Source organism: Pelomonas caseinilytica (assembly GCF_021353235.1).
Classification (GTDB): Bacteria; Pseudomonadota; Gammaproteobacteria; order Burkholderiales; family Burkholderiaceae_C; genus Pelomonas; species Pelomonas caseinilytica.
The window spans coordinates 1-55391 of record NZ_JAJTWT010000004.1 but is presented as its reverse complement, the minus strand read 5'-3'; the positions used below and the strand labels follow the sequence as shown (position 1 = coordinate 55391).

Annotated in this window: 50 protein-coding genes and 1 pseudogene (1 of these 51 running past the window's edge); 26 read left to right on the top strand and 25 right to left on the bottom strand. The window is 72.1% G+C overall.

Translation table 11 applies throughout. From position 1 onward, the window contains the following. The 4 genes from LXT12_RS10865 to LXT12_RS10850 all read right to left on the bottom strand — a co-directional run. A protein-coding gene (locus LXT12_RS10865) for an ATP-binding response regulator (protein ID WP_233391911.1) crosses the window boundary here: on the bottom strand, positions 1–941 show its 5' portion. The gene continues 856 nt to the left of window position 1, outside the view; only the first 941 of its 1797 coding nucleotides appear in the window; its start codon is at positions 939–941; the stop codon falls past the left edge of the window. Beyond that, positions 938–1543 carry a response regulator transcription factor gene (locus LXT12_RS10860; protein ID WP_233391910.1) on the bottom strand — a complete coding sequence of 202 codons (606 nt, stop codon included), beginning with the start codon at positions 1541–1543 and terminating at the stop codon, positions 938–940. Before LXT12_RS10860 ends, LXT12_RS10865 begins: the two co-directional genes overlap by 4 nt. A 45-nt stretch (positions 1544–1588) precedes the next feature. Next, complete coding sequence (locus tag LXT12_RS10855) at positions 1589–1939, bottom strand: hypothetical protein (protein ID WP_233391907.1); 351 nt, start codon at positions 1937–1939, stop codon at positions 1589–1591. A gap of 185 nt (positions 1940–2124) precedes the next feature. After that, positions 2125–2709 carry a PEP-CTERM sorting domain-containing protein gene (locus LXT12_RS10850; protein WP_233391905.1) on the bottom strand — a complete coding sequence of 195 codons (585 nt, stop codon included), beginning with the start codon at positions 2707–2709 and terminating at the stop codon, positions 2125–2127. Between the two features lie 271 nt (positions 2710–2980). Here LXT12_RS10850 and argJ point away from each other — a divergent pair, with 271 nt between their 5' ends. Continuing rightward, on the top strand, positions 2981–4210 hold the full coding sequence (gene argJ, locus LXT12_RS10845) for a bifunctional glutamate N-acetyltransferase/amino-acid acetyltransferase ArgJ (protein WP_233391904.1): 1230 nt from the start codon (positions 2981–2983) through the stop codon (positions 4208–4210). A gap of 110 nt (positions 4211–4320) precedes the next feature. After that, positions 4321–6447: a prolyl oligopeptidase family serine peptidase gene (locus LXT12_RS10840; RefSeq protein WP_233391902.1), complete on the top strand. Its 2127-nt coding sequence runs from the start codon at positions 4321–4323 to the stop codon at positions 6445–6447. A gap of 118 nt (positions 6448–6565) precedes the next feature. On the opposite strand, the gene LXT12_RS10835 is transcribed toward LXT12_RS10840, so the two are convergent. Both LXT12_RS10835 and LXT12_RS10830 read right to left on the bottom strand, forming a co-directional pair. Further along, positions 6566–7873, bottom strand: coding sequence for a hypothetical protein (locus LXT12_RS10835; protein WP_233391900.1), 1308 nt, complete (start codon positions 7871–7873; stop codon positions 6566–6568). 58 nt (positions 7874–7931) lie between these two features. Beyond that, complete coding sequence (locus LXT12_RS10830; protein ID WP_233391898.1) at positions 7932–8591, bottom strand: alpha/beta hydrolase; 660 nt, start codon at positions 8589–8591, stop codon at positions 7932–7934. Between the two features lie 51 nt (positions 8592–8642). Here LXT12_RS10830 and LXT12_RS10825 point away from each other — a divergent pair, with 51 nt between their 5' ends. The 7 genes from LXT12_RS10825 to LXT12_RS10795 all read left to right on the top strand — a co-directional run bounded on the left by LXT12_RS10825 (position 8643) and on the right by LXT12_RS10795 (position 16349). Next, the gene (locus tag LXT12_RS10825) at positions 8643–9314 is read left to right on the top strand and encodes a histidine phosphatase family protein (RefSeq protein ID WP_233391897.1); all 672 of its coding nucleotides are present in this window, start codon (positions 8643–8645) and stop codon (positions 9312–9314) included. Positions 9315–9439: 125 nt separating this feature from the next. After that, positions 9440–9967 (top strand): PEP-CTERM sorting domain-containing protein, encoded by a 528-nt coding sequence (locus tag LXT12_RS10820; protein ID WP_233391894.1) that lies wholly within the window; start codon positions 9440–9442, stop codon positions 9965–9967. A 145-nt stretch (positions 9968–10112) separates the two neighbouring features. Beyond that, entirely contained in the window at positions 10113–11345 is a 1233-nt protein-coding gene (locus tag LXT12_RS10815) for a class I SAM-dependent methyltransferase (protein WP_233391892.1), read from the top strand. Between the two features lie 30 nt (positions 11346–11375). Continuing rightward, the gene (locus tag LXT12_RS10810; protein WP_233391890.1) at positions 11376–12023 is read left to right on the top strand and encodes a dihydrofolate reductase family protein; all 648 of its coding nucleotides are present in this window, start codon (positions 11376–11378) and stop codon (positions 12021–12023) included. 124 nt (positions 12024–12147) lie between these two features. Continuing rightward, the gene (locus LXT12_RS10805; protein WP_233391887.1) at positions 12148–12414 is read left to right on the top strand and encodes a hypothetical protein; all 267 of its coding nucleotides are present in this window, start codon (positions 12148–12150) and stop codon (positions 12412–12414) included. 90 nt (positions 12415–12504) lie between these two features. Continuing rightward, complete coding sequence (locus LXT12_RS10800) at positions 12505–13563, top strand: DUF5694 domain-containing protein (protein WP_233391885.1); 1059 nt, start codon at positions 12505–12507, stop codon at positions 13561–13563. A 155-nt stretch (positions 13564–13718) separates the two neighbouring features. Continuing rightward, on the top strand, positions 13719–16349 hold the full coding sequence (locus tag LXT12_RS10795; protein WP_233391884.1) for a winged helix-turn-helix domain-containing protein: 2631 nt from the start codon (positions 13719–13721) through the stop codon (positions 16347–16349). On the opposite strand, the gene LXT12_RS10790 is transcribed toward LXT12_RS10795, so the two are convergent. Further along, positions 16316–16996, bottom strand: coding sequence for a hemerythrin domain-containing protein (locus LXT12_RS10790; RefSeq protein WP_233391882.1), 681 nt, complete (start codon positions 16994–16996; stop codon positions 16316–16318). The genes LXT12_RS10795 and LXT12_RS10790 overlap by 34 nt on opposite strands. A 206-nt stretch (positions 16997–17202) precedes the next feature. Between LXT12_RS10790 and LXT12_RS10785 the strand changes: the two genes are divergently transcribed. Genes LXT12_RS10785 through LXT12_RS10775 form a run of 3 tightly spaced genes read left to right on the top strand, consistent with a single transcriptional unit; the run spans position 17203 to position 19055 of the window. Beyond that, the gene (locus tag LXT12_RS10785) at positions 17203–18063 is read left to right on the top strand and encodes an SRPBCC family protein (RefSeq protein WP_233391881.1); all 861 of its coding nucleotides are present in this window, start codon (positions 17203–17205) and stop codon (positions 18061–18063) included. Further along, positions 18060–18602: a c-type cytochrome gene (locus LXT12_RS10780; protein WP_233391879.1), complete on the top strand. Its 543-nt coding sequence runs from the start codon at positions 18060–18062 to the stop codon at positions 18600–18602. Before LXT12_RS10785 ends, LXT12_RS10780 begins: the two co-directional genes overlap by 4 nt. Before the next feature lie 21 nt (positions 18603–18623). Continuing rightward, positions 18624–19055 (top strand): hypothetical protein, encoded by a 432-nt coding sequence (locus LXT12_RS10775; RefSeq protein ID WP_233391877.1) that lies wholly within the window; start codon positions 18624–18626, stop codon positions 19053–19055. An 18-nt stretch (positions 19056–19073) separates the two neighbouring features. Here the strand turns inward: LXT12_RS10775 and LXT12_RS10770 are convergent, their stop codons facing one another. The 15 genes from LXT12_RS10770 to puuE form a co-directional block, all read right to left on the bottom strand. Further along, positions 19074–21545, bottom strand: coding sequence for a hypothetical protein (locus tag LXT12_RS10770; RefSeq protein WP_233391875.1), 2472 nt, complete (start codon positions 21543–21545; stop codon positions 19074–19076). Next, positions 21536–23761, bottom strand: a complete 2226-nt coding sequence (locus LXT12_RS10765; protein WP_233391874.1) for a TonB-dependent receptor — start codon at positions 23759–23761, stop codon at positions 21536–21538. The genes LXT12_RS10770 and LXT12_RS10765 overlap by 10 nt, the downstream gene beginning before the upstream one ends. A gap of 5 nt (positions 23762–23766) precedes the next feature. Next, a complete protein-coding gene (locus tag LXT12_RS10760) occupies positions 23767–24507 on the bottom strand; it encodes a PEP-CTERM sorting domain-containing protein (protein WP_233391872.1) in 741 nt (246 codons plus the stop codon). Positions 24508–24612: 105 nt separating this feature from the next. After that, the gene (locus LXT12_RS10755) at positions 24613–25002 is read right to left on the bottom strand and encodes a DUF2946 family protein (RefSeq protein WP_233391869.1); all 390 of its coding nucleotides are present in this window, start codon (positions 25000–25002) and stop codon (positions 24613–24615) included. A gap of 304 nt (positions 25003–25306) precedes the next feature. Continuing rightward, positions 25307–25756, bottom strand: coding sequence for a copper chaperone PCu(A)C (locus LXT12_RS10750; RefSeq protein WP_233391867.1), 450 nt, complete (start codon positions 25754–25756; stop codon positions 25307–25309). After that, complete coding sequence (locus LXT12_RS10745) at positions 25753–27267, bottom strand: PepSY domain-containing protein (RefSeq protein ID WP_233391865.1); 1515 nt, start codon at positions 27265–27267, stop codon at positions 25753–25755. Before LXT12_RS10745 ends, LXT12_RS10750 begins: the two co-directional genes overlap by 4 nt. Before the next feature lie 2 nt (positions 27268–27269). Next, positions 27270–29453 carry a TonB-dependent receptor gene (locus tag LXT12_RS10740; protein WP_233391863.1) on the bottom strand — a complete coding sequence of 728 codons (2184 nt, stop codon included), beginning with the start codon at positions 29451–29453 and terminating at the stop codon, positions 27270–27272. A gap of 1 nt (position 29454) precedes the next feature. Next, positions 29455–30003 carry a YcnI family copper-binding membrane protein gene (locus LXT12_RS10735; RefSeq protein WP_233391861.1) on the bottom strand — a complete coding sequence of 183 codons (549 nt, stop codon included), beginning with the start codon at positions 30001–30003 and terminating at the stop codon, positions 29455–29457. Between the two features lie 11 nt (positions 30004–30014). Continuing rightward, positions 30015–32378 (bottom strand): TonB-dependent receptor, encoded by a 2364-nt coding sequence (locus LXT12_RS10730; protein WP_233391859.1) that lies wholly within the window; start codon positions 32376–32378, stop codon positions 30015–30017. A gap of 86 nt (positions 32379–32464) precedes the next feature. After that, a complete protein-coding gene (locus tag LXT12_RS10725) occupies positions 32465–32851 on the bottom strand; it encodes a DUF2946 family protein (protein ID WP_233391858.1) in 387 nt (128 codons plus the stop codon). A gap of 30 nt (positions 32852–32881) precedes the next feature. Beyond that, entirely contained in the window at positions 32882–34105 is a 1224-nt protein-coding gene (locus LXT12_RS10720; RefSeq protein WP_233391855.1) for a M20/M25/M40 family metallo-hydrolase, read from the bottom strand. A gap of 52 nt (positions 34106–34157) precedes the next feature. Beyond that, a complete protein-coding gene (locus LXT12_RS10715) occupies positions 34158–34466 on the bottom strand; it encodes a HigA family addiction module antitoxin (RefSeq protein WP_233391853.1) in 309 nt (102 codons plus the stop codon). Positions 34467–34476: 10 nt separating this feature from the next. Beyond that, positions 34477–34755, bottom strand: a complete 279-nt coding sequence (locus LXT12_RS10710; RefSeq protein WP_233391851.1) for a type II toxin-antitoxin system RelE/ParE family toxin — start codon at positions 34753–34755, stop codon at positions 34477–34479. A gap of 12 nt (positions 34756–34767) precedes the next feature. Beyond that, positions 34768–36546 carry a 2-oxo-4-hydroxy-4-carboxy-5-ureidoimidazoline decarboxylase gene (uraD, locus tag LXT12_RS10705; RefSeq protein WP_233391849.1) on the bottom strand — a complete coding sequence of 593 codons (1779 nt, stop codon included), beginning with the start codon at positions 36544–36546 and terminating at the stop codon, positions 34768–34770. A 2-nt stretch (positions 36547–36548) separates the two neighbouring features. Then, positions 36549–37505, bottom strand: a complete 957-nt coding sequence (puuE, locus tag LXT12_RS10700; protein WP_233391847.1) for an allantoinase PuuE — start codon at positions 37503–37505, stop codon at positions 36549–36551. A gap of 32 nt (positions 37506–37537) precedes the next feature. Here puuE and uraH point away from each other — a divergent pair, with 32 nt between their 5' ends. The 9 genes from uraH (at position 37538) to LXT12_RS10655 (ending at position 48262) form a co-directional block, all read left to right on the top strand. After that, positions 37538–37891, top strand: a complete 354-nt coding sequence (gene uraH, locus LXT12_RS10695) for a hydroxyisourate hydrolase (RefSeq protein WP_233391845.1) — start codon at positions 37538–37540, stop codon at positions 37889–37891. 358 nt (positions 37892–38249) lie between these two features. After that, positions 38250–39017 carry a xanthine dehydrogenase accessory protein XdhC gene (xdhC, locus tag LXT12_RS10690; RefSeq protein WP_233391843.1) on the top strand — a complete coding sequence of 256 codons (768 nt, stop codon included), beginning with the start codon at positions 38250–38252 and terminating at the stop codon, positions 39015–39017. A gap of 109 nt (positions 39018–39126) precedes the next feature. After that, positions 39127–40314: a urate hydroxylase PuuD gene (locus LXT12_RS10685; protein WP_233391841.1), complete on the top strand. Its 1188-nt coding sequence runs from the start codon at positions 39127–39129 to the stop codon at positions 40312–40314. Then, positions 40311–41597 (top strand): glycerate kinase type-2 family protein, encoded by a 1287-nt coding sequence (locus LXT12_RS10680; protein ID WP_233391839.1) that lies wholly within the window; start codon positions 40311–40313, stop codon positions 41595–41597. The genes LXT12_RS10685 and LXT12_RS10680 overlap by 4 nt, the downstream gene beginning before the upstream one ends. Before the next feature lie 41 nt (positions 41598–41638). Continuing rightward, positions 41639–44536, top strand: coding sequence for a DUF3857 domain-containing protein (locus LXT12_RS10675; RefSeq protein ID WP_304622762.1), 2898 nt, complete (start codon positions 41639–41641; stop codon positions 44534–44536). A gap of 111 nt (positions 44537–44647) precedes the next feature. After that, complete coding sequence (locus LXT12_RS10670; protein ID WP_233391837.1) at positions 44648–45907, top strand: lipoprotein-releasing ABC transporter permease subunit; 1260 nt, start codon at positions 44648–44650, stop codon at positions 45905–45907. Then, positions 45900–46574, top strand: coding sequence for a lipoprotein-releasing ABC transporter ATP-binding protein LolD (gene lolD, locus LXT12_RS10665; RefSeq protein WP_233391836.1), 675 nt, complete (start codon positions 45900–45902; stop codon positions 46572–46574). The genes LXT12_RS10670 and lolD overlap by 8 nt, the downstream gene beginning before the upstream one ends. Positions 46575–46582: 8 nt before the next feature. After that, positions 46583–47437, top strand: a complete 855-nt coding sequence (purU, locus tag LXT12_RS10660; protein ID WP_233391834.1) for a formyltetrahydrofolate deformylase — start codon at positions 46583–46585, stop codon at positions 47435–47437. A 15-nt stretch (positions 47438–47452) separates the two neighbouring features. Further along, the gene (locus LXT12_RS10655) at positions 47453–48262 is read left to right on the top strand and encodes a TatD family hydrolase (RefSeq protein WP_233391832.1); all 810 of its coding nucleotides are present in this window, start codon (positions 47453–47455) and stop codon (positions 48260–48262) included. Here LXT12_RS10655 and LXT12_RS10650 read toward each other — a convergent pair whose 3' ends face one another. Next, positions 48263–49084, bottom strand: a complete 822-nt coding sequence (locus LXT12_RS10650) for an MOSC domain-containing protein (protein WP_233391830.1) — start codon at positions 49082–49084, stop codon at positions 48263–48265. 23 nt (positions 49085–49107) lie between these two features. Then, positions 49108–49326 (bottom strand): annotated as a pseudogene (locus LXT12_RS10645) (hypothetical protein); the annotation flags it as partial. Positions 49327–49415: 89 nt separating this feature from the next. Between LXT12_RS10645 and LXT12_RS10640 the strand changes: the two are divergent. From LXT12_RS10640 to LXT12_RS10620, 5 genes are all read left to right on the top strand, one after another. Beyond that, positions 49416–49967 (top strand): DNA-deoxyinosine glycosylase, encoded by a 552-nt coding sequence (locus LXT12_RS10640; RefSeq protein WP_233391829.1) that lies wholly within the window; start codon positions 49416–49418, stop codon positions 49965–49967. A 280-nt stretch (positions 49968–50247) separates the two neighbouring features. Next, positions 50248–51027 carry a spermine/spermidine synthase domain-containing protein gene (locus tag LXT12_RS10635; protein WP_233391827.1) on the top strand — a complete coding sequence of 260 codons (780 nt, stop codon included), beginning with the start codon at positions 50248–50250 and terminating at the stop codon, positions 51025–51027. 11 nt (positions 51028–51038) lie between these two features. Continuing rightward, a complete protein-coding gene (gene tfpB / locus LXT12_RS10630; RefSeq protein ID WP_233391825.1) occupies positions 51039–52823 on the top strand; it encodes a type IV pilus assembly ATPase TfpB in 1785 nt (594 codons plus the stop codon). 121 nt (positions 52824–52944) lie between these two features. Next, positions 52945–53409 carry a tripartite tricarboxylate transporter TctB family protein gene (locus LXT12_RS10625; RefSeq protein WP_233391823.1) on the top strand — a complete coding sequence of 155 codons (465 nt, stop codon included), beginning with the start codon at positions 52945–52947 and terminating at the stop codon, positions 53407–53409. A gap of 8 nt (positions 53410–53417) precedes the next feature. Further along, positions 53418–54929: a tripartite tricarboxylate transporter permease gene (locus tag LXT12_RS10620; RefSeq protein ID WP_233391821.1), complete on the top strand. Its 1512-nt coding sequence runs from the start codon at positions 53418–53420 to the stop codon at positions 54927–54929. Positions 54930–55036: 107 nt separating this feature from the next. Here LXT12_RS10620 and LXT12_RS10615 read toward each other — a convergent pair. Beyond that, positions 55037–55391, bottom strand: a 355-nt coding sequence (locus tag LXT12_RS10615; protein WP_233391819.1) for a hypothetical protein, incomplete at its 5' end; no start/stop codon positions are given.

Sequence of the window (55391 nt, the reverse complement as noted above, 5' to 3'; positions counted from 1 at the left end):
TCGATCAGCGGCCGAAGGGCAAGCGGTGCCAGACGGGGCGTCCTGGGCTCGGTGTTGTCCCGGGTGAGTTCGATGAGGTCGTCGACCACGTCGCCCATGCCCTCCGTGCAGCCCTCCAGGCGCTCGGCAAGCGACTGCATCTCCTCGGAGCCGGGCAGTGACCTCAGGGCCTGGATCAGCAGCCCCATCGCGTGCAAGGGCTGGCGCAGATCGTGGTTGGCTGCGGCGAAGATGCGGGTGCGTGCCCGTCCGACTTCTTCGAGCCGCGCACGTGCGATCTCCCCTCGCTGGAGTTCCTCCCTCAGCCGGGCCGCGAGGTCGGCATTGCGGGCGCGCTCAAGTTGCGCGTCACGCAGCGCCCGGGACAGCGACAGGCCGCTCACGCCTGCATACAGGCCGATGATGATCATGAGCAGCCCGAAGCCGGTCCCGATCCAGAAGTCGCGCAGCACCAGCGGGGCGAGCACCAGCGCCACGAAGGCGAACGTCACGCGATCGAAACCCGCCAGCCTTGTCGCCCCACCGATCGCCACGGCGGCCAGCGTGACGTGAAGGATGCCCTCGGACGACGGCGACACCGACTCGCCCAGCAGCAGGGGCAGGCTGCCCCAGCAGGCAGCGAAGGCGAGATTGGAGCCGAGGATGAAGACGGCCCAGGCCACGCTCAGAGTCATGTGGCCACCGCGCAGCAGCCACAGCGTCCACCCTGCCAACCTCACCAGCACGACCGCGCCGATCCAGCACAGCCACAACGCCGTCTCCGGAGCTTCGGGCCCACGGCCGTATTCCGCATACAGGATGGCGACCCCGAGCAGCCCCAGGCTCCAGCCCCAGGGTGTGGCCCTGAACATCGAGACGAGTTGCTCCCGTTCGACTTCTCCGCCAATCAGGGCTCGCGCCCAGGACGGGGCGCTGAATCGGTCGCTTTCGCCGATCTTCACAGCAGCCCGTGTTCGCGGGCCTTCACCAGCAGGTGCGTCCGGTTGCGGGCGTCAAAGGCCTGCAGCAGTGCGGTGATGTGCAGCTTCACGGTTCGTTCGGCGATGCCGAGTTGGTCGGCGATCTGCTTGTTCAGCCGCCCCTTGGCAATCAGGGCGAGCACCTCCATCTGCCGCGCCGTCGCGCTTGCGACCGGTGCGGCCGGTGCGCGCGCGCCGTCCGGCTCGTCGAAACATTCGCCGCCATCGAGCACCCGCTCCAGCGCGGCCAGGATGGCCTCGGCCGAGTGCTGCTTGCCCAGACAGCCCACTGCACCTGCCGCGCGCGCCTGGCACACGAGGTGTCGCACGTCCTCCCCCGTGATCAGCACGCGGGCGACCAGCGGGAACCGCCGGCCAAAGCTGGCCAGGGCGGCCAGGCCATTCTCGCCAGCCAGGCGGTAGTCGATCAGTGCGATATCGAGACGGTCGTCAGCCGCGGCCAGCTTCAACCCGGCATCCAGCGTCGGGGCGGTGCGCACGCGCACCGTGGGACGCACCACCTCCAGGGCATGGGCGAATCCGGCCCCGAAAAGGGGATGGTCATCGATGAGCAGGAGGTGCATGCCACCCAGTATGTCGCAGGCCTCGAGCCGTCGCCCCGCGTCGCATCAGCACTTGCCGGCAGCCTTGCTCAAGGCATCGCAGACCGGCTTGGCGGGCGCCGCACCTCCCTTCATGGCCGTGCAGATCGCGTCCGAGTGGGGTGTCTGGCCAAACGACATGGCACGCTGGAAGGCGGTGGCCGAATACATGTAGCAGCGGTAGGTTGCACCGGACTTTCCGTTCACGGTGAAATCGATGCGTCCCGCATCGCCCTCCACCCGATCAGCAACGGTGAAGGAGCCAAGCGGCAGGCCGGTTGCTTGAGAGGCCCGTTGCTCGATGCCGCCTGGGGTGATGACGGCGGCACAGCCGACGGAGATTGCAGCGAAGGCGAGACACGAGAGGGCAGTTTTCATGGAAGGTCGCGTCGGCATGGTGTGGAGAGGTTGAATTCGGCAGCCTGCTCGATCAGGCAGGTCGATCAGAAGATGTCGACGTTAGGAGGGCGCCCGGCCAGCTTCAATAGCACCAAAGGGCATGACGGCCGGGCGGTTCGGGCCGGCAGCGCCAAGGCGGCCCCTGCGACGAGGGCAAGGGAGGGTCAATCGCCGTCGCGCGCAGCCCCTTTCCCCTGCAGGCGCCGCAAGCCCAGCAGGCCCAGGCCGCCAACCATCAGCGTCCAGGTGGCCGGGTCGGGGACACTGCTGACGGGCATGCGCTCGTACGTCAAGTCGTCGATCGAGAAGCCTTCCAGCCCGCCGTGGATCTGGATGGCGTCCACCGGACCGTGATAGCTCGACGCCAGCCACGCCATTGCCAGCGGCGCATACGGGTCCGCGATGCTGGCCACGGGCGCGCCGTGGTACCAGAGATCAAGGGCCGGGGACGGCGGATCGTCCTGCGGGGCCGCGTAGGACTTGTAGTAGACGCCTTCGAAGCGCACCGGCCCGCCCAGGAAGGTCAACATGCCACCATGGCCATAGAAGGATTTCAGCCCGTTGCCACCCAGGTCGGCGTCAGAGATGCCAGGGCCACCGAGCGCTGACCATCCGGCCAGCTCCCCATAGCCGTCGGCCAGATCGTTGGGAGCGATGTCCTCGAACGTGACGACATGGCGCGTCTGTGCCGCGGCGGAAAGGCTCAGGCAGAACAGGGCACAGGCGGCCCAGCGCGAGCGGCGGGTCATGGTTGCTCCAATAGAGAGTTCAGCATGACCGGCAGGATGCCTAACGGCGCGGCGGTACGCATCTGCCCCTTCGGGCGAGCCCCCCTGTGTCAGTGGCCCCCCACACGGGCGTGGCCGGCCGCGGCTTGCAGCGATGCCCGCCGCGATTGCCGATGCGCTGCGCGACAGGGCGGGGCGCATGCCCGGCGAGACGTCCATGCGGAGCCTTCGGTGCGCTCGTCGGGGTGGTTCCTACAATCCGCGCGCAGTCCTTCCACCTCCTGAGCGCGCCATGCCCGTCAACCTCTCCGCCCCCGATCCCGCCAACCTGTTGCCCGTGCCGGGCGTGCGCCTCGGCGTGACCATGGCGGGGGTGCGCAAGGCCAACCGCCGCGACCTGACCGTCATCGCCCTGGACGAAGGTGCCGCCGTGGCCGGCGTGTTCACCAGCAACCGCTTCTGCGCCGCGCCGGTGCAGGTCTGCCGCGAGCACCTGGCCGCCGGCTCCGCCGTCCGCGCCCTCGTCGTCAACACCGGCAACGCCAATGCCGGCACCGGGGCGGACGGCCTGGCCCGCGCCCGCCAGACCTGCCAGGCCCTGGCCGGCCTCATCGGCTGCGCGCCCGAGCAGGTGCTGCCTTTCTCGACCGGCGTGATCATGGAGACCCTGCCCGTCGACCGCATCACCGCCGGCCTGCCCGCGGCGCTGGCCGCCCTGCGCGAAGACGGCTGGGCCGAGGCCGCCGCCGGCATCATGACGACGGACACCCTGCCCAAGGCCGCATCGCGACGCATCAGCCTGGGCGGCCTGCCCGTCACGCTCACCGGCATCTCCAAGGGCGCCGGCATGATCCGCCCCAACATGGCCACCATGCTCGGCTTCGTCGCGACCGACGCCAACATCGCCCCGGCCCTGCTGCAGCCCCTGGTCAAGGCCGCTGCTGACGCGTCGTTCAACCGCATCACCATCGACGGCGACACCTCCACCAACGACTGCTTCATGCTGGTCGCCAGCCGCAAGTCCCGGCATGCCGAGATCACCTCGCTCGACAGTGCCGACGCCCGCGCGCTGACCGACGCCCTGGTGTCCCTGGCCCAGGAGCTGGCCCAGGCCATCGTGCGCGACGGCGAAGGCGCCACCAAGTTCATCACCATCACCGTCGAGGGCGGGCGAGACGAAGCCGAGTGCAAGCTCGCGGCCTATGCCATCGCCCACTCGCCCCTGGTCAAGACCGCCTTCTTCGCCAGCGATCCCAACCTCGGCCGCATCCTCGCCGCCGTCGGCTACGCCGGCATCGCCGACCTCGACCAGGGCCTCATCGACCTGCACCTGGACGACGTCCACGTCGTCACCCGGGGGGGGCGTCGCCCCGAGTACCGCGAGGAGGACGGCCAGCGCGTCATGAAGCAGGCCGAGATCGGCATCCGGGTCGGCCTCAACCGGGGCGCCGCCAGCGCGACGGTGTGGACCTGCGACCTCAGCCACGACTACGTCAGCATCAACGCCGACTATCGCAGCTGATCCCGTCCAGGCTCCGGGTTATTGCTGTCAGGGCTTCATCGCATGACCATCGGTGGCCGCCGCGGGCGGCCCCGAGAATCGGCGCCTTGTCGAATCCAGGACTCCGCCTGATGAAGCTCACCCTGTCCGCCCTGACCCTTGCCGCCGTGTTCGCCACAAGCGCCCAGGCCCAAGGCCTCGCCTACCCCGCCACCCGCAAGGTCGACCAGACCGACACCTACCACGGCACCGCCGTCGCCGACCCCTACCGCTGGCTCGAAGACGACAACAGCGCCGAGACCAAGGCCTGGGTCGCCGCGCAGAACGAGGTCACCGACAAATACCTCGCCGCCATGCCGCAGCGGCTGCCGACCCGGCGCATCTACACCGAGCTCTACAACTTCGAGCGCTTCGGCATTCCCTTCTCCGAAGGTGGTCGCTACTTCTGGTCGCGCAACGACGGCCTGCAGCAGCAGAACGTCATCTACACCGCCAAGTCCCTGCAGGACAAGCCGGTCGTCGCCCTCGACCCCAACCTGCTGTCCAAGGACGGCACCGTCGCCCTCTCGGGCCTCGTGCCCTCGCGCGACGGCAAGCTGCTGGCCTACGGCACGGCCGGCGCCGGCTCCGACTGGCAGACCTGGAAGGTGCGCGACCTCGCCACCGGCCAGGACCTCGCCGACCGCCTCGAGTGGGTCAAGTTCAGCAACGCCGCCTGGACGGCCGACGGCAAGGGCTTTTTCTACGCCCGCTACGACGCTCCCAAGGAAGGCGAGAAGCTGACCGGCGCCAACTACTTCCAGAAGCTCTACTACCACCGCCTGGGCACAGCGCAGGCCGAGGACGTCCTGGTCGTGGAGAACCGCGACGACAAGGAGTGGGGCTTCGGCGCGGAGGTGTCCGACGACGGCCGGCTGCTGCTCATCAACGTCTGGAAGAGCGCCGGCAGCAAGAACGGCCTGCTGGTCCTGCCCTTGCCCAAGGGTGCCTTCGCCGGCGGCAAGCCCCAGCCCGTCACGCTGGACTTCGATGCCCAATACACGCCGGTGGCCGCCGTGGGCGGCAAGCTCATCGTCAAGACCGACAAGGGCGCGCCGCGCGGCAAGCTCGTCGCCATCGACCTCAAGCACCCGGCGCCTGCAGGCTGGAAGACGCTGGTGGCCGAAGGGCCGGACGCGATGACGGGCGCCTCCGCCGTTGGCGGCCGCTTCCTGCTCAGCTACCTGCACGACGCCGCGACGCTGGTGCGCGTGCACGCCCCCGACGGCAAGGCCCTGTCCGAGGTCAAGCTGCCCGGCGTGGGCACCGCCAGCGGCTTCGGCGGGCGCTGGAGCGACAAGGAAACCTTCTTCAGCTACACCAGCCTCACCAACCCCGCCGAGATCTACCGTTACGACGTCAAGACCGGCGAGGCCTCGTCCTTCAAGCAGCCCAAGACCGCCTTCAACCCCGACGACTACGAGACCCGCCGCGAGTTCGTCACCAGCAAGGACGGCACCCGCTTCCCCATCTTCATCGCCGCGAAGAAGGGCCTCAAGCTCGACGGCAGCAACCCTACGCTGCTCTACGGCTACGGCGGCTTCGACATCGCCATCACGCCGGCCTACAACGTCACCGCCGCCACCTGGCTGAAGATGGGCGGCGTCTACGTGCTGGCGTCCATCCGCGGCGGCGGCGAATACGGCTCGGCCTGGCATGAGGCCGGCACCAAGCTCCGCAAGCAGAACGTCTTCGACGACTTCATCGCCGCAGGCGAGTGGCTGGTCAAGAACAAGGTCGCCAGCCCTGCGACCCTGGCCATCAACGGCGGCTCCAATGGCGGCCTGCTCGTCGGCGCGGTCACCAACCAGCGGCCCGACCTGTTCGCCGCCGCCGTGCCCCAGGTCGGCGTGATGGACATGCTGCGCTACCAGCGCTTCACCATCGGCTGGGCCTGGGCCACCGACTACGGCACCAGCGACGACCCGGCGATGTTCAAGGCCCTCTACGCCTACTCGCCGCTGCACAACATCAAGAGCGGCACCCGCTACCCGGCCGTGCTCGTCACCACCGGCGACCACGACGACCGCGTCGTGCCGGCGCACAGCTTCAAGTACGCCGCCACGCTGCAGGCCGCCGACACCGGCCCCGCCCCCAAGCTCATCCGCATCGAGACCAATGCGGGCCACGGCGCCGGCAAGCCCACCTCCAAGATCATCGAGGAGCGCAGCGACATCCTGGCCTTCATCGCCCACACCATGGGGCTTGAAGTGAAATAGACCACCCCCGAGGCGCTTGACGCGCCTCCCCCTCAAGGGGGCGCAGCCCATGGCCCGGCAAAGCCGGTTCCATGGCTGCTGCTGGAAGGGCAGCCGGCCTTGCGGCTGCCCGGCCCGTTCAGAAATTCACCGCCTTGGTCTTGAGGCCGCGCGCCACCAGCGTCGCGTTGATGAGCTGCGCCTGTTCACGGCTCGGGAAGGGCCAGATCGTCGCGCGCCAGCCTTCGGGGGTCTGGATGACGTCGGCCTGCAGGGCTTCCGGGTGGCTGTGCACGCCGACGAGACCGGCCTTCATCTTGGCCAGCAGGGCCTCGGCCTCGGCCTTGCTGCCCGGTGGGCCGACCAGGGCGACGACGACCTGGTTCGGCGACTGTGCGAGGCGGCTCAGCCGCGGGTCGGCGGGCTCGGGCCTGCTGGCGGCCCGCGCGGAAGCGGCGAGTTCGTCGGTGGGCTTGGCGGCCTTGGCCGGGGCCTCGTCGGCGGCCGTGCCCACCGGCTTGTCCGCGGCCTTTTCGCCAAGCTTTTCGCCGGCCGTCGCTGCCGACTTCTCACTCCGCAGCAGCGGTGGCCGCTTGATGCCGTCGGACCGCTCCACGAGATGGGGACGGATGTCGGGCGGCGGCGCTTCGCCCGCCGGTTCGCTGGCGGCATCGGTCGGTGCCGACGCGGCTGGCGGCGCAGAAGCCGCCTGCGCGGCAGACGCCGGTGCGGAGGGCGCCACCACCGGCCGGGCCGGCAGGGCGGCCGGTGCCGAGGCCGGCGCGGAAGCCGCCGGGGCCGGTGCCGGCACCGGCTCGGCTGCACGGCGCGGCCACAGGGCCCACGTGCCTGCGCCGGCCATCAGGGCCAGCACGGCAGCGGCGGCGCCAAGGCGGATGGGGTCCCAGAGTCGGCGGCCGATGATTTCCGACGGGATGCCGCGGCCGGTGAGCACGCGGGTGCGGCTGCTGCCGACGTCGATGCCGGCCGTCATCAGATAGAGCTCGAAGGGCCAGCCGGCATGGCTGCTGGCCAGGGCCTCGTCGATCACGATGACCCGCCAGGGCCGCGTCTCGGGCGTGGCCGGCGGCTCCGCAAAGCCGTGGGCGAGGGCGAAGCGTTCCACCTGGGCCGGGCTCAGTCCCGGCAGGAATTTCTCGTTGAAGGCGCGCCACTGGGTGCGCGGGCGCCGGGCGACGCGGCCGGGCAACTGCTTCAGGCGCTGCATCCAGACCGCCCAGCGCGACAGCGGCGGCGAGCCGTGCAGTTCGTCGAAGGCGCTGACGACATCGGTCAGCACCGGCTCGACGACGCCCTCCGTCTGCGCCGACGCGCGCACGAAGGGCAGGGCGACCACCCCGATGGTGTGGACATCGCCCACGGCGATGCGCCGCGCAAGCGGGTGGCGGTTGTGCCAGTCAACGATCTGTTCGGCCAGGCGCTCCATGACTCATCGATCTTCGCCGAGCCGCGCAGCAGGCGTCCGCGCGAACAAGGCCTGGAACTCAGCCCAGTTGCTCGAGCAGCCAGGCGTTCAGGTCGTCGATCTCCTCGATGCAGACCGAATGCGGCATCGGGTACTCGTGCCACTCGACCGGGTGGCCCAGGGCGCGCAGCGTGTCGCGGCTGGCCGTGCCGCGCACGGGCGCGACGACGGGGTCCTGGCTGCCGTGGGCCATGAAGATGGGCAGGTCGGCATTGGCCGCCGAGCGCTCTGCGGCCGTGGTGTCGGCCAGCGGCAGATAGCCCGACAGCCCGACGGCGCCGCCCAGCCGCTCGGGGTAGCGCAGGGCCGTCATCAGTGCCATCGCGCAGCCCTGGGAGAAGCCGGCGACGACGATTCGCCCGGCCGCCACGCCGCGCTGGCGCTCGCGGTCGATCAGCCCGGCGATCTGCCGCTGCGACTCGCGCAGGCCGGCCTCGTCCTCGCGCCGGACGAGGTCGGTGCCGAGGATGTCGTACCAGGCCCGCATCACGTAGCCGCCGTTGATCGTGACGGCGCGTTCGGGCGCATGCGGGAAGACATAGCGCACCGGCCCGATCGCCGAGAGGTCGAGCTCGCCGCAGATCGGGACGAAGTCATGGCCATCGGCGCCCAGGCCGTGCAGCACGATCAGCGAGGTGCGCGGCTCGGGGCCGGTTTCGATCTCGTAGGTTTCAAGCATGGCGTCATTGTCGCGACAGCTGCGCCGCCCCACCGCCTTCATGATGCGGGCATGGGAAGCCTCTACCTCGTCCGCCACGGCCAGGCCAGCTTCGGCGCCGCCGACTACGACCAGCTCAGCCCGCGTGGCCGCGAGCAGTGCCGCCTGCTGGGCGCCTACTGGCGCGAGCGCGGCCTGCGCTTCGACGCCGTCTTCACCGGCACGCTGCGCCGCCACGCGCAGTCGCTGGCCGGCATCGTCGAGGGCTACGGCGAGGACCTGCCCGCCACCGCCCTGCCGGGGCTGAACGAGTACGACAGCGAGGCCGTCGTGCGCGCCATCCACCCCGGGCCGCTGGCGCCGCCGACCGACCCCGAGACCGTCAAGCAGCATTTCCGGCTGCTGCGCCAGGGCCTGCTGGCCTGGATGCGCGGCGAGGTGCGGCCCGAGGGCATGCCCACGCACGCCGACTTCGCCGCCGGCGTCGCCGACGCCCTGGCCCGCGTGCTGGCCCTCGGCGTGGGCCAGCAGGCCCTCATCGTCTCCAGCGGCGGCCCCATCGCCACGGCGGTGGCCCAGGTGCTGGCCGCGCCGCCGGAGACCTTCGTCGAGCTGAACCTGCGCATCCGCAACTCGGCCGTGACCGAGTTCGCCTTCAATCCCAAACGCCACCATCTGGTGACATTCAACACCTTGCCTCACCTCGACACGGCCGAGACCCGGGTCCATATCACTCACGCCTGAGCCGGCGGCGCAACTGGCCCGATCGGGCCATGGCTCCGGGGCGCAAGCTGGCTCCCACGGGCGATGTGCGGCGCCGGCTCGGCCGGCACGATGGCGGCTTCCCAACCACCATCGAATGGTCCGTCATGTCCGCCCTGCGTCTCGCCTCCCTGACCGCCCTCGTCGCCGCCGTCGCGGCCCTCGCCCAGCCCGCCCAGGCCCAGAGCTTCTCCTTCAGCCAGGGCGGCTATGCCGACGGCGCCGTGCTGACCGGCCACTTCGCCGGCACCGACCTCGACGGCGACGGCTGGCTCTACGGCTACGAACTGACCGAGTTCGAGCTGCACTGGTCGGGCAACCGCGCGGTGGCCGCCTTCAGCCACGGCTTCGACGACCGCGCCGGCCTGGAGTTCAACGTCGCCGAGCGCCGCATCGACCACATGGCCAGCGTCAGCATGGAGGGCGACAGCGCGCCCCTGTTCCGCTACGACAGCATGGGCTGGCCCAGCTACGGCATTCCGGGCGTCGTCACCGACGAGCGCCTCGGCCTGGCCTCGATGAGCTGGGAGGCTTTGAAGGTGACGGCCGCCGTGCCCGAGCCGGGCAGCACGGCGCTGCTGCTGGCGGGCCTCGGCCTCATCGGCTGCTGGAGCCAGCGCCGACGCGCCGGTTGAAGTGAAGCCTCAAAGCCAACCACGGAGGCACAGAGGCACAGAGGAAACACAGCGCTTTCCTCTCTGTGGCTCTGTGGCTCTGTGGTTGCATTTCCGCATTGGGAGCCGTCCACGGGGGGCAGGTCCGGGCCGACAATCGCGGCCGATGTTCACCCGCCTCGTCACCCCGCCGCCCGCTGCCTCCGCGCCCGCCCACGAGCGCTTCCTGCATCTCGTCCGCCTGGCGCTGGCCGGCGGCCAGTTCGGCAAGCTGCTGCTGTCCGGCCCCGTGGGAGACGATGACGACGTCGAGCGCCTGACCGTACGCGCCATCGAGCTGCGCGGCGAGCCGGCGCTGAGCTTCCTCTGGCGCCACCGCACCCGCGACGTCACCAAGAACCACGCGCCCGATGCCGGACTGGCCGAGATCGCCGCCCTGCTCGGCACGCGCTTTCGCAATGCCCACCTGCACACGGCCACCGAGGAGGTGCAGTTCGCCGTCAGCCGCAAGGGCCGCGAGACGCTGCGCGTGACCCGGCTCGACGCGCCCGAGTCCGCGCCGCCGCCAGCCGCTCACGACAAGGCCAAGCACCGCCCGCTCGACATGGCCCATCCGGTGTGGTCGGCCCTGGGGCTGACGCATCTCGTCAAGGGCGAACCCGCGCTGGTGCCGGCCATGGCGCGCAAGTGGAAGCAAATCAACCGCTTCGTCGAGATCCTCGCCGCCGCGGTTCACGAAGCCGGCCTGCAGGCGCCGGTGCGCGTGGCCGACTTCGGCTCCGGCAAGGGTTACCTGACCTTTGCCGTGCACGACTGGCTGCAGTCCCAGGGCCTTGCGCCGCGCGTGACCGGCATCGAGCTGCGCGACGACATGGTCGGCCTGTGCAACGCCATCATCGCCAACGAGGGCCTGGCCGGCATCCGCTTCGACCAGGGCGACGTGCGCAGCCAGGCCGTGCAGCCGCTGGACGTGATGATCGCCCTGCACGCCTGCGACATCGCCACCGACCACGCCCTGCACGTCGGCCTGCAGTCGGGCGCGCGCATCATCATGAGTTCGCCCTGCTGCCACAAGGAGCTGCGCCCGCAGATGACGCTGCCCCCGGTGCTGCGGCCCATGCTCCAGCACGGCATCCACCTCGGCCAGGAGGCCGAGATGGTGACCGACTCCCTGCGCGCTCTCCTGCTGGAAAGCCAGGGCTACCGCACCCAGGTCTTCGAGTTCATCGCCCTGGAGCACACCAGCAAGAACAAGATGATCCTGGCCGTGAAGGCGCAAGGCCCCGCCGCCGAGGCCCTGGCCGCGCGCCGGCCCGAGCTGCTGGCCCAGGTGGCCGAGATCAAGCGCTTCTACGGCCTGCGCGAGCAGCGGTTGGAGCAACTGCTGGCGGCGGCCTGAACGGCCGGGCCGGCTTTCCTGGAGAACTCCATGTCACGAGTCAAGGTCGCCGCCTTCAGCATCTCCGTCGACGGCTTCGGCGCCGGCCCGAGCCAGAGCCTGGACGAGCCCCTGGGCGTCGGCGGCAAGCGCCTGCACGAGTGGGCCTTCCCGACGCGCACCTTCACGCGCATGTTCGGCGCCGAAGGCGGCAGCACCGGCGTCGACGACCGGTACGCGGCGCGCAGCTTCGAGAAGGTCGGCGCCTGGATCCTCGGGCGCAACATGTTCGGCCCCGTGCGCGGCCCCTGGCCGGACGAGAGCTGGCGGGGCTGGTGGGGCGACAATCCGCCCTACCACGTGCCCGTCTTCGTGCTGACCCACCATCCGCGCGCACCCCTGCAGATGGAAGGCGGCACCAGCTTCCATTTCGTCACCGAGGGCATCGAGGCCGCCCTGGCCCAGGCCAAGGCCGCGGCGGCCGGCCGCGACGTGCGCATCGGCGGCGGCGTGGCCACCATCCGCCAGTACCTGCTCGCCGGCCTCATCGACGAGATGCACCTGGCCGTGTCGCCCACGCTGCTGGGCACCGGCGAGGCCCTGTTCGCCGGGCTGGACCTGCCCGCCATGGGCTGGCGCGTCACGCAGACCGAGACTTCGCCGCAGGCGCTGCATGTGGTGATGACGCTGGAGCGGTGAGCGGCCGGTCCGGCGCCGCTGCATTTCGTCCCGCCGCGCCGGCATTCCATCGCGCGGCCCTCGCGGCGCCCGGCGCGCTTGCAGACACTGCCTGCACTGACCCAGCCATCGACCGGAGCCCGCCATGAACGCCGCCCTCCAGACCCTGCTCATCGCTGCCGCCTCCGTGGCCTCGGCCGCTGCCATCGGCGTGTCGCTGGCCGAGCGGACGGCGACGCCGGCCACCGAGGTGGTGAGGCTGGAGCGCGTCGTGGTCACGGGCTCGCACATGGCTACCGCCGCTCCCGCCGTCGTGGCGCGCCTGCCGCGCGTCGTCGTCGAGCGGCGCCGTGCCGCGCCGGCTGACGACTTCCGGCTCGCGCAGGCCCTGCCCGCAGCGCCGGCCCTCTGAAGACGGCCCGGCCAACGGCCCACGGCCCGCCGCCGGCGGGCCTTGCCTTTTTGCGGCGCCTGACGCGCCACCACCCCTGGGAGATCACGGATGAACAAGCGCATGTGGATGAAGGCCGGCGCGGCCCTGGCCGCCCTGCTGCCGCTGCTGGCGTCGGCCCAGGGCATGCTGAAGGGCCTGGACCGCGGCATGACGGGGCCGCGGGCCCAGGTGCTGGTGCTGGGCACCGTGCACCTCAGCGGCCTGCCCGCGGGCCTGCCGCCCGAGGCGCTGCAGGGCGTGCTGGACCGGCTGGCCGCCTTCCGGCCCGACATCGTCACCATCGAGGCGCTCACCGGCGAAGAGTGCGACCTCGCCGCCCGCCATCCCACGCGCCACGGCATGGACTATTGCGGCAGCACCGACGTCGCCCAGGCCGCCACGGGCCTGGCCGTGCCGGCCGCGCTGGCCGAGGTCGACCGCGCGCTCGCCGCCTGGCCGGCGTCGCCCACGCCGGCGCAGCGGCGGCACCTGGCGGCGCTCTTCCTGGCCGCCAACGACCGCGCCTCGGCCCTGGTGCAGTGGCTGCAGCTGCCCGAGGCCGAGCGCCGGCCGGGCGACGGCCTGGACGAAGCCCTGGTGCAGATGCTGGGCCAGCTCGGCACGCGCAACAACGAGAGCTTCATGATCGGCTCGCGCCTGGCCGCCCGCCTGGGCCTGCAACGCGTGCATGCCGTGGACAACCACACCGGCGACCACATCGTCATCGCCGACGAGCAGGCCTTCGAACGCGAGGTCAGCGGCGCCTGGGCGGCCGGCAAGCCGGCCATGGAGGAGCGGCAGAAACAGGTCAAGGCCCTGTCCGCCGCGGCCGACCTGCTGCCGCTGTACCGCTACGTCAACGAGCCAGGCTACCTGCAGGCGCTCGCCGAGATCAACGTCGCGGCGGCCCTGCGCGCACCCGCACCCCACGGCTATCCGCAGATCTGGGTGGGCGGCTGGGAGACGCGCAACCTGCGCATGGTGGCCAACATCCGCGAGACCTTCCGAGAGCGCCCGGGGGCTCGCGTGCTGTCCATCGTCGGCGCCTCCCACAAGCCCTGGTTCGACGCCTGGCTGGGGCAGTTGCAGGGGGTGGACCTCATCGACGCCGCAGTGGTGCTGAAGTGACACTGCAGCCGGCCCAGCCCCGCGCGCCGAGCGCGGCGCATGTCTGGTCCGCCCCGGCTCGGGAGCGGCCCAGCGCTCGGCCCGTGGCATCCCGGATTTATCCGCCGCGCCCGGCTCTGGCCTTGCGCGGCACAACGGCCCTAGCATTCGCGCCCATGGCACTCGCCCTGACCAAGACCCGCGCCCCGCGACCCCGCGAGGGCCTGCTGTTGCACCGGCCGGCGCTGCTGGCCGCGGTGGGCCGTGCGCTGGACGAGCAGCGCGTGCTGTTGATCAGCGCACCGGCCGGTTATGGCAAGACGGCCCTGCTGACCCAGGTGCTGGCCGAGGCCCCGCCCGACACGGCCGTGGCCTGGGTGGCGCTGGATGAAGGCGACGACCTCGGCCGGCTGCTGGACTGCCTGTTCACCGCGCTGGAGGCCTATGACCTGCCGTGGCGGACGGCACCCGAGGGCCTGCGCGACGCGGCCCTGCGTGGCGGGCCCGACCTCACCGCGGCGGCCGACGCCATGCTCAACGCGTTGGAGGCCTGCGAGGTGGCGCGAGGCCTCATCGTGCTGGACGACGTGCACCACCTCGCCGACGGCGCCGCCCTGCAGTTCCTGGACCGCTGGCTGGCCCGCATGGGCGAGCGCTGGCGCCTGGTGCTGAGCACGCGCCACGAGCCGCCGCTGCGCCTGTCGCGCCTGCGGGCCGCGGGCGAACTGGCCGACCTCGGCCCTGCCGACCTCGCCCTGGCGGAGGCCGAGGTGGCGCAGCTCGCGCAGGCCGCGGGCCTGGACGAGCAGGCCGGCGCCGAGCTCTACCGCCGCAGCCAGGGGTGGCCGGCCGGGCTGCGCCTGGCCCTGGGCCTGGCCCAGCGGGCCGCCCTGCCAGCGGCCATCGACCGTGCCACCTTCGACTACCTTGCCGCCGAGGTGCTGGACCGCCTGGAGCCGGGGCTGCGCGGCTTCCTGCTGCGCACCAGCGTGCTCCACGAGCTGGACGTGGCGCGCTGCCAGGCGCTGGGCGAGGGCGCCCAGGCGGCGGCCTTCCTGGCCGAGATCGAGCGGCTGGCCCTCTTCGCCACCGTCGTGGACCTGGCGCCGCTGACCCTGCGCCTGCACCAGCTCTTCCGCGACATGCTGCAGCAGCGCCTGCGCCTGGAGCAGCCCGAGCTGCAGCTGCAGCTGCTGGAGCGCGCCGCCGCCTTCGAGACCGACGCCCTGCGCCGCCACGGCCTGCTGATGGCGGCCGGCCGGCCCGAGCGCGCGGCCGACCTGCTGCTGGCCGACGGGCCGCTGCTGATGAACCAGCTCGGCGCCCAGGGCCTGCTCGACCTGGCCGCGCGCTTCGACCCCGCCTTCGCCGAGGCCAGCCCCGAGCTGCATCGCGTCAAGGCCCTGGCCCTGTGGGTGCAATGGGAGGCCGAGCGGGCCGAGTTCCACCTCGGCCGGGCCGAGGCGCTGTTCGAGGCGCGCGGCGACGAGGCGGGTCTGCGCATCGCGCGCGCCCACCGCAGCATCCTGCTCATCGCCCAGGGCCGCCTGACCGAGGCGGCCGGCCTGCTGCAGGACCTCGACCCCTTCGGCACCCAGCGCGAGCTCAGTGGCGAGGCGCGGCGCGTGGTGCTGCTGGCGCGCTGCTGGCATGCGCTGGAGAGCTGCCACTTCGACAGCGTGGCGCCGCTGTTCGAGGCGCAGCTGGCCGCGCTGCTGAAGGAGCCCACCGTCGACGCCTGGTACACCGGCGTGCCGGCGCCGCGCCAGATCAGCTGCCGCGGCATGGCCGCGCCCATGGAGCGCTGGTTCCGCGGCGCCGTGCAGGTGGTGGGCGAGCGGCCGCTGCCGCTGGGCGTCATGGCCTACATGGCGCGGGCCTGGAGCCTGTTCTGGCAGGGGCAGGTCGCCGAGAGCGAACAGCACCTGGCCCGCGCCGAGGCCGACGCGGCCTGGTTCGGCCGCCTCGTCATCGCCCGCAACCACGGCCAGGCCCTGCACGCCATGCTGGACCTGGTGCAGGGCCGGCACGAGTCGGCGCTGGCGCTGATGCGGTTGCGCCTGGCCGAGCACGTGCCCGGCTACGGCCGCTGGGGCCTGTGGCATGGCCTCTTCTTCTGCAGCCGCATGGCCGCGGCCTGCGGCGACCGGCCGCTGCTGGACGAGAGCCTGGCCCGGCTCGAGCGCGAAGGCGCCGAGCTGCCCGACCTGACGCCGCCGCACCGCCGCCGGCCCCTGCTCGGGCTGCGGGCCCAGCAGGCCTGGCTGGCGGGACGGGGCGCCGAGGCGATCGCGCTGTGGCGCGAACTGCTGGCCGAAGGAGAGGGCGGCGACCTGCTCGCCCAGCTCGCGGAAGCGCGGCTGCGGCTTGCCGCGGCGCTGCTGGCCGACGGCGAGCGTGCCGCGGCGGCCGAGGCCCTGGCCCCGGCGCTGGCGGGCCACGACCCCGGCGGCCTGCTCTGGGCGGTGCCGCTGATGCGCCGCATGGCCGCCGAGGACTGGGGCGGCCTCATCGACCCGGCGGCCGTGGCCCGGCTGCGCGCCTGGGTCGAGGCGCTGGCGCCGTTGGTGCCCGCGCCGCCCACGCCGGCCGACGACCGGCTGTCGCAGCGCGAATCCGAGGTCATCGCCCAGATCGCCGCCGGCGCCAGCAACAAGCACATCGCCCGCGCGCTGGACCTCAGCCCCCACACCGTCAAGCGGCATGTGGCCAACATCCTCGACAAGCTGGGCCTGAACTCGCGCGGCGAGGCGGCGGCCTGGTGGCGCGAGCGTCAGGCCTCCACCAGGCCGGGCGCAGGCGCCTGAGCGACGGCCCGGCACAGCTTGGCCCAGTCGGTGTCGTTGAGCAGGGGCCGGGCGGCGGCCAGCACGGGCGTCTGCACGGCCGGCGGCAGGCCGCCGACGAGCTGGGCGCGCTCGGCCGGCGTCAGGGCCGGGATCATCCAGCGCAGCGTCTCGCTCATTTCGCGCGGGCCGAGGGTGGCCATGATGCGGCCGTGGATCTCGGCCAGCTCGGCGTCGGTGTAGGCCGCCCAGAGGGCCTGGTTGTGGCGGCTTTCCTCCACGCCCATGTGCTCGAAGTTGTGGGCCACGAAGGCGGCGAAGCGGCGGTACAGGCGCTGGGCGGCGGCAGCCGAGGGCAGGGCGCGCAGGCCTGCGGCTTCGGCGCGCAGGCCGGCGATGGCGTCGAGGTGCTCGTCGTGCTCGGCCTCGATGGCGGCGCTGGCACCGGCGCGGCGAGCCTCGATGGCCGGATGGACGAAGGTGTTCTCCTTCTCCACATGGTGCTCGGCGGCGTCCAGCAGCGCGTCCAGCTGGGCCAGGGCGGCGGCCAGGTCGAGGGGGTCGTCCACGTCCATGCGGCCGAGGTGCTGCAGCGTGTCGCTCATGAAGAGGCGCAGCGCCTTGTGGATATGGGCGTAGAGGTCGAGGCGAGGGGCGTTGGCGGTCATGTGGGGCTCCGTGTCGGGGCCGGCGAAGGGGTGCCGGATGGCCGCCAGTGTTGCGGGCTGCCGCGGCGCCGCCATCGCCCGCGATGGGCCAGTGAATTTGCACCTGGCGGGCCATGGCATGACCTGGGTCATGGCTCCCTGGCGCCCGGGATGCTGGCCCGTCGGGGCGATGGCAGCACGCCCGCCGGCCGGCACAGTGCCCTCCCATGCCATCCCCGTCCGTCCTGCCCGGCCTTGTCGCCCTCGCCCTGCTGGCCACGCCCGTGGCCCGGGCGGCGCTGCCCGAGCGCCTCAGCCAGACCGGCCTGTCCGACGCCGCCGCGGTGCGTGCCTTCGAGCCGCGCTTCCCGCTGTGGTCCGACGGCGCGGCCAAGCGGCGCTGGATCGCGCTGCCGCCGGGCACCGCCGTGGACGCGAGCCGGCCCGATGCCTGGCGCTTCCCGGTGGGCACGCGGCTGTGGAAGGAGTTCAGCGTCGACGGCCGGCCCGTCGAGACGCGGCACTACGTTCTCGGCGCCGACGGCCGCTGGGAGTTCGCCAGTTATGTCTGGGAGGGCGGTGACGCCGTCCGCGCGCCGGCCCGCGGCCAGACCCTCATCCTGCCCGGCGGCAAGGCCTACGCCATCCCGTCCACCGGCGACTGCATGGCCTGCCATGCCGGCGCGCGCAGCCCGGTGCTGGGCTTCGCGGCCCTGCAGCTCGGGCCGGCCGTGCCCGCCCTGGTGCGCGAGGGCCTGCTGAAGAACGCGCCGGCCGCCTGGGCCGGGCAGGCCCCCGACTTCGACGCGCCCGACCCCGCCGAACGCGCGGCCCGGGGCTACCTGCACGGCAACTGCGGCCAATGCCACTTCGACGGCGGCGTGCCGGTGCCGCTGCGCCTGGCCCTGGACGTGGGCGCGCGCCCGGCGCCGCTGGCCGCCGGCCAGGCCGCCGAGGTGCTGCGCCGGGCCGGCACCCGCAACCCCTATGTGCAGATGCCGCCTCTCGGCACCCGCCACATCGATCCCCAGGGCCTGGCCCTGCTGAACCGCCACCTCCAACCCCTCGTCACGCAAGACCGACCATGAAGACCCTGCTTCCCCTGCTCACGCTGCTGGCCGCCACCGCGGTCGCCCAGGCCGCCGAACCGGCCCCCCGCGACCGTATCGAGCACGGCCGCTACCTCGTCAACACCAGCGGCTGCATGGACTGCCACACGCCGCTGAAGATGGGCGCCAACGGCCCCGAGCCCGACATGGCCCGCCTCTTCGCCGGCCATCCGCAGGAGCTCGTCATGCCGCCGGTGCCGGCCCTGCCCGCGGGGCCGTGGCTGGTGGTGTCGTCGGCCACGAACACGGCCTGGGCCGGCCCCTGGGGCGTGAGCTTCACCGCCAACCTGACGCCCGACCCCGAGACGGGCCTGGGCCGCTGGAGCGAGAACGACTTCGTGCAGACCATCCGCACCGGCCGCCACTTCGGCCGCGGCCGGCCGGTGCTGCCGCCCATGCCCATCGCCGTCTACCGCCACATGACGGACGACGACCTCAAGGCCGTCTTCGCCTACCTGCAGACCCTGCCGCCGGTGCGCAACAAGGTGCCCGAGCCGCTGCCGCCCGCCCAGCACTGACCCCAAGTTCCGGAGACCGACATGAACCTCATCACCCCCGCCCGCCTGGGCCTGCTGGCCGCCGCCTGGCTCATCGCCGTCGTCGTGCTGGCCTATTCCGAAGAGGCCGCCGCCGCGCCCGGCCCCTGCGAGGACGGCGCCACCCTGCAGCGCCGGCTCGATGCCTTCGACGCCCGCTGGAACGCCAGCGACGCCTGGGGCCTGACGGCGCAGTTCGCGGACGACGGCAGCCTGGGCGCGGCCGGCGAGCCGGGCCGCCAGGCCGTCTACCGCGAACTCGTCGAGCGGCTGGGCCGTTCGCCGCAGCCCCGGCAGACGCGGCTGCTGCGCGCCACCCCGGTCGGCCAGGCCTGCCTGGTGGACGTGCAGGTCAGGAGCGGCGAGCGCAGCGAAGCGGGCCTCTTCCTGCTGGCGCAGGCGCGCGAGGGCGGCGGCATCGTCGCGATGCGCTGACCGCCCGGTGCGCTGACCCTATCGCCGGGTGATCTGCTGCGACACCGGATAGCCGCTCATGGTGCCCACGGCGCCGTAGCCGCTGGAGCTGGTGGCCGTCATGCACACCGCGCCCATCATGCCGCCGGGTGCGCAGTCGGCGTAGGCCAGCCTGGCGAGCTGGGCGGCCGTGAGGGGCGCGAATGGGTCGTCGGGCACGAACACCAGGATGGACGAGTTCTGGATCGTCGTCGCGTAGCGCGCCGGGAAGCCCGCGTAGACCCCGCCCACCGCGATGCCGGCCTGGGGCGACCAGCCGTCGCCGCCCGCCGCCGTCGAGAAGGTGCTCGTCGTGTTCTTGGCGAAGCTGGCGACGAAGCTGCCGCCCAGGGCCGCGTCGCGCCACGACTGGAGCTGGTAGCTCAGCGGCACCTGCGTCATGTCGTAGTAGGGCGGGCTGCCGATGGCGTTGCCCGTCATCGACTCCGTGAGCCGGCCGGCCAGGCCGCTGATCGCGCCGGTCGTGGAGTTCAGCGTGAACGAGCCGGTGAAGAGGGAGTCGCGCGGCTGGGTGTCAGGCTCGTGGAAGCGGGTCAGCACGTCGAAGGTCGTCAACACCTCCACCGCGGCCGAGGCGCTGCCCGCGCCGAGTGCATTGCTCGCGTAGACCGCGAAGGCATAGCCCGCGCAGCTGGACGGGCAGTTGACCGTGACCGGCGCGCTGGCCGAGTGCACCGTGATGCCGGCGGGCCGCGAGACGACGGTGTAGCCGGTGATGCCGCTGCCCCCGCTGGCGACCGAGCCGATGGCGACGACGACGTTGCCGAGGCCGGTGCCCAGCGTGGCCGTGACGCCTTGCGGCACGCCGGGCACGGTCACGCCGGCGGGCGCCTGCACGGGCAGCGTCTGCGTGGCCTGCGGGGCGGGGTTGTAGCTGGCGTTGCCGGCCTGGTTGGCGGCGATGACGCAGTCGCCCATCGAGAAGGCGCTCACGAGGCCGCTGGCCGCGTTCACGCTGCAGATGCCTGCGCTCAGGCTTGCGTAGGCGACGGCCAGGCCAGAGCTCGCCGTCGCGCGCACCGTGGCCGTGCCGCCCAGCGTGAGGCTGGGCGCGGCGCCGAAGCTGATCGTCTGCACGGGGTCGGGGGCGACGGCCAATGTCTGTGTCGCCTGCGCCGCCGCGGCCCAGGTGGCGTCGCCGTCCTGGCGGGCAGCGATGGTGCAGCTGCCGGTCGCCAGGCCCGTCGCCAGGCCGGTGGTGGCGTTCACGCCGCAGGTCTGCGGCGTCAGGCTGGCGTAGCTCACCGGCAGGCCCGAGGTGGCGACGGCGCGTACCGTGGCCGTGCCGCCCACGACCAGCGCCGGGGCCGCCGAGAAGTTGATCGATTGCGCCGCATTGGCCGCCGTGAAGCTGAGGCTGGCCTGGGGTGCGGGTGCCCAGACGCCGTTGCCGGCCTGGTCGGCGGCGATGGTGCAGCGGCCCACAGCCCGCCGGTTCACGAGGCCGGTGCCGGCGTCGACCGTGCAGACGCTGCCGGTCAGCGAGCGGTAGCTCACGGCCAGGCCCGAGCTGGCCGTGGCGTGCAGCGCCGCCGAGCCGCCGACGGCGATGTCCGGCGCGCCGTCGAAGCTGATGCTCTGGGCCTTGCCCGCCACGGGCAGCGTGAGGCTCACCGGCGTGGCGGGCGCCCAGGCCACGTCGCCGGGCTGGCTGGCGGTGACGATGCAGTTGCCGATGGCCAGGGGCGTGAGCAGGCCGGTCACGGCGTCGATTCGGCAGACCGTGCCGGTCTCGCTGGCGTAGGCCGGAGCCAGGCCGGAACTCGCCCCGGCGCCCAGCGTGATCGCGCTGCCGACCGTGAGGCCGGCGGGCGCCGCCGAGAAGGCCAGCGTCTGCCCGGCGCGGCTGACGAGTGCGGACTGCAGCGCCTGCGCCGCGGCCTGCCAGGTGGCGTCGCCAGCCTGGTCCGCCGCGATCGTGCAGGTGCCGGCGGCCAGCGCGTGCACCAGGCCCGCGGCCGACACGCTGCACACCTCGGGGGTCTGGCTGCTCCAGGCCACGGCCAGGCCCGAGCTCGCGACCGCCTCGGCCTGCGCGCTGGCCCCCACCAGCAGTGCGGGCAGCGCGGTGAGGGTCACTGCCTGTGGGCGACCCTCCACGCTCAGCGTGAGCACGGCCTGCGGCGCGGGCGCGAAGTGGTCGTTGCCGCCCTGGTTGGCGGCGAGGGTGCAGGTGCCGATGGCCAGGCCGGTGAGGGCGCCGGACGCGGCGTCGACGCTGCAGACGGTGGGGGTCTGGCTGCCGTAGCTCACCGGCAGGCCGGAGCTGGCCTGGGCCGAGACGGTGGCGGTGGCACCGGCCCGCAGGGCGGGTGCGGGGTCGAAGCGGATCGATTGCGGGCCGTCCTGCACGCGCGGGCCGCCGTCGCCGGCCGCGCCGCCGCAGGCCGCGACCAGGGCCGCGCAGGACAGGGTCGCCCAGGCTGCGCGTGAAGGTGGGGTCAGAACCATAGGCTCACCGAGGTGTTGAAGGAGCGGCCGGCGCCCGGCACGACGGTGCCCCAGGGGATGCCGGCGGAGGTCATCGAGCGGCCCTGGCCCAGGTAGGCCCCGCCCAGCGGCGAGGCGTGCAGCCGGTCCAGCAGGTTCTCGATGGCGAGATCGATGCGGGCCTGGCGCCACTCGTAGCTGGCGCGCAGGTGGGCGAGGGCGTAGCCGGGTGTGGCCATCTCGTTGCGCACCCGCGAGATGCGCTGCTTGGCCGCCACGCCCTGCAGCTCCAGCGAGCCGGTCCAGCCGCCGAGCTTGTGCGTGAGGGCGAGCTTGAGGTTGTCGGGCATGAGGTTGTAGAGGCCGTCGCCGGTCGCGCGGTTGCGCCCGCGCACGACGGCCAGCACGAAGGCGGCGCTCCACTCGCCGCCCTCGCCGTGGGCCAGCCGCCGGTGGCCGGAGAGGTCCAGGCCGTACAGCCGAGCCGGCGCGTTGGCGTACTGGAGCAGCAGGAAGCCCGTGGCCGCCGTGGCATTGGCGGCGCCGCACTGGCCGAAGTCGCAACGCCGAGCGTCCATGAAGTCGCGCACCCGCGTCAGGTAGGCTGCGGCCTTGAGTTCCCAGTCCTCGCCCGCGGCGTCCCGCCACGCGGCGTTCAGGCCGAGGGTGTGGGCCGTCTCGGGACGCAGCGTGCCGTTGCCGACGTAGCCGTTGCCGTCGCCGACGAAGTTGTTCATCAGTGCCGCCATCGGCTGCGTGGACCACGGGTAGCGCTGGTAGAGGTTGGGCGCGTGGCCCTTGCGCGCGATGCCGAGCTCGTAGGACTGGCGGGCGTCGGGCTGGTAGCGCGCGGTCAGCGCGAGGTCCAGCAGGTTGTCGCCGCGGCGGTGGTGCAGCGCGTTGAAGGCCGCCGCCTCGTTGCCCCAGATGGCGCCCAGGCCGTTGTCATAACCCTGCACCGTGGCGGCATCGGTCACGACGCGGTCGCCCCGCACGCCGGCCAGCGTCGTCCACGCGCCGCCCCAGTGCGCCTCCCACTCGGCGAAGGCGCCGGAGCGCAGCCGCCGGCCGTCGTCGACGTTCCAGAAGGCGTTGGGCCCCATGGAGCCACCCACGGGCGGCCACCAGTCGTAGAGCACGTAGGTCTGCCTTTCGGCGCCCAGGCGCAGCGTGTCGCTTTCGCCCACGTCGATGTCCGCCTGGGCCTGCATGCCGCGCGTCGTCGCCTCGGTCAGCATGGGCATGCCGAAGCCGTAGAAGTAGCGGTCCGGGCCCATGTCCATCGCGTGGTGGACCTTCTGCTGCCAGAGCCGGCCCTGCAGGCGGCCCCAGTCGAAGCGGCCCGTGTAGCGCAGGTGGGCCTGACGGCCGAGGTTGTCCGTCATGTCCATGCGCTGGTTCGGGAAGCCCTCGAAGCCGATGCGCTGGTGGCCGAACGAGAGCTGCACGAGATGCCGGGCCTCGCGCCAGGCCAGGCGCACTTCCTCGTTGCGGGCCTGGTAGGCGCTGGAGGCCACCTCGTCGCCGGGGATGACCGGCCCCGTCTCCGAACCCGGCGCGGCGGGCTTGAACGCGCCGCCGGCATGGAAGTTCCGCTGCCGCGACGTGGCCGCCGCGAGGCTCACGCTCAGCTGCTCGGTGGCGAAGGTGGCCGAGGCGTTGCTGCCGTGCGCGCGGCCGTTGCTGCGCCAGAAGCCGGACCACCGGCCGTGCACGAGCGGGCCCTCGCCTTCGGCGGCGAACTCGGGCACGGCCGCTTCGATCTGGACGGTGCCGCCGATGCTGTCGCCGCCGACGCTGACCGGGCTGATGCCGGCATAGACCTTCACGCTGCCCACGGCGGCGGGGTCGATGTAGGACAGGGCCGGGTTCATGTGGTTGGGACAGGCGGCGACGAGGTCCATACCGTCGACCTGGGTGCGCAGCCGGTCGTCGGCCAGGCCGTGCACGGCCGGCAGGCTCGAGACCCCGCCGGCCCCGTACAGGCTCACGCCCGGCAGGTCCTGCAGCAGCCGGGCGCTGTCGCCCGTGGCCGAGCGGCTGCGGGCGAGCTGGGCCGCGCTGGCGCGCGCGGCGAAGAGGCCGTCCTCCCGCGCCGTGCCGGTGACGACCTGGCGGGGCAGCGGCTGCGGCGCGCTGGCCGCGGCCGGCGGAGCCTCGGGCGTGGCCTGCGCCAGCACGCGCAGGGCGGCCAGCGCCAGGCCGGCCGCCGCCAGCAAGCGAAGAGGACGGCGCATGGCGCTCAGGCCTCGCGTTGGCGGCGCCGCACCAGGGCCCCCATCAGGCCCAGGCCGGCCAGGAGCAGGGCGTAGCTGTCGGGCTCGGGCACGGCGGCCGCGATGGTCTGCGACACCGGGTAGCCGTCCATGGTGCCGACCGCGCCGTAGCCCGCGAGGCTGGTGCCGGTCATGCACACCGCGCCCATCATGCCGCCGCCCATCATCATTCCGCCCGGTGCCGTGGGCGTGCAGTCGGCATAGGCCAGCTTGTCGACCTGCGCCTGCGTGAGGGCGGCGGTCGGGTTGTCGGGCACGAAGATCAGCGCGTAGGCATTGCCGGCGTTGTTGCGGGCGACCGGGAAGCCGGCGTAGATGCCGCCGACGGCCAAGCCCGTCTGGGGCGACCAGTCGTCCGTCGGGCTGCCGCACATCGCGGTCGAGCAGAACGTGGCCGTGGTGCCGTTCTTGAAGACGGCCGCGAAGGTGCCGCCGAGCGACGCGTCATGCCAGCTCTGCAGCTGGTAGTTCAGCGGCAGCCACACCATCGAGGCGGCGTTCATGCCGGTCATGGACTCGCTCAGCAGGCCCTGCAGCCCGGAGACGGTGTGCGTGGCCTCGTCGTAGAGGAAGCTGCCCTGGAAGACGGTGTTCTTGGGCTGCGTCTGGGGCTCGAGCCACGTCGTGGTGACGGTGTAGGTGGTGGCGTGGGCCGGGGCGGTACCGAAGGCCGCGAGCAGCGCGGCGGCAAATGCGAAGTGCTTCATGTGGGTTCTCGTGGAGTCGAAATGGGGTGCCACGCCGGGGCACCATTCGGTGCGCCGGGCGCGGACGGAACATGGGGAGTCGAAGGCGGCCACCGGCCGCCGGCATCAGCCGCGCGGTGGCCCGCGGGGGAGGGCGCGGAGCCAGGGCGGCGACGGCGGGGCGTGTGGCCGGGGCGGGCGAGGCGCGGCCACGCCGTGCGCCGGGGCGGCGGCCAGGGCCGGGGGCGGCGGGAGGTCGAGCGAGGGCAGGTGTAGCGTGCAGTAGCCGCAATGCTCGAAGGCCTGGGTCAGCGGGATGGTGTCGTCGCCCGGGGCCGGGCGCTGCGCCGAGGCGCTGCAGATGTCGGCCCAGCTCGCGCCGCGGTAGAGGGCGACGGCGTGGGACAGGGCGGGCGCGAGCGCCGCCGCCACGAAGGCGGCGATGGCCAGCCAGGTCGTGAAGCGCCAGGGGCGGCGGCCGGCGTGCATGGTCAGCGGGCCGGTGGAGGCGGGCAAAGGAAGGCCCCGAACCGGCGGAGCGGTTCGGGGCGCAAGGGCGCTCCACGCCGCCCGGGACGCACCCGCGAGGGGCGTTGGGCTGCGGCGTGGATCACAGCGCAGGCGGCCGTCGGTGCGACACGGGAGGGTGACGCGGGCTGGCCGAAAGTTGATGCTTTCATGGTCGCGGGCGGGTCGCGTTCCGCCTCGCCAGGGGCCGCAGCGTTGCCGGGGGCCGTGCACTGGTGACGGGCTGAATCATCGGGGCTCGCGAGCGTGAACGAAGCCGCGATCAAGCCGGGTCGCCCCGGCTTTTTCCCGCTCAATGCGCATGGCCCGGAGTCGGCGCCAGCGTGCGGACGGGGGCCTGCAGCTGCAGCGTCTCGGGGGCTGCGCCGTCGCGCTCGACGGTCAGCGTCACCGGCACCGTGTCGCCGGCCTTCACCGTGCCCTTCAGGCCCATCAGCATGACGTGGTAGCTGCCGGGCTTGAGCATCACCGGCTGGCCGGCCGGCAGCTCCAGCGTGGGCACGGCACGCATGCGCATGACGCCGTCCTGCATGCTCATCTCGTGGACTTCCACCGAGGCGGCCACGGGCGAACGGCCGCCCACCAGGCGGGCCTTGGTGGGCGAGGTCAGCTGCACGAACAGGCCCGTGGCCGTCTGGCCCGGTACGGTGGCGCGCACCCAGGCGTCGGTGGCGACGGTTTGTGCCTGGGCCGATGCGGCCAGGGCCAGGCTGGCGAGGAGGAGGGCGAGGGAGTGTTTCATGAAGTCTCCTGTGGGGATTGGAACGGAAGGACGGCGCGGCGCCGCGGCCGGCCGCGCAGCCGGCGCCAGCCCATCACCACGCCGGTGGCGGACAGGGCCAGGCCGGCCAGGCTGAAGCCCAGCATCCAGGCATCCCAGGCGGGCCGGGCGTCGAGGAAGCGGGGCAGGTCGAAGCTGTGCAGGAAGGCGAACAGCCAGCGCTGCGCGCGCTGCGGCCGTGTGCTCAGCTGCACGAGGGTACCCGTGGCGGGGTCGATGACGGCCTCGTGCGCGGCGGCGTCGTCGAAGCGCAGGCGCAGCGCCGGCAGGGGGCGCTCGCGTTGGCCGCCCATGGTGTGGGGTTCGCGGGCGTAGTAGTGGGCGTCATACCCGTGCAGCCACTGGCGCTCGGCGATGCGCGCGCCCGGCAGCATGCGCGCGGCGGCGGCGGCCAGCGTGGATTCGTCCAGCGGTGGCAGGCGTCGGCCCTCGGCGTCGGCCAGGAAGCTGTCGCCTACGGCCTGCACGAGCACGACGGGCCGGCCGGCCACGCGGCGCCATTCCAGCAGCCGCGGCTGCCAGCCGTCGGCCGCCAGGCGCTGCAGCACGCGGCGGGCCTCGGGGGCGTCGTCGGCGCGCAGCGGCCCGCCGGCGAAGGCCTGGCGGTCGGCGCGCGGCCCGGCGGCCTCGAAGACCTTCCAGGGGTTCATGGAGAACAGGCCGCTGACGACCCAGGTGAGCGCCAGCGTGCCGCCGGCCAGGCCGACGAGGTGGTGCCAGCGCATCAGGCCGCCGCGGTAGGGCGAGCGCGAGCCGCTCTTGTAGCGGCCCTGGAAGCGCCAGCGCCACAGGCCGGCGACCAGGCCGCTGAGGGCCAGCGCGCTGCCGGCCACGGCCAGGCCGATGACGATGTCGGCCCACCAGGCGTCGAGGGCGCCGCCGCGCAGCGGATAGAGCCAGTGCAGCCAGGCGCCGAGCCAGCCCCAGCGGCGCTCGGCGGCGGTGGCGTCGCGCACCACCTCGCCGGTGCGGCTGCTGACGTAGAGCCAGCGGCCGGCCGCGTCGTCCACGGCCACGCGGTGCAGCGGGCGGTGCGGGTCGAGGGCGCGCGAATGGGTCCAAGCGTCCTCGTCCGCCAGTCCCAGCCAGCGGGCCGGCAGGCCGCCGGCGAAGGCGCTGGCCTCGACCACGGCGGCGTCGCGGTCGACGGCCGTCACGCGCCGGCCGCTCACGGCATCCACCGCGACGGCGAGCCGGCGGCCGTCGCCGAAGACGTAGCGCGGCTGCCCGGCGACCTGCAGCAGCCGCCACTGCGCGGGCTGGCGCAGGCCCGAGGCCGCAAGGGCGTCGGCCAGCGGCACGCAGCAACCCGGCCCGGCACGCAGCACGGGCAGGCCCTGCATCTGCTCGGCCGGCGTCAGCTTGGGGTAGCCGACGTAGAGCATCACCATGCCCGACAGGAACCACAGGGCCATCACCAGCCCGAGGGCGATGCCGGCCCAGCGGTGCAGCAGGTAGAGGGCGCGGCGCATGCTCAGAACCGCCAGTCCAGGGCCCCGCTGAAGCTGCGGGGCGCGCCGAGGTAGGGCAGGCTGGTGCTGAGGCTGGCGACGTAGCGCCGGTCGGTCAGGTTGTCCACCCGCAGCCGTGCGCTGAGCTGCGGCGTGATGCGCAGCGTGGCGTTCAGGCCGAGCAGCTGGTAGGCGCCGTCCCAGACCGTGTTGGCGGTGTTGGCATAGCGCTGGCCCACGTAGCGCCAGTCGGCGCCGAGCACCAGGGCCTCGTTGGGCCGCCAGTCGGCGCTGGCGCCGGCCACCACCACCGGCACGTTGGCCGGCCGGTTGCCGGCGCGCGACACGGTGGCGCTGCCGACGACCTCGACGAAGTCGTCGTAGCGCGCCCGCGTGGCGCTGGCCTGGGCCGCGAGCGTCCACTGCGCACTCGCCCGCCAGTGCGCGTTCAGCTCCACGCCGCGGCTGCTCTGGGCACCGACCGGGATGACCTGGGTGCGGTCGTTGGGATCGGTGATGGCGAGATGGCGGCGCTTGATGTCGTAGACGGCCAGCGTCGCCCAGCCGCGACCGCGGTCGAAGCCGAGCTTGCTGCCGAGCTCGACCTGCTGGCCGCGCGTGAGGTCGAAGTCGCGCAGGGCCGAGAAGCCGGCGGTGGCGAGCACGCCGGCGGGCGGGTCGGCCGCGGTGCTGGCCTGGGCATAGACCTGCCAGTCGGCGCTCAGGTCCTTCACCAGCCCGAGCCGGCCGGTCAGCGGCGAGAAGCGGGTGTTGAACAGCGCCGGGTTGCTGGCGCTGGCGGCGCGGTGGTTGCGCACGTCCAGCGCAATGCGGTCGGCCCGCAGCGCGCTTACCACCGCCCAGCCGCCGCCCAGCTCGGTGCGGTTCTCGGCGAAGAGGGCGAAGCTGCGCAGCAGGTTCGTCGCGCCGGGCGTGTAGGTGCGCGTGATGCCGGGCGTCTGCAGGAAGTAGGTGTCGCGCGGCGCGTAGGGGTCGGTGAGGTCGAAGGGGCCGGCCACCGACAGCGGGAAGCGCGTCTGCTGGTTGAAGCTCCAGTCCCAGCCGAAGGCGAAGTCCGAGCGCCGGCCGGCGATGCTCGCGGCCTGGCTGACCTCCAGCCGGCTGCCGCTGACGCGCTGGTCGTGGCGCTGCAGCAGGGCGCTGGAGCGCTCGACCCGGGTGTTGCCCGCCTTGAAGGCGTAGGACTCGACGTTGTCGTAGTCGCGCAGCGCGCCGTAGTGGTAGAGGGTGTGGCTCACGCGCGTGCCGGGCGACGGCGTCCACTCGGTGATGGAGCGAGCCCAGTCCACGTCCTGCTCGTAGCGGCCATCGACGACGTTGTAGTTGATGCCGTAGGTGCCGGGGTCGAAGCGCAGTGCGCCGCTGACGCTGCCGTCCGCGGACCGCAGCATGGGCGTGCCCCAGTAGGGCTGGGTCACGCGCTCGTGCTGGCGCTCCAGGGCCAGCGTGTGCACCAGGCCCGGCGCCAGCGGCGCGCGCCAGGAGGCGCTGGCCTGCCAGGCGCTGCGGTCGCGGCCTTGCGTCCAGAGCGCGCCCTCGGTGCGGTTGAGCTCCACGCGCAGCACCTGGCCGCCATCGCCCAGGCCGCGCTGCCAGCTGCCGGCGAGCTGGGCGCGGTCGCCCAGGCCGACGACCAGGCGCGCCAGGTCGCCGCTGGTGTCGGCCACCTTGGTGACGACGTTGATCGTGCCGCCGACGGCGCCCGAGCCGTTGAGGAAGCTGGACGGCCCGCCGATGGCTTCCAGGCGCTCGATGATCCAGCTGTCCACCGGCCGCGCGGCGATGGCGTCGTACTGCACGCTGATGCCGTTGTAGAGCTGGGCCAGCGAGCTGGCGCCGAAGCCGCGGTAGTAGACGCTGCCGGCCGAGCCCGGCGGGTCGGCGAAGACGACGCCGGGCACGCCCTTGAGCAGGTCCTGGGTGTTGGCGGCGCCGCGCGCCTCCAGGGCCTCGCGGTCGATGACGGTGACGCTGGCCGGCGTCTGCTGCAGGCTCAGCCCGAGGCGCGAGGGGCTGCCGGCGGGCGCGGCCAGGCCGGCGGCCGTGCCGCTGACCGAGACGCGCTCCAGCGTGGCGGCAAGCACCTGGGCCGAGGCGGGCACGGCGGGGAGGCAGGCGAGGAGGCAGGCGAGGCTGATGGGCGCGGCGGCCCGCAGGCCCGCGCGGGGGAAGTTCTGGTCGTGCATGTCAGTGGTGGGGCTTGTCGCCGGCGACGGCCGGTTGCACGGTCAGCTTGACGGCGGGGGCACGGGGCTTGGGGGTCTCGGCGCTGGGGCGCTCGGCCCAGTTCCATTCGCCGCGGGTGCAGAGTTGGCGCACGGAGAACCAGAGTTCGCCCGGCTCGGCGGGCAGCACGGCGCGCAGCACGAACTCGTCGAACCAGTCGTCCTGCAGCTGGTCGGCCGGCGTGTTGGCCGTCCAGCGCACCTCGGCGAGTTCGTCGGCGATGGTCTTGCCGTGGCTGTCGTAGGGCACGGCCAGCGGGCGGCGCGTCGTCGTCAGCGTCCAGCCCGGCTTGGGCATGGGCTTGGCGCCGCGAAGTCCCTCGGGCAGGGTGACGACGACCACACGGGTGGCGGCGCCGTCGCAGCCGTGGCCGATCCGAAAGCTCGCGCGGTAGCTGCTGCCCGCGGGGGCGGCGGGCTGGTCGAGCACGACGTGGGCGCGGGCCGCGCCGGCGGTGAGGAGGGCGGTGAGGGAGGCAAGGGCCGCGGAGAGGAGCGGGGAGGTCTTCATGGCGTGTTTCCTCAGAGGTCGAACTTCAGCTCCGCCGCGTAGCTGCGCTGCGGGTAGGGGTGGAAGTTCCAGTACTTGTCGTTGTTCAGGTTGTCGATGCCAAAGGCGGTGCTCCACTGCCGGTCGATCTTCCAGAGCAGGCGCAGGTCGGCCGTGGCATAACGGCTCACGCCCATGTAGGCAAAGCCGTTCACGTCGGCGTTGTTGAGCGTGCGGAACTGGCGCCCGCTGTAGCGCGCGGCGAGGCTGGCGCTCCAGTGCTCGTCCAGCCGCCAGGCGGCCGTGGCGGTGGCGCGCCAGCGCGGGATGTTGGGCTGCCACTTGTCGAGGGTGTCGCCCGGCGTCGCGACGAAGCCGGCGTTGGCCTTGATCCGCGAGTCGGTGTAGGTGAGGCTGGCCGAGAGGTCCAGGCCGGGGGCCAGCCAGTCGGCCGCGCCCAGCGTGGCTTCGAGGCCGCGGGTGGCGATGCGGTCGACGTTCTGCACGCGGCTGATGTTCTTGTTGGCGGCGGCGTCGAAGACGGTCTGCGAGTACAGCGAGTCGTGCGTGTCTTCGGCGAACAGCGTCAGCCGCGACTGGAAGGGGCCGGCGGCGCCCTGGGCGCTCAGCTCGCCGGTCCAGGACTTCTCGGGCCTGAGGCCGGGGTCGTTGACGTACTGCGAGTTCGTCGTCGACGTGGCGCCGTAGAGCTCCGACACCGTGGGCATGCGCACCGCGCGGCCGACCGAGGCCTTGAGCACCCAGTCCTGCGCGGCCTGCCACGAGAGGGCCGCCTTGGGCGACAGGTAGTTGCCGCTGCGCGCGGCGTAGTCCTGCCCGGCCGTGGCCGAGAAGTCGGTGTGGCCGTTGCGGGCCTGCCAGTGCTCGGCGCGCAGGCCCAGCACGGCCTTCCAGTCCTCGGCGGGCAGCCAGGCGTCCTGTACGTAGGCGGCCTGCAGCCGCGTGTCGCCGCGCACGTTGCCGGCCAGCGCGCCGGGGCCGTCGGCCAGGTAGTTGCCGCCGATGCTGGAGGTCAGGTAGCGCAGCTGGTAGGTGTCCTGCTGCAGGCCGAGGTCCACGACGTGGCCGCTGCCGGCGGGGCGCCAGACGCCCTTGAGCGTCAGCGTGTGCCAGCCCGTGCCGCTGCCGTCGGCCAGGGTGCCGGCGCCGCCCGTGCGGGCACCGGGCTGGGGGTTGCCGGCCGCGTTCTGGCGCTTGTCGTCCTTGCGGTAGTCGTAGAGGCTGGCGGCCAGCTCCCAGTCCCATTCACCGCCGCCGTGGCTCTTCACCGACAGGCCGTGCATCAGGTGCAGCAGCTTCTCGTGGGTCAGCGGAAAGTCGCCGCCGTTGAGCGCGGCGAACTGGCGGCCGTCGATGCTGACGGTGCCCGAGTAGACGGCATTGCCGGCGGCGTCGCGCAACCAGCTCTCGGAGTGGCCGTCGGCCTCGTTGCGCCAGGCGCCCAGCACGTAGCTGGCCCGCAGAGTGGGCGTCAGGTCGTAGGCGAGCTTGAGCTTGAGGTGGTCCTGCCGGGTGGCGTATTGCGTGGCCGAGCCCAGCATGTACCAGGGCTGGCCGCTGCTGTTGGGCACCAGGACGGCGCCGGTCACCGGCCGGCCGTTGGTGGGCGCCGTGCCGGTGGCGGCCAGGCGGTTGGCGTAGGTGAGGGGCTGGCCGTCGCTGTCGGTGCGGTTGAGGCCGAGCCACCAGCTGAAGGCGCCCGACCGGTCGCCCAGCGAGGCGCTGGCCTGCCAGGCGCGGTAGGTGGCCTTGGTGCCGTAGAGCTCGAAGGGCTGGGTCACGAAGCCGAGCTTGGCGTGGGCCTCGAAGCGGGTGGGCATGCGCGTCACGTAGTCCACCACCGCACCCGCCGAATTGCCCGGGTAGGCGGCGGAGAAGGGGCCGTACATGACGTCGACGCGCTCGATCTCCTCCGGCGTGACCAGCCCCCAGCGCGGCGGGAAGCTCAGGCCGCCCACGCCGTTGCCGAGATAGTTGGACAGCAGGATGCCGTCGGCGTAGACGGCCGAGCGCGCGCTGTTGCCGGTGCCGGAGGCGCGGCTGGAGAGGATGGCGTGGTTGTAGTCGCCGATGTAGCGCTTGCGCACCAGCAGGCTGGGCAGGTACTTGAGCGCATCCTCGGCATCGGTGGCGTTGACGGTGCGCTCGATGTCCTCGCGCGTGACGGTCTCGCGGGTCGTCGGGATGTTGGTGGGCAGGGAGGTCGGCGCGGCGGCCTGGACGCGGACCAGGGCCAGCTTGTGGTGGGGCGGGGCGGCGGGCGCTTCGGCCGGGGCGTCGTCGCAGTCGCAGTCGTCGCAGGCCAGCGCGGGCGGCGCCAGCAGGTGCAGCACGGCGCAGGTCACGGCCGCGCGTGCAAGGGCAGTTTTGTTCATGGAAGCGGTGATCGGAGTCGCACCGTCGCGCGCACGGGCGACGGCAAGTGCCGGGCCCGCAGGCCACGGCTCGGCGGGGACTCAGATCAGCGCGGTGGGGCGCGCGCGCTGGCGGGACGCCAGGCGTGGGCGGTGACCGGGGCGGTCCAGAAGCGCTCGGGCGCCTCGGTGGCGAGGTCGCTGCGCAGCAGAGCCTGGGGCGCCGCGGGCGGGCCAGCCAGGTCGGCGTGATGGATGTGGCAGGCCGGGCAGTGGCCGTGGGCCAGCAGGTCCAGCGCGGCCTCGATGGGTGCGGGCTCGGCGGCCCGGGTCGCCGAGGGCGCCCGGCAGACGTCCTGCCAGGCCGCATCGCCGCCGCGCGCATGGGCCAGGGCTGCGCTCAGTCCCGGCGCCAGCACGCCCAGCAGGAACACGGCCACCAGCCACCACGCCGAGCGGCGGGCGGTGCGGTGCGTGATCGGCAGGCGATGCATGGCGCGGATTCTAGGCAGGCGCGGCCGGCTTCAGGCTTGCAGTAGATCAACCAGTGCCGCGGCGACCACCCGGGTGGCGCGCTTCAGGTCGTCCAGCACCAGGTGCTCGTCGGCCCGCTTGGCGTTGCTCTCCAGCACCGTGCGCGGCCCGGCGCCGTAGATGGCGGCGGGGATGCCGCGGGCGGTGTAGAGCCTGACGTCGGTATAGAGCGGCGTGCCGGACGTGGGCACGGGCTCGCCGAAGACCTCGCGGGCATGGCGCTGCAGCGCGGCCACCAGGGGTGCGGCTTCGGGCAGGGGCTTCATCGAACGGGCCAGCAGCAGGCGCTTGATCTCGAGCCGGATGCCCGGGCAGGCGGCCACGGTCCGCTCGATGAGGTCGCGCACCTCGGCTTCGACGGCGGCGGGGTCTTCCTCGGGGATCATGCGGCGGTCGAGCTTGATCACGACCTTGCCAGGCACGACATTGGTGTTGCTGCCGCCGTCGATGCGGCCGACGTTGAGGTAGGGATGCGTGATGCCTGGCACCTCGGAGCGGCGTGCCTTGAGCACCTCGTTGTGCGCGTACAGCGCCGTCAGCAGCCGGTTGGCCGCCTGCAGCGCGTCGACGCCCGTCTCCGGGTAGGCGGCGTGCGAGGCCAGGCCGTGCAGGGTGACTTCCATCTGCAGGCAGCCGTTGTGCGCGGTGACGACCTGGTAGCTGAAGCCGGCGGCGATGAGGTAGTCCGGCTTGGTCAGGCCGTGGGCCAGCAGCCAGCCGGGCCCGAGTTCGCCGCCGAACTCCTCGTCGTAGGTGAAGTGCAGCTCGACCGCGCCCTTCAGCGGCAGGCCCGAGTTCTTGAGGGCCAGCAGCGCGAAGGTGTAGGTGGCGAAGTCGCTCTTGCTCACCGCCGCCGCGCGGCCGTAGAGCCGGCCGTCGGCGATCTCGGCGCCGTAGGGATCGTGCGTCCAACCTTCGCCGGGCGGCACCACGTCGCCATGGGCGTTCAGTGCGATGGTCGGGCCGTCGTCGCTGAAGCGGTGGCGGACGATGAGGTTGGTGATGGACTGCAGCCCGGCGGCATGCACCTCGGCCGCGGGGACGGTGTGCTTCTCCACCGTCAGGCCCAGCTCCGCCAGCAGCTCGGCCGTGCGATAGGCATGCGGCGCGTTGTTGCCGGGCGGGGTGTCGGTGGGCACGCGGACGAGGGCCTGCAGGAAGCGGACTTCGTCGTCGAAATGATCGGCGAGCCAGGAGTCGAGGCGTTCAGACATTGAGTGTCCCGGTGAGGTGCTGGGAGGCGCGGAGGGCCGGTTCGGTCATGCCTCAGGCCGCCAAGGCGTCGCGCCGCGGCACGTCCCGCTGGATGTCGCCCAGCGTCGGCAGCGTCTTGAGGTCGTAGTTCGCCTGCAGCACCAGCCACGACGCGGCGTCGCCGCCGAAATACCTGGCGAGCCGGGCGGCGGTGTCGGCCGTCACCGAACGGCGCTCCTTGACGATTTCGTGGATGCGCGTGGCGGGCACGCCCAGGGCGACGGCCAGCGCATTGACGCTCAAGCCGAGCGGCGCGAGATAGTCCTCGCGCAGGACTTCGCCCGGGTGCACCGGGCGCATGCGGTTGACGGGACGGTTCATCTGGGATCCTTCAGTGGTAGTCCACGATCTCGACGTCCTGGGGGCCGGCGGTCGTCCAGCGGAAGCACACGCGCCATTGATCGTTGATGCGGATGCTGTGCTGCCCCTGCCGGTCCCCCTTCAGGGCCTCCAGGCGATTGCCGGGCGGTGCCTTGAGGAAGTCCAGCGTCTGCGCCGCGTCCAGCTGGGTCAGTTTGCGCTCAGCCACTTCGGCGAAGGCCTTGAAGCGCCGCGGTGGCTTGCCTTCGAACAAGACTTGCGTGTCGCGGCACCTGAAGGACTGGATCATGCCTCGATTGTATTACGCGGCGCGTAATGATGACAGCATCGACTCGAACGCCCGCACTGCGAGTTCCGCATCATCCGCGGTCACTGTCTCCAGCGGGTTATGGCTGATGCCGCCGTTGCCGCCGCGCACGAAGAGCATGGCTTGCGGAAGCAGGTCGTGCAGCTTCATCGCGTCGTGGCCGGCCCCGGAGGGCAGGCGGTGCAGGGGCAGGCCGAGTGCGGCGACGGCGGCCTCCCACCGCGACTGCCAGGCGGGGTCGCTGGGGGCGGCGTTGGCGGCCATGGTCGGCTGCAGCGTGACGCTCAGGCCGCGGCGCCGGCAGATCTCGTCGAGCTTGGCGCGAACGTCGCTGTCGAGTGCATCGCGGACGGTGTCGGTCGTCGCGCGCAGGTCCAGGCTGAAGCGGCAGCGGCCCGGGATGACGTTGATGGAGCCCGAGGGCACCTCCAGCATGCCGACCGTGGCGACCACGTCGGGCACCGCGGCGGCACGCTGTTCGCAGAAGAGGATGAGCTCGGCCACGCCCGCGGCGGCGTCGCGGCGCTGGCCCATGGGCGTGGTGCCGGCGTGGCTGGCCAGGCCGGTGATCTCGCCCGTGTAGCGCCGGCTGCCGTTGATGCTGGTGACGATGCCCAGCGGCAGGTCCAGGCTGTCGAGCATCGGCCCTTGCTCGATGTGCACCTCGACGAAGCCGAGGTAGCGCGACGGGTCGCGCTTGCTGGCCGTGATGGCCCCCATGCGGCCCGGCAGGCCGGCCGCGCGCATGGCGTCGCGCAAGGGGATGCCCTCGGCATCGGCCTGGTCGAGCCAGGCGGGCTCGAAGGCGCCGGTGAGGGCGCTGGACGCCAGGAAGGTGGCCGGGTAGCGCTGGCCCTCTTCCTCGGAAAAGCCGACGACCTCCAGCCCGAAGGGCAGGCGACGGCCGGCACGGTGCAGTTCGCGCACGGCCAGCATGGGCACGAAGATGCCCAGCCGCCCGTCGAAGCGGCCGGCGCGGCGCACGGTGTCATAGTGGCTGCCGGTCAGCAGGCGCTTTTCCGTCGAGGGGTCGCCCGTGCCGTGGTAGACGCCGACGACGTTGCCGACGGCATCGCGGCCCACCTCGTCGAAGCCGCATTCGCGCATCCACGCCATCAGTTGCTCGGCGACGGCGGTGTGCGCGGGCGTGGCGTAGGTGCAGGTCAGCCAGTCGGGGTCTTCGCTGTGGCGGGCCAGCTCGGCCGCCCAGTCCCAGAGCTGCCGGCCGAGGGCGGGCTCGGCGCCGAACTTGTCGTTCAGGCGGATCTCGGCAATGCGGTGGATCTGGCGCAGGCACTCGGCGCGCTCCAGGTCGGGGTGGGCGCGCAGCCGGCGTTCGAAGGTCGCGATGATCTCGGCGCGCGTGAGGCCGGTGCCGCGCGGGCCGCGCACGGCCAGGATGAAAGGCCAGCCGAAGCGGGCGTTGTAGTCGGCGTTGAGCTGCTGGAGCCTGGCGAACTCCTCGGGCGTGCAGGCCGTGAGGCCGGCCTTGTGCTGCTCGTTCGTCGACTCGGCCGTCAGCTCGCCGGCCACGGCGGCCTTGCCGGCCAGCTCGGGGTGGGCGCGGATGAGGCCGAGCTGCTCGTCGACGGCGGCCTCGCGCACGACGCGGGCCAGGGCGGCCTTGAGCGCGGCGGGTGACGCGAAGGGCCGGGCCGCGGCGGCGCGCTCGGCGATCCACGGCGAGTGCTCGTAGGTGCCATCGAGCAGGGCGACGAATTCGGCGGGCGACGCGGCGTTCAGGCGCGTCAGGAAATTGGACTCTGACCCCATATTCATTCCCAAACGAAGGCGTTGCGGGCATCGAAGGGGTGCATCGCCTTCCAATGCCGCGCGATGTCCAGCCGCCGGCAGACCCAGACCCGGTCGTGTGCCTCGATGTGGTCGAGGAATTTCTGCAGCGCGCGCAGGCGGCCGGGGCGGCCGAGCAGGCGGCAGTGCATGCCGATGCTCATCATCTTGGGATGCTCGGCGCCCTCGGCGTAGAGCACGTCGAAGCTGTCGCGCAGGTACTCGAAGAAAGGCTCGCCATGGCTGAAGCCCTGGGGCAGGGCGAAGCGCATGTCATTGCAGTCGAGGGTGTAGGGCACGACGAGATGGGGCGCGAGCTCGCCATTGGTCTTGCGCACCTGCAGCCAGAAGGGCAGGTCGTCGCCGTAGTAGTCGCTGTCGTATTCGAAACCGCCGAAGTCGGCGACGAGGCGGCGGGTGCTGGGGCTGTCGCGGCCGGTGTACCAGCCCAGGCCGTGCGGCTCGCGGCCCAGGGTCAGGCGCTGCAGCGAGGCCATCGCCTGGGCCATGTGGGCGCGCTCGGTGTCCTCGTCGATGTTCTGGTAGTGGATCCAGCGCCAGCCGTGCGAGGCGATCTCGTGGTCGAGCTCGACGAACGCCTGGGTCAGGTCGGGGTGGCGCTCCAGCGCCATGCCCACGCCGAAGACGGTCAGGGGCAGGGCGCGCTGCTCGAACTCCCTCAGCAGCCGCCAGACACCCACCCTCGAACCGTACTCGTAGATGCCCTCCATGCTGAGATGGCGCGCCGGGTAGCTGGCCGGGTTGAACATCTCCGACAGGAACTGCTCGCTGCCGCCGTCGCCGTGCAGCACGGAGTTCTCGCCGCCTTCCTCGTAGTTCAGCACGAACTGCACGGCGACGCGGGCCTGGCCCGGCCACTGAGCATGGGGCGGGTTCTCGCCATAACCGATCAGGTCACGGGGGTAGCGGGTGGTGCTCATCCCTACACTGTGCATCAAGGAATGGGATCGCCATGGGCAAACTGACAACACATGTGCTGGATACCGCCAACGGCTGCCCCGCTGCGGGCATGGCCGTGCGCCTCTACCGACTGGACGCGGAGGGACCGAAGTGGCTGCGCAGCCTGCACCTGAACGCCGACGGCCGCGCCGACGGCCCGGTGCTGGAGGGCCCGACATTCACGGCCGGCCGCTATCGCTTGGTCTTCGAGGTGGCGGCCTATTTCCGCGGCCGTGGCGAGAAGCTGCCCGAACCGGCCTTCCTGGACGAGGTGCCGCTGGACTTCGGCATCGCGGACGAAAGCTCGCACTATCACGTGCCCCTGCTCGCCTCGCCGTGGGCCTATTCGACCTACCGTGGCAGCTGAAGTGAAACGGCCCCCGGCCCAACCCCGCGCGCTGAACGCGGCGCGGGTCTGGTCCGCCCCCCGAGGGGGCGGCGATGCTTGCGGCATTGAGCCGCAAGCACATCGCCAGCGCGGGCCGGCTCGGGAGCGGCCCAGCGCTCGGCCCGCAATTACCCCGTTTCATCGGCTGCGGGTGGTGCGCAGCACCATGGACAACTGAAGTGAAACCTCAAAGGCAACCACAGAGGCACAGAGGCACTGAGGAAACACAGAGCTTTTCTCTCTGTGGCTCTGTGCCTCTGTGGTTGCATTTCTGCATTCGTTTCATGGGTCGCGAGTGCTGTGAACGCGGAAAGCCGCAAGCTCGGTCCGCAATGTCATGAGCACAGAGGCAATTCTTGTCGTGGTGGCCCGCACCTCGGGCAGCGTGCCGCGCGAGGCGGGGGCCTGGATGGTCGTCGCCCGGGAAGGCGCCACCGGCACCGTCGGCGGCGGGCATCTGGAGTTCGATGCGATTGCCCGGGCACGGGCGGCCTTGCTGGGCGGTCCGCTCGACGAGATCGTTCGCTACCCCCTCGGCCCCAGCCTCGGCCAATGCTGCGGCGGCGTCGTCTGGCTGCGCTTCGAGCGCCTGGAGTCGGGCGAAGACCCGGCCGCGCGCCTGCCGGCGGTGCCGCTGCGCCCGGTAGCCCTCTTCGGCGCCGGGCACGTCGGCCACGCCCTGGCCCGCATCGCGCGGGACCTGCCCCTGGCCCTGCACTGGATCGACAGCCGGGCGGCGGCCTTTCCGGCCGAGCCACCGGCGCCTGGCTGGAGGCAGGAGGCCTGCGAGCCGCCGGCCGACGCCGTCGCCGACCTCGCCGCGGGCTCGGCCGTGCTCGTCATGACCCACAACCATGCCGAGGACTTCGACATCGTCGCCGCCTGCCTGAAGCGCCAGCGCGAGCGCGGCGACCTGCCCTTCGTCGGCATGATCGGCAGCCGGACCAAGTGGGCGAGCTTTCGCCAGCGGCTGCAGGGCCGGGGCTTCGGCGAGGCGGACCTGGCCCATGTCACCTGCCCCATCGGGGTGCCCGGCGTGGCGGGCAAGCAACCGGCCGTCATCGCGGTGGCCGTGCTCGCCCAGTTGCTGAGCCTGCCTGAATAAACTCGCGCCCTGTCGCAGCGGTGTCGGGGGTCTCGCAGCTTCCGCGGACGCGACGCTCCGGGCCCCACAGCACCCGCCGTGGTGGGGCTGCCCGATAACGCCACTGCTCATGGACATCTACCTGCTCGACTGGGCCAACCTGCTGCTGCGCTGGCTGCACGTCATCACCGTCATCGCCTGGATCGGCGCCTCGTTCTACTTCGTCTGGCTGGACAACCACCTCGTCAAGCCGACCGCCGACGACCTCAAGGCCAAGGGGGTGGACGGCGAGCTCTGGGCCGTGCACGGCGGCGGCTTCTACAACCCGCAGAAGTACATGGTGGCGCCCGCCAACCTCCCACAGGATCTGCACTGGTTCTATTGGGAGAGCTACTGGACGTGGATGAGCGGCTTCGGCCTCTTCGTCGTCCTCTACCTCGCCAACGCCAGCCAGATGCTCATCGACCCGCGTGTCTTCGCCTGGGGCGCTCCCTGGCAGGCCGTGGCGGCGGCGCTGGGCTTCCTGCTCATGGGCACGGTGGTCTACGAGGCGGCCTGCCATACCCTCGGGCGGACGGCCGAGGGTGGCGTCGGCCACGATGGCCGGGTGCTGGCGGCGGTCGCCGTCTTTGTCGTGGGCGCAAGCTGGCTGGCCTGCCATCTCTTCGCCGGCCGCGCGGCCTTCCTCATCGTCGGCGCGACGCTGGCGACCATGATGACGGCCAACGTCGCCCACTGGATCATCCCGGGCCAGCGCAAGGTCATCGCCCAGATGCGCTCCGGCCTCAAGCCCGACCCGATCCACGGCCAGCGCGGCAAGCAGCGCAGCGTGCACAACACCTATTTCGGCCTGCCGGTGCTCGTCGCCATGCTGAGCAACCACTACGGCATGCTCTACCAGCACCTGCACAACTGGGCGGTGCTGGCGCTGATGATGGCGGCCGGTGTGGCCATCCGGGTCTTCTTCGTGAAGCGCCACAAGGGGGTGAACAGCTGGGGCGCGGTGGCGCTCGGCGTCGCCTTGCTGGCCGGCGTGATCGCCTGGCTGGCGCCCCGGCCCCAGGCCATGGCGGCGACGGCGGAGCCGGTGGGCTTGGCGCAGATGCAGGCCGTCGTGGCCCAGCGCTGCGCGATGTGCCACAGCGGCGAGGCGGCCCAGAAGGGCGTGCGCCTGGACTCGGCTGAGGGCCTGGCCATCTACAAGGCCCGCATCTACCAGCAGGTGGTCGTGCAGCGCGCCATGCCGCTGAACAACGCCACCGGTCTCACCGACGACGAGCGCGCCCTCATCGGCCGCTGGAGCCAGCAAGCCCCATGAATGTCGATCCTCGCGCGCTGCTGCGCCAGCTCTACGACGTGGCCGTCGCCCGCGCCCTGCCGGGCCATGTGCTGGCCGGGCACCTGCCGCCGCCGCCCAAGGGCCGCACCCTGGTGCTCGGCGCCGGCAAGGCGGGCGGGGCGATGGTGCAGGCGCTGGAGGCCGCCTGGCCTGCCGAGGCGCCGCTGTCGGGCCTGGTGGTGACGCGTTATGGCCACGTGCCCGGCGGCTGGCGGCCGCGCCGCATCGAGTTGGTTGAGGCGGCCCACCCGGTGCCCGACGCCAGCGGCCTGGCCGCCAGCGAGAAGATGCTCGCTCTGGCGCGCGGCCTTACGGCCGACGACCTCGTCATCTGCCTGGTGTCCGGTGGCGGCTCGGCGCTGCTGAGCCTGCCGGCGCCCGGCCTCACGCTGGCCGACAAGCAGGCCGTCAACCGCGCGTTGCTGGCCAGCGGCGCCGCCATCGGCGAGATGAACTGCGTGCGCAAGCACCTCTCGGCCATCAAGGGCGGGCGCCTGGCCGCGGCCTGCGCGCCGGCGCGCGTGCTGACCTTCACCATCAGCGACGTCCCCGGCGACGACCCCGCCGTCATCGCCTCCGGCCCCACGGTGGCCGACGCGACGACCTGTGCCGAGGCGCTGGCCATCTGCCGCCGCCACCGCATCGAGCTGCCGCCGGCCGCCCGCGCGGGCCTGGAGTCCGGCGCCTTCGAGACGCCCAAGCCGGGCGACGAGCGCCTGGCCGGCCATGGCCTCGTCATGCTCGCCACGCCGCAGATGAGCCTGGAGGCCGCCGCCGCCGCGGCCCGCGCCCAGGGCCTGCAGACGCACATCCTCAGCGACGAGATGGAGGGCGAGTCGCGCGTCGTCGGCGGCGTGCACGCGGCCCTGGCCCGGGCCGTCGCGCGGCGCGGCGAACCCTTTGGCCGCCCCTGCGTCATCCTGTCCGGCGGCGAGACCACGGTGACCGTGGACGCCAGCCGGCCCGCCGGCAAGGGCGGGCGGGCCACCGAGTTCCTGCTCGGCTGCGCCCTGGCCCTGCAGGGCGAGCCGGGCGTCTTCGTCCTGGCGGCCGACACCGACGGCATCGACGGCGTCGGCCCGCATGCCGGCGCCCTGCTCACCCCCACCAGCCTCGGCCGGGCGCGCGCCCTGGGCCTCAACCCGCAGGCCCTGCTCGACGCCCACGACAGCGCCAGCTTCTTCGCCCCCTTGGGCGACCTGCTGGTGCCGGGGCCGACCTTCACCAACGTCAACGACTTCCGGGCCCTTCTCGTCCTCTGACGGCCCCGCACAATCCGGCCTTCATGCAGGGAGAGATCGGGATGGCAAGGAAACCGGGGCTGGCGTGGATGCCGGCCGTCGCGCTGGCGATGACATTGGCCATGGCGCCGCAGGCGCAGGCTCAGGTTCAGCCGGCCCGTCCGGTGGCGAAGGGTCAGCCGGCGCGTGCTGCGTCGGCCTACCCCGCCGCGCCGGCCGGGGCCGGGTATCGCTTCGGCCCGGCCCCCGGCTGGGTCAAGGCCCTGCCGCCCGCCGCGGACACCGCCCGCGTGGAGCCCGCGGCCGGCACCAAGGCCCGGCGCGAGCCCCTCGTGGACTTGCAGATCCACCTCGCGCCCAGGTCGGCGACGGCGACCTACGTGCACCTGCAGCGCGTGGCGCTGGACAGCTCCACGCTGCGCGACGTGTCCGAGCCGCAGATCAGCTTCAACCCGGCCTACCAGCAGCTCGTCATCCATGCCGCGGCAGTGCTGCGCGATGGCCAGCGCCAGGACCGGCTCAAGGCGGCCCGCGTGGAGCTGATGCGCCGCGAGCAGCAGCTCGAGCGCCAGATGATCGACGGCGTGCGCACGGCCCTGGTCGTGCTCAGCGACGTGCGGGTGGGCGACGTGGTCGAGATCGCCTACACGGTCGAAGGCGAGAACCCCATCTTCGAGGGCCGCTTCGCCTCGCTGCTGCACGTGGCCAGCGACGACCCCATCGACCGGCTGCACCTGCGCATCGAAGGCCCGCCGGAGCGCCCGCTGCAGGTGCGGGGCGTGGCGACGGACCTGCAGCCCGAGCGCTTCACGGAAGGCGGCCTGCAGGTGTTGCGGGTGCTGCGCGAGCGCGTGGCCCCGGTGCCCGACGAGACCTCCACGCCGCCGTGGTTCAAGGTCTTCCCGGCGCTGCACGTGAGCGAGTACGCCGGCTGGCCCGAGGTGGACCGCTGGGCGCGGCAGCTGTTCGCGCCCGAGCCGCTGCAGCCCGCGGTCGCCGAGCAGGTGGCCGCCATCCGTGCGCGTGCCGCCACGCCGGAGCAGCAGGTCGCCGAGGCGCTGCGCTTCGTGCAGGACGAGATCCGCTACTTCTCGGTGAGCCTGGGCGAGAGCTCGCACCGGCCCAAGCCGGCGTCCCAGACCCTGGCCGACCGCCTGGGCGATTGCAAGGACAAGGTGATGCTGCTGAACGCGCTGCTGGCGGGCCTGGGCATCGACGCGCGGCCCACGCTGGTGTCGACCCTGCGCAACCGCGGCCTGCGCAATTTCCTGCCGGCCCACGACGTGTTCGACCATGTCATCAGCCGGGTGCGGCTGGGCGGGGCGGTGTACTTCCTCGACCCGACGCTCAACGGCCAGGGCCTGTCCCTGGACAAGCGCGGCTACCTGCCCTACGGCGCGGGCCTGGTCATCGGCGGCGAGGGGGCCGAGGCGGCCGGGCCGGTGGCCATCGTGCCCCCGGCCTTCGCCGTCGACGGCCTCGATTTCCGCCAGGACTGGGACCTGTCGGACCTGCGCCGCCCGGCCCAGTTGCGCACCTCGATGAAGGCCACGGGCCTGGCCGCCGAGCGCTGGCGTGCCATTGCCGCCCAGGCCGGCGTGGACCGCATCGCCGAGACCCTGGGCGGCTTCTACGTGAAGGCGGTGCCGGGCCTCGTGAGCGTTGGCGCGCCGGCGCTGCGCGACGACCGCGAGAGCAACGAGTTCGAGCTGACCCTGCAGTTCGAGCATCCCGCGCCGGGCCGCTACCGGCGCGGACAACTGGAGCTGGAGTTCCCGACCGTGGAGCTGGGGGACGCGCTGTCCGTGCCGCCCGAGGCGCGGCGCCGCTATCCCTTCTGGCTGGACGGGCCGCGCAGCCTGGAGCTGCGCATCGCCATCACGGGGCCCCAGGCCTTGAGCGGCACGCCGCCGGCGCCGCAGCAGGTGGCGGACAAGCACTTCAGCTTCCAGGCGCGGGTGGAGGTGAAGGACCGCACCCTGGTGTCGGTGAACCGCTTCGAGCGCCGCAGCGACGAAGTGCTGCCGGCCGACATGGAGGCCTACCGCGAGCGCATCGGCCGCGCCCGCCAGCTGCCGAACAACCAGGCCCGCGTGGCCCTGGTGGACGTGCGCGACAAGGCGCTGGAGCCGCAGTTCGCCGCCATCGACAGGCGGCTGGACAAGTACCGGGCCGGCCGTCCCGATCTGCTCTACCAGATGCTGCAGGCCGGCGAGATCGCGCGGCTGGTGGACACCTCGCTGCTCGACCGCGTGGACCCGCGCGGCCGGATGGCGGCCCGGGTGCTGGCCGAACGGGCCGAGGCGAACAACCTGCTCGGCGACTTCGCCGCCGGCCTCGCCGATGCCGAGGCGGTGCTCAAGCTCGAGCCGCCCGCCGAGGAGGCCGCCGCTGCGCTGGCGGCGCGGGGCGTCGCCCTGGTCGGCCTCGGCCAGCCGGCGCAGGCGCTGGCGGCCTTCAACGAGCAGGCCCGGCTCGGCAGCAGCCAGCCGCCCGGCTCGTGGCTGGGCACGACGCACTATCTGCTGGGCGACTACGCGCAGGCCGAGGCGGCCCTGCGCGACAACGCCGCCAACACGACCGGGGAGGTGAGGCAGTTCACGCTGCTGTGGCTTTACCTCGCCGCCGAGCGCCAGGGCGGGCGCGGCCGGGCCGCGATCGCCGACGAGCTGGCCAGCGTGGACACCGGCCGCGAGGGCTGGGGCAGCCTGCTGCTGCGCTATCTGGGCGGAGCCCTGGACCGCGAGGCCCTGCTCAAGGCCGCCCGCGCCAAGCCCGAGGAGGAGAGGCTGCGCCTGGCCGAGGCCTATTTCTTCATCGGCCAGCAACTGGCGGCCCAGGGCCGGCGCGGCGAGGCCCTGCCGTGGTTCGAGCGCGCGGTGGCCACGCAGGCCGTGCCCTACCGCGAGGTGACCATCGCGCGCTGGGAGCTGCAGCGAGGCGCGGGCGCGGCGCCCTGAGGCTCCGCCGGACGCAGGGCCGGCGGGTTTCCAGTGGTGACCGTGGCGGCGCGCGGCGGCGGCCTGCCAGTTACCATGCCGGCCCCATGCCTCACGCCGTACCTCCGCCCCATGTCCCTGCCGTTTGAACTCCAGGTCGGCTGGCGCTACGTCCGCGCCGGCCGGGGCGGGCGGCGCAACCGCTTCATCAGCTTCATCTCCGGCGTATCGATGATCGGCATCGCCCTGGGCGTGATGGCCCTCATCGTCGTGCTGTCGGTGATGAACGGCTTCCAGCGCGAGGTGCGCGACCGCATGCTCAATGTCATCGCCCACGTCGAGCTGCTGGACTACAGCGGCCAGGCCCTGCCCGACTGGCGGGCCACGGCGGCCCTGGCGCGGCAGAACCCCGAGGTCGTGGGTGCGGCGCCCTTCGTCGCCACGCAGAGCCTCATCGCCCACGGCGGCGACGACATGCGCGGCGCCATCATCCGCGGCATCTCGCCGGCGGACGAGGCCCAGGTCACGGGCCTGGGCGCGCAGCTCAAGGACGGCGCCTTCGCGCGGCTGCAGCCGGGGTCCTGGAACATCGTGCTCGGCGCGGAGCTGGCGCGCCAGCTCAACGTGGGCGAGGGCGACAAGGTCACGCTCGTGGCGCCGGGCGGCCAGGTGACGCCGGCCGGCGTGGTGCCGCGGCTGCGCAGCTTCACGGTGGTGGGCACCTTCAGTGCCGGCCACTACGAATACGACTCCGGCCTGGCCCTCGTCCATCTCGACGATGCGGCCAAGCTTTTCCGCACCGAGGGGCCGACCGGCGTGCAGCTGCGCCTGCGCGACGTGCACGAGGCGCGCCGCGTGGCCGGCGAGCTGGCCCGAACGATGGGGCCCGGCATCCTGGTGCGCGACTGGACGCGCGCCAACGCCACCTGGTTCGACGCCGTGCAGATCGAGAAACGCATGATGAGCATCGTGCTGGCGCTCATCGTCGCGGTGGCGGCCTTCAACCTCGTCTCGACGCTGGTGATGACGGTGACCGACAAGCAGAGCGACATCGCCATCCTGCGCACCCTGGGCGCGAGCCCGCGCTCGGTGATGGGCATCTTCATGGTGCAGGGCGCGGTGTCGGGCGTCATCGGCACCCTGGCCGGCGTGCTGCTCGGCCTGCTGATCGCCTTCAACATCGACGTCATCGTGCCGGCCATCGAGCACCTGCTGAACGTCAGCTTCCTGCCGGGCAGCGTCTACGTCATTAGCCAGATGCCCAGCGATCCGCAGAGCGGCGACATCGTGCCCATCGCCCTCGTGTCGCTGGTGCTCGCCTTCCTGGCCACGCTCTACCCCAGTTGGCGTGCCAGCCGCGTGCAACCGGCGGAGGCGCTGCGCTATGAGTGAACTCGTCATCCAGGCCACGGGCCTGACGCGCCGCTTCCAGGAAGGCGGGCTGGACGTGACGGTGCTGCGCGGCGTGGACCTGGCCGTCAAGCGCGGCGAGACCCTGGCCATCGTCGGCGCCTCCGGCTCGGGCAAGTCGACGCTGCTGCACCTGCTCGGCGGGCTGGACCAGCCCACGGCCGGCATCGTCACGCTGATGGGCCGGCCGCTCGCGCCGATGAACGAGGCCGCACGCGGCGGCTGGCGCAACCGGCACCTGGGCTTCGTCTACCAGTTCCATCACCTGCTGCCGGAATTCAGCGCCGTCGACAACGTCGCCATGCCGCTGCGCATCCGCCGGCAGGCGCGGCCCGAGGCGCGCGCCACGGCCGCCGAGATGCTGGCCCGCGTGGGCCTGGGCGAGCGGCTGCACCATCGGCCCGGTGAGCTCTCGGGCGGCGAGCGCCAGCGCGTGGCCATCGCGCGGGCCCTGGTGACGCGGCCGGCCTGCGTGCTCGCCGACGAACCCACGGGCAACCTCGACCGCGACACCGCCGACGCCGTCTTCGCGCTGATGCTGGAACGCGCCCGCGAGCTGGGCACCGCCTTCGTCCTCGTCACCCACGACCGCGACCTCGCGGCGCGCTGCGACCGGCAGCTGCGCCTCGTGGCCGGCCAATTCGCCTGACCCGCCGCATGACCCCCCGCTTCATCCTCAAGCTCTCCTGCCCCGACCGCGCCGGCATCGTCCATGCCGTCACCGGCGTGCTGCTGCGCGAGGGCGCCAACATCCTCACCTCGCACCAGCACGGCGACGCCGACCACGCGCGCTTCTTCATGCGCATCGAGTTCGAGGCGGCGGCCGAGGAGGGCGCGCTGCAGCAAGCCTTCGCGCCGCTGGCGGCCGAGTTCGGCATGGATTGGGAGCTGGTGGCGCGCAGCCGCAAGACGCGCGTGCTGCTGCTGGTGTCCAAGCTCGGGCACTGCCTGAACGACCTGCTGTTCCGCGTGCAGACGGGCCACCTGCCCATCGAGATCCCGGCCATCGTCTCCAACCATCGCGACTTCTATCAGCTGGCGGCCTCGCACAACATCCCTTTCCACCACTTCCCGCTGCTGGGCGGCACCGACGCCCAGAAGGCGGCGCAGGAGGCCAAGATCCGGGAGGTGATCGCGGACAACCAGATCGACCTCGTGGTGCTGGCGCGCTACATGCAGATCCTGTCGCCCGAGCTGTGCCGCGACCTGGCGGGCCGGGCCATCAACATCCACCACAGCTTCCTGCCGAGCTTCAAGGGCGCCCGGCCCTACCACCAGGCCTACGAGCGCGGCGTCAAGCTCATCGGCGCGACGGCCCACTACGTGACCAGCGACCTCGACGAGGGCCCCATCATCGAGCAGGAGGTCGCCCGCATCGACCACAGCATGCCGCCGGAGCAGCTCGTCGGCATCGGCCGCGACATGGAGTGCGTGGCCCTGGCCCGGGCCATCCAATGGCATGCCGAGCACAGGGTGCTGCTGAACGGGAACCGCACGGTCGTGTTTCGTTGAGTTAGAAGGTCAGGCATGTGGATCGACACCCACTGCCACCTGGACGCCGCCGAGTTCGACGCTGACCGCGACGCCGTCATCGCCCGCGCCAAGGCCGCGGGCGTCACGCGGATCGTCATCCCGGCGGTCGACGTGCACAACCTGGACGCGGTGCGGCTGCTGGCCATCGAGCATGGCTTCAGCTATGCGCTCGGCATCCATCCGCTGTGCGTGATGCGTGCGGCCGAGGGCGACCTCGCCAGGCTGGCCGAAGCGCTCGAGACCCACCATGCCGACCCGCGGCTTGTCGCAGTCGGCGAGATCGGCCTGGACTTCTTCGTCGACGGCCTGGACCCGGGCGTCCAGCAGCATTTCTACGTGGAGCAGCTCAAGCTCGCCAAGCGAGCCGGCCTGCCGGTGCTGCTGCACGTGCGGCGCAGCGCGGACAAGCTGCTGGCCGGGTTGCGCCGGGTGGACTTCCCGCACGGCGGCATCGCCCACGCCTTCAACGGCAGCGAGCAGCAGGCGCAGGCCTTCGTCGAGCTGGGCTTCAAGCTCGGCTTCGGCGGCACGCTGACCTTCGAGCGCGCGCTGCAGATCCGCCGCATCGCCGCCAGCGTGGCCGACGACGTGCCGGTGCTGGAGACCGACGCGCCGGACATCCCGCCGCACTGGCTCTACAAAACGGCCGCGCAGCGCGAGGCCGAACCGGGGCAGGCGCGCAACGAGTCAGCCGAGCTGCCGCGCATTGCCGCGAGCCTGGCCGAACTGCGCGGCTGGACGGTGGCGGAAACGGCGCGCATCACCAGCGCCAACGCGCGGGCGGTGCTGCCGCGGCTGCGCTGATCAGGCCCCGGCGAAGGCCAGCGCCAGCTCGACGCGGTCGCCGACGTGCAGCCGGCCCGCCGCGTTGCCGCGTGCATAGACGCCAAACTGCACGGGCTCGCCCGGCGCACGTTCGGCGCTGAGGCGGGCCAGCGCGTCCAGCACGGGCGGCTGGGGTTCGGCGGTGGCCGGGTCGACCGTCGGCATCACGCAGCGCACGCAGGGCGAGGTGCGGCGCAGCGTGAGGGCGCCGAGGCGAGCTTCGGTGAGGAGGTCCTCAATGAAGGGCGGCAGCGGCTCGCCGCTCTCGCTGCACAGCACCACGTTGGGCCGGGCACGCTGGACCGGGCCGTTGAGCGGCCGGCCCAGCGCCTCCTGCCAGGACTGCAGAGAACCGTCGCCCAGCAGGTGCAGGGCGTTGAGTATGGGCCGGCGCTGGGCCTCGATGCTCAGGCGCACGAGGCGCAGGCGCTCGCCGGTGGCGGCGTGCAGCAGGGCCGCGGCGTCCTCGCCGGCGTCCCAGGCCTGCAGGACGTCGAAGTCCTGGCGTTCGCCGTTCCAGCCGCGCACTTCGACGGCGTCGCCGCCGTCGTCGGGCACGCTCAGCGACCGCCCCCCGGCGCGCAGCTGCAGGGCCGGCCCGGCGAGATGCGCCTGCACCAGGGCCAGCCGGGGATGGGCCCCCATCCAGGTCAGCTCGCCCGAGACGTCGACGACACCCCAGCCGCGGTCGCCCACCGGCCAGCCGTCGGCATCCAGCGCCAGCGACTCGACGGCTTCGCCGGCGCAGGACTTGACGGGGTATCGCCAGAGTTCGGCGATGCGGGCGATGAGGTCGGCCATGGCGGTGGGTCTTTCGTCGGCGGTCAGCGGTTGCTTGGCGCGATCCGCGTCTCCGGCATGGGGTAACCCGCGGCTCGGAAGGTGGTGCTGATCGCCTTGTGGGTGTCGAAGTAGACCTGCCAGGCATGGCCGGTGTGGCAGTAGGGTCTCACGCAGGGCCGAAGGCTCTCGGGCGCGCCGCCGGCCTGGATGAAGTCGCCCACCTTGAAGGGCCGCAGCACCTGCATGAAGACGCCGGCGGCCGGCACCTTCAGGCCGGATTCCACCCCCCTGGGTGCTGAGAAACTGCCAGACGGCTTCCGTGTTCCTTCGAAAATTGCCGACCGACCCCTTGAAGACGACCGCATCCTCCCAGCCGCCCACGGCCAATCCCCCCAATCCCGAGTCTGCGCGCCTCGTCGGCCTGGCGCCGGTGTTCGACGCCAGGGCCCGCGTGCTGGTGCTGGGCAGCTTTCCGGGCGCGGCCTCGTTGAAGGCGGCGCAGTACTACGCGCATCCGCGCAATGCCTTCTGGCCGGTGATGGCGGCCCTGCTCGGCGAGGCTGCCTTGCCGCAGCAGCCCTATGAGCAACGGCTGCAAGCGCTGCGCCGCGGGCGCGTGGCCCTGTGGGACGCCGTGGCGGCCTGCCGGCGCGAGGGCAGCCTCGACACGGCCATCGAGGACGCCGAGCCGAGCGACGTGGCCGAGCTCGTCGCCCGGCTGCCGCAGCTGCGGGCCATCGCCTGCAACGGCGGCCTGGCCCACGGGCAGGCGCTGCGGGCCCTGGGCGCGCCCGGGCTGCCGGTGCTGCGGCTGCCGTCCACCAGCCCGGCGCATGCCGGCCTGAGCCTGGCCGCCAAGATCGCCGCCTGGCGCGAGGCGCTGGCGCCCTGTCTCGGCTGACCTAGGGCCTGTTCACCCTACGGCAGGGGTCGCGTTGCGACCAAAAGGCCCGCGAGCAAGGCGCGAAACGAAGCTTGGGTAGGCCCCAAGCGAGGCTTCGCAACGCCGCGCGCGGGCCTTTTGGTCACAACCCGAAGGGAAGGCCATCCCCCAGGGGCCACTCGGCGTTGCACCGCTTGCCCGCATATCAATGCGGGCGGCGCGCTGCGCCTTGATTGGCCCCTGGGGGATGGCCTTCGCGACCCCTGCCGTAGTGTGAACAGGCCCTAGGATGCCGGCCATGAAGAAGAACCCACGGGGCGCCACCTGGGCGCCCGCCACGCTCAGCGAGTTCGACGGCGTGCGCTTCCTGCACCTGGACTCCATCTGGGTGCAGGGCGCGATGCGCATCCGCAAGCCCGACGAGATCGAGCTGGAGTACGTGCAGCGCATGTGTGCCTGGATGCTGTGGCGCGACCCGGCCGCGCTGGGCGAGGGCCATGCGGTGCAGCTGGGCCTGGGGGCGGCGGCGCTGACGCGCTTCTGCCATGGCCGCCTGAAGATGCGGACGACGGCCGTCGAGATCAACCCCGAGGTCATCGCCGCCTGCCGGCAGTGGTTCCGGCTGCCGGCGGACGACGCGCGGCTGCAGGTGGTGAACGAGGACGCCGCCCGCTGGGTGGCCGACGAGGCCCACCTGCAGACGGTGGACGTGCTCAACGTCGACCTCTACGACCACGAGGCCGCCTCGCCGGTGCTGGACGACGAGGCCTTCTACGCCGCCTGCCGCGGCGTGCTGGCCGATGGGGGGCTGATGACGGTCAACCTCTTCGGCCGCAGCGCCAGCTTCGCCCGCAGCGCCCTGCGCATCGCGCGGGCCTTCGGTTCCGACCAGGTCTGGAGCCTGGCGCCGACCAAGGAGGGCAACACCATCGTCGTGGCGGCCCGCGGGGTGCAGGTGCCTCACCGCGAGGTGCTGGAGCAGCGCGCAGCTAACATCGAAACGCGCTTCAAGCTGCCGGCCCGCAAATGGCTGCGGCTCGTGCGGCCCCTGCCCACGAGCATCCTGCAGGCGCTTTGACCCCGACCACGATGACCTCCAAGCCGAAATCCGAGTCCGCGTCATCCTCCAAGCCGGAAGGCCGCCTGGAATGGCGCCAGTTGCTGAAGTGGCTGCTGAAGGATGGCCTGATCGACGAGGCCCAGGCCATCCGCACGGAGCAGAGGTTGGGGGCGGGCGACAGCTCGCTGCACGCCCTCGTGCGGCTGGGCCATGCCAATCTCGTCCACCTGGCGACCGGCAAGCCGCTGGACGTGGACGCGCTGACCGAATGGCTGGCGGTGCGGGCCAAGCTGCCCTATCTGCGCATCGACCCGCTGAAGGTGGACGTGGGCCGCGTGGGCGACGTGATGTCCATCGGCTATGCCGAGGCCAAGCGCTGCCTGCCGGTGCAGTTCGGGCTGATGGACGTGACCATCGCGACCTCGGAGCCTTTCGACACCGGCTGGGTGGCGCAGATCGAGTCGCATGTGCGCAAGCCCATCAAGCTGGTCGTGGCCAACCCGCTGGACATCGCGCGCTACACGACCGAGTTCTTCACGCTGGCCCGCTCGGTGAGGGCCGCGGCCAAGGCGGGAGAGCAGAGCCAGGTGGCGAGCTTCGAGCAGCTCGTCGAGCTGGGCAAGACCAACAAGCAGCTCGACGCCAACGACCAGGGCGTGGTGCAGGTGGTCGATTGGCTGTGGCAGTACGCCTTCGACCAGCGCGCCAGCGACATCCACCTGGAGCCGCGCCGCGAAATGGGCGTCATCCGCTTCCGCATCGATGGCGTGCTGCACACGGTCTACCAGCTGCCCCCCACGGTGATGAGCGCGATGACCTCGCGCATCAAGCTGCTCGGCCGCATGGACGTGGTCGAGAAGCGCCGCCCGCTGGACGGCCGCATCAAGACGCGCAACCCGGCCGGCGACGAGGTGGAGATGCGCCTGTCGACGCTGCCGACGGCCTTCGGCGAGAAGATGGTGATGCGCATCTTCGACCCCGAGACGGCGGTCAAGGACCTGGCGTCGCTGGGCTTCGGCCAGCACGATTCCGAGCGCTGGGAGGCCCTGGTCAAGCAGCCGCACGGCATCATCCTCGTGACCGGCCCGACGGGCAGCGGCAAGACGACGACGCTGTATTCCACGCTCAAGCGGCTGGCGACGGACGAGGTCAACGTCACCACCATCGAAGACCCCATCGAGATGATCGAGCCGGCCTTCAACCAGACGCAGGTGCAGAACCAGCTGGACTTCGGCTTCGCCGACGGCCTGCGCGCCCTGATGCGCCAGGACCCCGACATCATCATGGTGGGCGAGATCCGTGACCTGGAAACCGCCGAGATGGCCATCCAGGCGGCGCTAACCGGCCACCTGGTGTTCAGCACCCTGCACACCAATGATTCGGTGTCGGCCATCACGCGGCTGCAGGACCTCGGCGTGCCGAGCTACCTCATCAGCGCCACCATCATCGGCGTGCTCGCGCAGCGGCTGGTGCGCACCTTGTGCCCGCACTGCAAGCAGCCCGACCCGACGGTGACGCGGGAGAGCCTGAACGAGCTGGTGCGCCATTGGCGGCTGGGCGGCGGCGTGCGGCCGTACAAGCCGGTGGGCTGCCTGGAGTGCCGCAACACGGGCTTCCGCGGCCGCGCCGGGCTGTACGAGCTGCTGACGGTCTCCGAAGGCGTCAAGGGCAGCCTCGACGACCTCGGCGCCCTGCGCCGCCAGGCCGTGCAGGAAGGGCTGCGGCCCCTGCGCCTGGCCGGCGCGATGAAGGTGGCAGAAGGCGTGACGACGGTCGAGGAAGTGCTGCGCAGCACGCCGGCGTGGGACGCCTGACGTCACCTGCCGCGGCAACTCGGGCTTACGTGTAATCCACAGGCTGGGGGGCTCCCCCCGCTGACAGAATCGCCGGCAGATGTTGCGCGCCCGGACCTGGGCGCGCCGGAGGCGACAAACGATGAAGATCAAGAGCCAGCGGGACTTCTGGTCCGGGCTGATGTTCCTGGTGGTGGGCGTGGTGTTCGCGTGGGGCGCGACGGAGTATTCCTTCGGCGCCTCGGCAAGACCTGGCCCCGGCTATTTCCCCTTCGGGCTGGGCATCCTGCTCGCCGCGCTTGGCGGCCTGGTGCTCTTCAAGGCGCTGACGCTTGAGTCCGAGAACGGCGACCCCATCGGCCGCATCGCGTGGCGACCTCTGCTCGTCATCGTCGTGACCATCGCGGTGTTCGGCGCCGCCTTGCCGCGGCTGGGCCTGGCCTGCACGCTGCCTCTGATCATCACCCTGTCGGCCCTGGCGAGCAGCGAGTTCCACTGGCGGGACGTGCTGGTCAGCAGCGTGGTGCTGACCGTGGGCAGTTGGGCCCTGTTCATCTGGGGCCTGAAGCTGACCATCCCGCTCTGGCCCGTCTTCATCACCGGCTGAGGCGTGCCATGGATCTGCTGAACAACCTCGCCCTTGGCTTCCACACGGCGCTGAGCCTGCAGAACCTGGCCTACGCCTTTTTCGGCGCGGTGCTGGGCACGCTGATCGGCGTGCTGCCGGGCCTCGGGCCGGTGGCGACCATCGCCATGCTGCTGCCGTCCATCTACACACTGGACGCCACGCCGGCCCTGATCATGCTGGCGGGCATCTACTACGGCGCGCAGTACGGCGGCTCGACGACGGCCATCCTCATCAACGTGCCCGGTGAGTCGAGCTCGGTGGTGACGGCCATCGACGGCTACCAGATGGCGCGTCGCGGCCGGGCCGGCGCGGCCCTGGCAGCTGCCGGCCTGGGCAGTTTTTTCGCCGGCTGCGTGGGCACGGTCATCATCGCGGCCTTCGCGCCGCCGCTGACCGAGCTGGCCTTCAAGTTCGGGTCGGCGGAGTACTTCTCTCTGATGGTGCTCGGCCTCGTCGGCGCGGTGGTGCTGGCGTCGGGCTCCCTCATCAAGGCGATCGCGATGATCGTGCTCGGCCTGCTGCTGGGCCAGATCAACACCGACGTCATCACAGGCACAGCCCGTTTCTCTTTCGACATCCCTGAGCTGACGGACGGCATCGGCTTCGTGGTCATCGCAATGGGCGTGTTTGGTTTCGGCGAGATCATCGCCAACCTGGGTCAGCCGGAAGAGCATCGAGAGGTCTTCACCAAGGAAGTGACCGGGTTGTGGCCCACACGCGAGGACTTCCGCGAGGCCTGGCCGGCAGTGCTGCGAGGCACGGCGTTGGGTTCGGTGCTCGGGGTGTTGCCGGGCGGCGGTGCGCTGCTCGCCTCTTTCGCGGCCTACACGCTCGAGAAGAAGGTGGTGCGCAAGCCCAGCGTGCCCTTCGGGAAGGGCGCCATCCAGGGCGTCGCCGGGCCCGAGAGCGCGAACAACGCAGGAGCCCAGACCAGCTTCATCCCCATGCTGACGCTCGGCATCCCGCCCAACGCAGTCATGGCGCTGATGGTCGGCGCCATGACCATCAAGGGCATACAGCCCGGACCTCAGGTGATGACGAGCAACCCGGAGCTGTTCTGGGGTCTGATCGCGTCGATGTGGGTCGGTAACTTGATGCTCATCGTGCTGAACCTGCCGCTCATCGGCATCTGGATCAAGCTGCTGACGGTGCCCTACCGCTTCCTTTTCCCGGCCATCGTGGTGTTCTGCTGCATCGGCACCTACTCGCTGAACAACAACAGCTTCGACGTCTACCTCACGGCTGGCTTCGCACTGCTGGGTTATGTGTTCTACAAGCTGAGCTGTGAGCCCGCGCCGCTGCTGCTGGGTTTCATCCTCGGGCCCATGATGGAAGAAAACCTGCGCCGCGCGTTGCTGCTGGCCCGGGGGGACTGGAGTACCTTCCTGACGCGGCCCTTGTCGGCGGGATTGCTGGCGGCGGCGGCGCTCATGGTCGTCGTCGTCATGCTGCCTTCCATCAAGAGCAAGCGGGAAGAGGCGTTCCAGGAGGAGTCCTGAGCGGGCTCGGGGCAAGGCAGGGCGATTGACGGCTCCGTAGACAAGAATTTCGCGTGGCGCTCTTGCTCGACCCGAAAATCCTGTGCTACAGTCGTGGGCTTCGCTGATCACAACGCAGCGCTGACTGGAAACGGAAGGCGCGATGGGGTGAAAGGCGGAGGGCAGGTGATCAAAGCCTGCTGGCGAGGCTTTGAGGCTCGTCGGGTGCTGGAAGCGGATCTGAAGAGAAGCTTCAAAAAGTACTTGACAGCGTCGCGAAAGCGGATCAAAATCTCGCCTCTTTGCTGCTGACGACTGGATTGCGAAAGCGCTGGCCGGGGTGGTGAAGAAAGCGAAGTTGCCGAGTATTGAGAAAAGAAATTTTCAAAAATACTTGACGACGAAGCAAAAAGCAGATTAGAATCTCGCTTCTTTGCTGCTGACGATAAGTCGGCGACGCAGACGATGAATGCAAATTCTGGG

What these genes read in the sequence shown, in the direction of transcription:
- LXT12_RS10860 (WP_233391910.1), bottom strand. Translation starts at nt 1,543, where the DNA reads ATGCACCTCCTGCTCATCGATGACCATCCCCTTTTCGGGGCCGGATTC.
- LXT12_RS10855 (WP_233391907.1), bottom strand. Translation starts at nt 1,939, where the DNA reads ATGAAAACTGCCCTCTCGTGTCTCGCCTTCGCTGCAATCTCCGTCGGC.
- LXT12_RS10850 (WP_233391905.1), bottom strand. Translation starts at nt 2,709, where the DNA reads ATGACCCGCCGCTCGCGCTGGGCCGCCTGTGCCCTGTTCTGCCTGAGC.
- argJ (WP_233391904.1), top strand. Translation starts at nt 2,981, where the DNA reads ATGCCCGTCAACCTCTCCGCCCCCGATCCCGCCAACCTGTTGCCCGTG.
- LXT12_RS10840 (WP_233391902.1), top strand. Translation starts at nt 4,321, where the DNA reads ATGAAGCTCACCCTGTCCGCCCTGACCCTTGCCGCCGTGTTCGCCACA.
- LXT12_RS10835 (WP_233391900.1), bottom strand. Translation starts at nt 7,873, where the DNA reads ATGGAGCGCCTGGCCGAACAGATCGTTGACTGGCACAACCGCCACCCG.
- LXT12_RS10830 (WP_233391898.1), bottom strand. Translation starts at nt 8,591, where the DNA reads ATGCTTGAAACCTACGAGATCGAAACCGGCCCCGAGCCGCGCACCTCG.
- LXT12_RS10825 (WP_233391897.1), top strand. Translation starts at nt 8,643, where the DNA reads ATGGGAAGCCTCTACCTCGTCCGCCACGGCCAGGCCAGCTTCGGCGCC.
- LXT12_RS10820 (WP_233391894.1), top strand. Translation starts at nt 9,440, where the DNA reads ATGTCCGCCCTGCGTCTCGCCTCCCTGACCGCCCTCGTCGCCGCCGTC.
- LXT12_RS10815 (WP_233391892.1), top strand. Translation starts at nt 10,113, where the DNA reads ATGTTCACCCGCCTCGTCACCCCGCCGCCCGCTGCCTCCGCGCCCGCC.
- LXT12_RS10810 (WP_233391890.1), top strand. Translation starts at nt 11,376, where the DNA reads ATGTCACGAGTCAAGGTCGCCGCCTTCAGCATCTCCGTCGACGGCTTC.
- LXT12_RS10805 (WP_233391887.1), top strand. Translation starts at nt 12,148, where the DNA reads ATGAACGCCGCCCTCCAGACCCTGCTCATCGCTGCCGCCTCCGTGGCC.
- LXT12_RS10800 (WP_233391885.1), top strand. Translation starts at nt 12,505, where the DNA reads ATGAACAAGCGCATGTGGATGAAGGCCGGCGCGGCCCTGGCCGCCCTG.
- LXT12_RS10795 (WP_233391884.1), top strand. Translation starts at nt 13,719, where the DNA reads ATGGCACTCGCCCTGACCAAGACCCGCGCCCCGCGACCCCGCGAGGGC.
- LXT12_RS10790 (WP_233391882.1), bottom strand. Translation starts at nt 16,996, where the DNA reads ATGACCGCCAACGCCCCTCGCCTCGACCTCTACGCCCATATCCACAAG.
- LXT12_RS10785 (WP_233391881.1), top strand. Translation starts at nt 17,203, where the DNA reads ATGCCATCCCCGTCCGTCCTGCCCGGCCTTGTCGCCCTCGCCCTGCTG.
- LXT12_RS10780 (WP_233391879.1), top strand. Translation starts at nt 18,060, where the DNA reads ATGAAGACCCTGCTTCCCCTGCTCACGCTGCTGGCCGCCACCGCGGTC.
- LXT12_RS10775 (WP_233391877.1), top strand. Translation starts at nt 18,624, where the DNA reads ATGAACCTCATCACCCCCGCCCGCCTGGGCCTGCTGGCCGCCGCCTGG.
- LXT12_RS10770 (WP_233391875.1), bottom strand. Translation starts at nt 21,545, where the DNA reads ATGGTTCTGACCCCACCTTCACGCGCAGCCTGGGCGACCCTGTCCTGC.
- LXT12_RS10765 (WP_233391874.1), bottom strand. Translation starts at nt 23,761, where the DNA reads ATGCGCCGTCCTCTTCGCTTGCTGGCGGCGGCCGGCCTGGCGCTGGCC.
- LXT12_RS10760 (WP_233391872.1), bottom strand. Translation starts at nt 24,507, where the DNA reads ATGAAGCACTTCGCATTTGCCGCCGCGCTGCTCGCGGCCTTCGGTACC.
- LXT12_RS10750 (WP_233391867.1), bottom strand. Translation starts at nt 25,756, where the DNA reads ATGAAACACTCCCTCGCCCTCCTCCTCGCCAGCCTGGCCCTGGCCGCA.
- LXT12_RS10745 (WP_233391865.1), bottom strand. Translation starts at nt 27,267, where the DNA reads ATGCGCCGCGCCCTCTACCTGCTGCACCGCTGGGCCGGCATCGCCCTC.
- LXT12_RS10740 (WP_233391863.1), bottom strand. Translation starts at nt 29,453, where the DNA reads ATGCACGACCAGAACTTCCCCCGCGCGGGCCTGCGGGCCGCCGCGCCC.
- LXT12_RS10735 (WP_233391861.1), bottom strand. Translation starts at nt 30,003, where the DNA reads ATGAAGACCTCCCCGCTCCTCTCCGCGGCCCTTGCCTCCCTCACCGCC.
- LXT12_RS10730 (WP_233391859.1), bottom strand. Translation starts at nt 32,378, where the DNA reads ATGAACAAAACTGCCCTTGCACGCGCGGCCGTGACCTGCGCCGTGCTG.
- LXT12_RS10725 (WP_233391858.1), bottom strand. Translation starts at nt 32,851, where the DNA reads ATGCATCGCCTGCCGATCACGCACCGCACCGCCCGCCGCTCGGCGTGG.
- LXT12_RS10720 (WP_233391855.1), bottom strand. Translation starts at nt 34,105, where the DNA reads ATGTCTGAACGCCTCGACTCCTGGCTCGCCGATCATTTCGACGACGAA.
- LXT12_RS10715 (WP_233391853.1), bottom strand. Translation starts at nt 34,466, where the DNA reads ATGAACCGTCCCGTCAACCGCATGCGCCCGGTGCACCCGGGCGAAGTC.
- LXT12_RS10710 (WP_233391851.1), bottom strand. Translation starts at nt 34,755, where the DNA reads ATGATCCAGTCCTTCAGGTGCCGCGACACGCAAGTCTTGTTCGAAGGC.
- uraD (WP_233391849.1), bottom strand. Translation starts at nt 36,546, where the DNA reads ATGGGGTCAGAGTCCAATTTCCTGACGCGCCTGAACGCCGCGTCGCCC.
- puuE (WP_233391847.1), bottom strand. Translation starts at nt 37,505, where the DNA reads ATGAGCACCACCCGCTACCCCCGTGACCTGATCGGTTATGGCGAGAAC.
- uraH (WP_233391845.1), top strand. Translation starts at nt 37,538, where the DNA reads ATGGGCAAACTGACAACACATGTGCTGGATACCGCCAACGGCTGCCCC.
- xdhC (WP_233391843.1), top strand. Translation starts at nt 38,250, where the DNA reads ATGAGCACAGAGGCAATTCTTGTCGTGGTGGCCCGCACCTCGGGCAGC.
- LXT12_RS10685 (WP_233391841.1), top strand. Translation starts at nt 39,127, where the DNA reads ATGGACATCTACCTGCTCGACTGGGCCAACCTGCTGCTGCGCTGGCTG.
- LXT12_RS10680 (WP_233391839.1), top strand. Translation starts at nt 40,311, where the DNA reads ATGAATGTCGATCCTCGCGCGCTGCTGCGCCAGCTCTACGACGTGGCC.
- LXT12_RS10675 (WP_304622762.1), top strand. Translation starts at nt 41,639, where the DNA reads ATGGCAAGGAAACCGGGGCTGGCGTGGATGCCGGCCGTCGCGCTGGCG.
- LXT12_RS10670 (WP_233391837.1), top strand. Translation starts at nt 44,648, where the DNA reads ATGTCCCTGCCGTTTGAACTCCAGGTCGGCTGGCGCTACGTCCGCGCC.
- lolD (WP_233391836.1), top strand. Translation starts at nt 45,900, where the DNA reads ATGAGTGAACTCGTCATCCAGGCCACGGGCCTGACGCGCCGCTTCCAG.
- purU (WP_233391834.1), top strand. Translation starts at nt 46,583, where the DNA reads ATGACCCCCCGCTTCATCCTCAAGCTCTCCTGCCCCGACCGCGCCGGC.
- LXT12_RS10655 (WP_233391832.1), top strand. Translation starts at nt 47,453, where the DNA reads ATGTGGATCGACACCCACTGCCACCTGGACGCCGCCGAGTTCGACGCT.
- LXT12_RS10650 (WP_233391830.1), bottom strand. Translation starts at nt 49,084, where the DNA reads ATGGCCGACCTCATCGCCCGCATCGCCGAACTCTGGCGATACCCCGTC.
- LXT12_RS10635 (WP_233391827.1), top strand. Translation starts at nt 50,248, where the DNA reads ATGAAGAAGAACCCACGGGGCGCCACCTGGGCGCCCGCCACGCTCAGC.
- tfpB (WP_233391825.1), top strand. Translation starts at nt 51,039, where the DNA reads ATGACCTCCAAGCCGAAATCCGAGTCCGCGTCATCCTCCAAGCCGGAA.
- LXT12_RS10625 (WP_233391823.1), top strand. Translation starts at nt 52,945, where the DNA reads ATGAAGATCAAGAGCCAGCGGGACTTCTGGTCCGGGCTGATGTTCCTG.
- LXT12_RS10620 (WP_233391821.1), top strand. Translation starts at nt 53,418, where the DNA reads ATGGATCTGCTGAACAACCTCGCCCTTGGCTTCCACACGGCGCTGAGC.